Origin of the sequence: Mesorhizobium sp. B2-3-13 (assembly GCF_006442195.1) — a bacterium.
Taxonomy (GTDB): Bacteria; Pseudomonadota; Alphaproteobacteria; order Rhizobiales; family Rhizobiaceae; genus Mesorhizobium; species Mesorhizobium salmacidum.
Genome location: NZ_VFVQ01000001.1, coordinates 1 through 56,851, shown reverse-complemented (window position 1 = coordinate 56,851; position 56,851 = coordinate 1). Strand labels below are relative to the sequence as shown.

Genomic DNA, 56,851 nt, shown 5'->3' with positions numbered 1-56,851 from the left:
CGACATCCGCCGCCGTCAGCGCCGAGGTCGCTTCGTCGAGGATGAGGATGCGCGGTTTCCTGGCCAGCGCCTTGGCGATCTCCACCATCTGGCGCCGTGACAGCGGCAGGTCCTTGACCAGGGCCAGCGGATGGATATCGCCGGCACCCGCGCGCGCCAGCGCGTCCTCGGCGATGCGCCGCTGCGCCTTGCGGTCGATCATGCCGAAGCGTTTGGGCGGATCGGAAATGACGATGTTGTCGGCGACGCTGAGTTCGGGGATCAGCGACAGTTCCTGGAAGATGCAGACGATGCCGGCCTTGTTTGCCGCACCCGGCGACGCGAAGGTCACCTCGCGGCCATCCAGCATCATGTGGCCCTCGTCGGGCGCCACGACACCGGCCATGACCTTGATCAGCGTCGATTTGCCGGCCCCGTTTTCACCGAGAATGGCGTGGATGCTGCCGGCCTCTACGGTCAGTTCGGCCTTTTCCAGCGCCCGCACGCCGCCATAGCGCTTGGAAATGTCTTCCATGCGAAAGAGTGGAGCCGCACCGTCCATCAACCCTCCCAGGGCGATTGTGGGATTGCAGGCTGGCGCCGCGGGATCAGCCGCGGCGCCAGACAATAGAAAGCGACTACTGGTTTTCCTTGGTCTGCCCCATGATTTCCTGGGCGCTGAAATTGATGCCGCAGGTCGGGAAGGAGTTGCCGACGAAGAAATTGTCGGACTGGTCGGGGAAGAAATCCTGGCCTGCCTTGAAGTTCGGATCCTCCACAATGGCCAGCGGCAGCTTCACCGATTGCGGCACGACATTGCCTTCGAGGGCCGCGATTGCCGTCTTGATTGCCACGGCCACCTGGGCGGGGCCGGTGCCGGCGGAGGAGCATTTCAAGCCGTCGCCAGCATGCGCGGCGCAGAATTTGCGAAACCCGTTCTCCGTCTCGCCGCCGAACGGAACGAATGGATGCTTGGCATCCATCATCGCCTGCACGATGCCGGTGTCACCGCCTTGCCCGGTGATGCCGTCGAAGGGTCCGTTGGTGGCAATCGCGTCCGCTGTGGCTTTCTGGGCAACGCCATCGTCCCATTTGCCGACCACTTCGGTGACTTCCCATTTCTTGCCCGAGCCGTCGAGCACCTCGTGAATGCCGGCATGACGGTCCGTGTCAACGGAAGTGCCTGCGACGCCGCGCACTTCGAGCACCTTTCCGCCGTTCGGGACATGTGAGACCAACCACTTGCCCCACAATGCGCCAAGGCCCTTCTGGTCGACATTGACGTTGATGGCATCCTTGGTGTCGAGAATGTTGTCGAAGGCGACCAGCACGACCCCGGCCTCCCTGGCGCGCTTGATGACTGGCCCGAAGGCGGTCGGGTTCTGCGCGTTGACGACGATCGCGTCAAAGCCGGAATCGATGAAATTGTTGATCGCGGAGATCTGCGCCGGGACGTCCTCGCCGGTCGACACAACCTTGAATTCCTTCAGCTTTTTGGCGACATCCGGCTGTGCCGCATACGCCTTGGCGGTCTGCACCATCTGGATACGCCAGGTGTTGGCGATATAGCCGTTGGCGAGCGCGATCCGGTATGGGCCGGCCTTCTTGGGGAACTTGAAGAATTGCGTATCGGCTGCCCAGGGGGCAAAGCAGTCCGGCTCGGCTGCTGGTCCCTTGACGACTTCTGGGCCTGCGGCCATCGCCGCTGAGCTCAACATGACGAATGCAGTGGCGGCAACGATGCCACCAACGAGTGACTTGATCATCGATATTCCTCCCAGTTGCAGTTCTGACTTGTTTGTTTAGCTGCAGTACATGTTCGCCCCAGCACCTCCCGCCCTGGCCCGCCACGCACGTCAGGTGGCCCCGGCCGACCTGTTCCTCCTCGTTGCTTCCTTAAGCTGCAACGAAAGTATCATATTATCAATAATAAACAAGGAACATTCTGTCGCTTATGTATAATAAACAGCAGTCGGACTTCACGCTGGCTGGAATGGTAGCGCTACCAGGAATGCCTGTAAAGGCTGATTTCAGCAGGTTCTAAACTGCTTCACCGTGCCGTGCTCTCGCGGCACTTGAGCTCGAAGCCAAGGTCGACGACCCGCTGTTCCGGCCTGTCACCCGATATCGCCGCCAGCGCCATGGCGACCGCGCGCCTGCCGATTTCGTAGCGATGGGTGCGGATGCTGGTGATCGAGGGAAAGGCTACCTGCATCATGTCGAGATCGTTGAAGCCGACAATGCCGATGGTCTTCGGCACGTCGATCGAGGCGCGATGGCATTCGAACAGCACGCCGAGCGCGATGTCGTCATTGTTGCAGAACACGCCGTCGAGCGTCGGCATTTTGGCAAGCGCATCGCGGAATAGCTCGCGGCCAAGCGGCACGCTGGAAGGTACCGGCGTGGTGGTGATCAGGCGCGGGTCCAGCAGGCCGGCCTTCTCCATCGCCAGCCGGTAACCAGCCAGGCGCCGCTGCGAGCGCGGGTCCATGCGCGCACCGATGAAACCGATCCGGCGATACCCCGCCTCGATCAGGTGCTGGGTCGCCGTCCTGCCGCCTTCGAGATGCGAGAAACCGACCATCATGTCCACGGGATCGGGTCCGGTCTCCATCACCTGAACCACCGGGCAACCGGCATTTTCCAACAGCTTTCGCGAGGTAGGTGTCTGGTCGATGCCGGCAACGATCAGCGCTGCCGGTCGCTGGGAGCCAAACACCTGCAGCAGCCGCTCTTCCTCCAGTCCGGAATAGTGCGTGTTGCCGAGTTGGATGCGGAACGGGCTGTCCGACAGGCTGTCATAGATGCCGCGCACCACCTCCGCGAAGACGTTGTTGGTCAGCGAAGGCACCAGCACGCCGAACACCTCGGCCCGCGCCGAGGCCAATGCCCGCGCGTTGGGATCCGGCACATAGCCGAGCTCTTCGATGGCGGCCAGGATCTGGCGGCGCAGTTCCTCGGAAACGCGCTCCGGCTCGCGCAGCGCGCGTGAAACGGTGATGGCGCCGACGCCGGCCTTGCGTGCCACGTCAGATATGGTCGGGCGGCCACCGCCCCGGCGCGAGCGCGGCTTGATCAAGGCCTTGGCCCATGCGCCTGGCCATTCAAGCACGCCCGCAATGCGATCTTTCCAGCTGTCACCATCTCACCGGCCTGTTTCAGCACCCATCGGCCCCTGGCGTCGCGCAGTGACTACCTGTTGTCAAGCTGAGCCATTGAGTGGCTGTGCTTGGCCTTCCTCAGGCGGCTACGGCCGCCCTGTGCCTCGCCTTCCACATGAACAGCCCGATCGCCAGTATGTTCAGCAGGTTCCAGGCAATGCCGTTCAGGAACGCGGCGGCGTAGGAGCCCGTCAGGTCGTAGATCCAGCCCGACATCCAGCCGCCGATCGCCATGCCGAAAATCGTCGCCATCATGACGATACCGATGCGCTGGCCGGCCTCCTTGGCCGGCAGGTATTCGCGCACGATGATCGCGTAGCAAGGCACGATGCCGCCCTGCGACAGGCCGAAGACCAGCGACACGACATACAGCGAGGCGAGCCCGTCGAACGGGATATAGAACAGCAATGACAGGCATTGCAGCACAGACCCGATAAGCAACGTTTTGACGCCGCCGATTCGGTCGGCGACAAAGCCCGAGGCAAGCCGGCTGACGACGCCCGCGGCCATCATGATCGACAGCATGTCGGCGCCATGCGCCATGCCGTAGCCGAGGTCCATGCAATAGGCAACGATATGCACTTGCGGCATCGACATCGCCACGCAGCAGCCCAGTCCCGCGACGACCAGCAATATCTGCAGCATCGCCGGCGACAATGAAATCGGCTGCACCGGCCGACTTCCGGGCGAGCCGACGGCCGTCGCTTCCGGAGCGCCGCGCCGCAGCAACAACACCAGCGGCACCATGGTGACTAGGCAGAAGACGCCGATGGCGGCATAGGTGAAGCGCCAGCCTTCCGCCTTGATCAACGTCGGCATGACGGTGGGCCATATCGCTCCAGCGAGGTAATTGCCGGCCGCCGCCGCCGTAACGGCGACCCCGCGCCGGCGGTTGAACCAGTGCGAGATATCGGCAATCAGCGGCCCGAAGATCACCGATGTGCCGACACCGATCAGTACCCCTTGGGCAAGGGTGAATTGCAGGATCGAGGTCGACAGAGCCGCGAGCAGGAGACCGGCGGAGAGCGCGATCGAGGAAAACAGCGCCGGTATCCAGTAGCCCATGCGGTCAATGGCGCGGCCGACCAGCACATTGCCGGCGGCGAAGCCCACCATGGTCGCGGTGTAGGGCATGGATGCCGCGGCGCGGTCGACCCCGAACTCGGCCTGTACCGCTGGCAGCACGACGACAACGGCCCACATGCCGACCGCACCGATCGTCGCCAGCAGCATCGAGATGGCCAGCCGCATCCAGGCGTAGGAACTGTCGATGCCGGGGCTGGGCCGGCTCACGTCGGTTCGCGTCAAAGGCGTTTCCTGTCGGCGGTCTCAATCGTTGCTGTTTTGGCCACTATCGACGCATTCTCGGCGCACAGCAGCGCCACAGCGGGCAAATCCGTGGCTCCAGGCCGGTACGAATGCGGGAACCGACGCCAACATCTGGAGTTTCCGATCAGCAACCTTGCAAAGGAGTCCCAGCCATGACCGCCACCAAGCAGAAATGGTCGGCCGAGGTGACCGAGCACAGCAATGCGATGGATCTCGAGGAGCATGTCTTCGAATCCGACGACGCCAAGAAGATCGCCGCCTCGCTCAAGCGGTCGGCCGAACACAGCCACCGCCGCAAGGCCGAGCCCTTCCAGTCCGCCATGTCGATGCTGAATTTCTACATCAACCGGGCCGGCAAAAACCTGCCCGCGGCGCGCAAGAAGGTCCTTGAGGACGCCAAGGACGAACTGCGCGCCGCATTCGGGCGTCCAAAGGAGGATTAGCCGCCCTCGCCCGCCAATGGCACCTGACTAAATGGGGCGCCCTATTGTTTGATCTCGGGTTCGACGAGCTTGGCCAGGTTCCGTAGCGACTCCTGCCAACCGAGATAGCAAGCTTCCGCGGGAATGACATCAGGGATGCCGGCCTGGGTGATGTTCACTTCGGTGCCCACGGACACTTTCTTCAGCGTCACGGTCACCTCGATCTCGCCGGGCAGGTTGGGATCGTCGAACCTGTCTGTGTAGCGCAGGAGTTCGCCCGCGACGAGTTCGACATACTCACCGCCAAACGAGTGGCTGTCGCCAGTGGTGAAGTTGCGGAACGACATCTTGAACGTGCCACCGACCCTGCCCTCGAAGTGATGGACCGTGCAGGTGAAGCCGTTCGGCGGAAGCCATTTGGCAAGCGCATCCGCCTCGAGGAACGCGCGGTAGACCTTCTCCGGGCTGGTGGTCAGAACGCGATGCAGACGAACGGTGCTGGGCATGTCAAATTCTCCTTCCTGGTTTCCTGTTCGATACCCCAAGGACGGGGACCACAAAGCCCATCCGACACAGGCTCTCAAATTTTTTGGCGGTGCCGGCCTGAATTGCTTCGACGGCTGCAAGGCGGAAACGCCTGAGTGCCGAATGGCTATGTCGGTGAATTCTACCGCGAACGTATGACGTTGTCGGTATTGGCCAGCAGCTTGCGCACGGCATTGCGCGCCGCATCGGGCCGCTGCAGGCGGATATTCTTTTCGATTGCCTCGTGCATCTTCTGGGCGAGCTGCAAATCGTCGAGTTCCCGGGTCGTGTAGGTGAACAGGTGATCGAAGGCGGATTCGATCAGCACGCCGAGCGGCACCAGCAGATCATTGCCCGAGGCGCGCAGGATGGCGAGGTGGAAGCGGGTGTCGGCGCGGGTCCGTTCCTGCAAACTTTTCGCCTCGCCCATCTCCCGGCAGGCCTGGCTGATCTCGGCCATCTGCTCGTCGGTCCGCCGCATGGCGGCAAAGGCGGTCGCTTCCGGCTCGATGATGTGGCGGAATTCCTGCACCGTCCTCAAGAACACCTCGCGGTCCGGCGACGTCGCGTACCAGGCAAGCACATCGCGGTCGAGCAGGTTCCAGCGTTCCTTCGGTTCGACCCAACTGCCGATCTTGGGGCGCGATGCCAACAGGCTCTTGGCCATCAGCATCTTGATCGCCTCGCGCACCGCCGACCGGCTGACGCTGAAGGTCTCCGACCATTTGGCTTCATTGGGCAGGATGGTGCCGGGCGGATAGTCGCCGCGCACGATCCGCAGCCCAATCTCGCTCGCCAGCGACGCATGCACACTGGAGCCCGGGATACGCGCCGCGTCGGGCCGGCGAGCGCCGGTCGGGCGCTCGGCGGCTACAGCCTTTTTGGGCGATTTTTCCTTGTTCGGCCTCGCGTCCCGCATGAGTTCCAGAAAGGCCGGTTTAGGGAAGCTGTCAAGCGCGGTGCGGCCGTGGGGCGGCAAAGCCGGCTTCTATGCACAACCCAGCCGTGATTCGACCACGCTCAGGCTGTCTTGACGTATTTGCGCCAGCTATGCTCGGGCCGGAAGCCGAGCATGTCACGCGCCTTGCGGTTCGACAGCAGCGTCTCATATTCACCGAGTTCGCTCTTGACCGGCACGCCGGGATAGAACCGCTTCAGGAGTTCGGCGGTCGGCAGATCGGACGATGTGTCGTCATTGGCGGCATTGAACACCTGGTAGCCCAGCCCGTCCTTCTCGATGGCGCGCAGCGTGATCTGGCCAAGGTCGCGCGCGTCGATGTAGCTCCAGGCAATACGTTTGCGAAAGCCCGGATCGGCGAACCATTTCGGAAACAGCGAATACTCATGCGGCTCGATGACGTTGCCGATGCGCAAGGCATAGATGTCTGTGCCATTGCGCTGCGCGAAGGCGCGCGCCGTCTTCTCGTTGACGATCTTGGACAGCGCATAGCTGTCCATTGGATCGACATCGTAATCTTCGTCGAGCGGGAAATGCGTGGGGTCGCGTGGTTCGTTGGCGAACACCAGGCCGTAGGTCGTCTCGCTGGAAGCGATGATCACCTTGCGGATGCCGAGCTTCACCGCAGCTTCGATGACATTGTAGGTGCCCATCGCGTTGATGCGGAACACCTCGTTGTCGGGCGTGATCATGATGCGTGGGATCGCGGCGAAATGCACCACGGCGTCGACCGGCTGCGGCCGTAGCGACGGATCGAATTCGTGCAGCCCCATATAGCTCGACAGCGCGTTGAACACCTGGCCGCTGTCGGTGATGTCGGTGATCAGCGTGCGCACCTTGGGATTGTCGAGCGGCCTGGTGTCGATGTTGAGCACTTGGCAGCCCTGCTCCACCAGATATTGCACGACATGGCGCCCAGCCTTGCCGCTGCCGCCGGTGAACATGATCCGCTTCGTCATTTCTGGTCTCCACGAAAGTCCTGGGATTGACGTGTATTGTCAGACAATATTGCTTTCCGCAACCGTCTATGGCTAAAACAGCGGCAACATTATCGATAATTGCAAACAGGACAGCTAGCATGAACACCACCGCCACCAGCGAGAAGATCGGCTTTGTCGGCCTTGGCCTGATGGGTCACGGCATCGCCAAGAACATCGTCGACAAGGGGTATTCCCTGACCTTCCTCGGCCGCAAAAACCGCAAACCGGCGGAAGATCTTCTCGGCCGAGGCGCCCACGAGGCATCGACCTCCCGCGACGTGGCGGCGGCATCCGATGTCGTCTTCATCTGCGTCACCGGCTCGCGCGAGGTGGAGGCCATTATTCGCGGTCCCGGCGGCCTCAAGGAGGGGTTGAAGAAGGGGTCGGTCGTCGTCGACTGCTCCACCTCCGATCCGGTCTCGACGGTTGCGCTTGCCGCAGAACTCAACGCGCTTGGCGTCGACTATGTCGACGCGCCGCTCAGCCGCACCCCGAAGGAAGCCTGGGAAGGCACGCTCGACGCCATGGTCGGCGCGCCCGACGCCGTCTTCGCCAGGGTCAAGCCGGTGATCGACACCTGGGCCGGCCGCATCGTCCATATCGGCGACACCGGTGACGGCCACCGCATGAAGCTGCTCAACAATTTCATCTCGCTGGGCTATGCCGCGATCTACTCCGAGGCATTGGCCCTGGCGGAGAAGGTCGGCATCTCGCCGCCGCGTTTCGACAGCGTCATCCGCAACGGCCGCATGGATTGCGGCTTCTACCAGACGTTCATGCGCTGGACGCTGGAAGGCGACCGCGACGCCCACAAATTCACCATCGCCAACGCCTTCAAGGACCTGACCTATCTGGAATCGATGGCCGGTGCGGCCGGCATCGCCAACCCGCTCGGCAACGCCACCAAGAACTCCTTCGCCGGCGCCCACGCAACCGGTCCGGCCGAGCAGTTCGTGCCGATGCTGGCCACGCACATCGCCAAAGTGAATGGCGTCGACCTGATGCCGATGAAGGACGGAAAGAAGCAGACGATCTGAGACCCGGACCGCCGGCGGGCCTTACCGCCGGCCCCTTCCGATCCCCTCATCGGTGTCGGCAAGCAGCTTGTGCACGGCGTTGCGCGCCGCCGCGGGCCGCTGCAGGCGGATGCTCTTCTCGATCGCCTCGTGCAGTTTCTGCGCCCGCCGCTGATCGCCGACCTGGCGCGTGGTGAAGACGAAGAGATGGTCGAGCGCCGATTCGATCAGCACGCCGAGCGGCACCAGAAGGTCGTTGCCCGAGGCCCGCAGGATGGCGAGATGAAAACGCGTGTCGGCACGAATGCGCTCGGGCAGGTTGGCCGCCTCGCCCATCTCGCGGCAAGCCAGGCTGATCTCGGCCATCTGCTCGTCGCTGCGCCGCATGGCGGCAAAGGCGGATGCTTCCGGTTCGATGATGTGGCGAAATTCCTGCACGGTGCGAAGGAACGCTTCGCGATCCGGCGCGGTCGCGTACCAGGCCAGCACGTCGCGGTCGAGCAGGTTCCAGCGCTCCTTCGGCTCGACCCAACTGCCGATCTTTGGCCGCGACGCCAAAAGGCTCTTGGCCATCAGCATCTTGATCGCCTCGCGCACCGCCGAACGGCTGACATTGAAGGTTTCGGCCCATTTGGCCTCATTGGGCAGGATGCTGCCAGGCGGATAGTCGCCGCGTACGATCCTGAGGCCAATCTCGCTGGCGAGCGAGGCATGGACGCTGGACCCGGGAAAGTGCGCCGCATCCGCCCTGCGCATGGCTGCCGGGTCGTGGCTGGCTTGCGCCCTGGCCCGGCCGGTTTTTTTCTTTGCCTTCTCGTCCGGCATTCACGTTCCAATAGGTCGGCCGCCAGTCACCCGGATTGATCCGAACCCGCGCGGCGCACCGATCCCGTTGCCGAAATCCAAACCACTGACGCGTCAAAGCCGGGGCCCGATTGCCCCAACCAAGGCGTCCTGTTGAAGAATTGAGGAAACGGGGCGCTCGTTGGCGAGCGCCCCGAAATCGCGGCCTACTTCTGGATGCAGGTGTCGACCGTGTCCTTGGTGCATTCGTCAAGGCCGGTGAACACCGGATCGTCGACCTTCTTGCCTTCGACCAGGTCGATCATCACCGATGGTGCCTTGTAGCCCATTTCGAAGGGCCGCTGGCCGACCAGCGCGGTGACAAGGCCATCCCTGGCGATCGCCACCTCGTCGCCGATCGTGTCGGCGGCGCCGATGACGAAGTCGTTCTTGGCCAGCCGGTCCTTGAGCGGTTTGACCAGGTCGCGATAGGGCTGCGGCGCACCGAACAGCGGCCAGCCGCCCATGATGCCGAACGCGTCGAGCTTGGGGTTGGCGGCGAGGATGTCGGTCATCGCCTGAACGCCCTTGGCGCCATCGTCATTGGTGAACACCGGGCAGCCGGCGACTTCCGTCCAGCCGCCTTCGCCGGCAAGTGCCGTGAGGCCTTCCTTGCCTGTCAGCGCGTCACGCATGCCTTGTGCGCGGCGCAGGATGTTGTCCGCCGCGGGATTGCCCTCGATGGTGCAGATCGTGCCACCATTCGGCTTGGCCTTCTTGATGTACTCGCCGATCTTCTTGCCCATCAAATAGTTGTCGGTGCCGAGATAGGTCTTGCGCAGTGCCGCGTCTTCCTTGGCGAGGTCGGCGTCGACGGTCATGATCGGGATCGACGGATTGGCGCTCTTGATCGTCTGCGCGATCAGTGGCGCGTTGGACGGCGAGATCGCCATCGCCACCGTGTCGGCCTTGCTCAGCATATCCTGCACGATCTGCGCCTCGCCGGCCTCGTCGGAAGTCGATGCCGGGCCGGTGTAGAAGCATTCATATTCCGAGCTGGCGTTTTCCTTGTTCCATTTCTCGCAGCCCTGGTGGATGGCTTCGAAGAATGGATTGTCGAGACCTTTCACCACGATGACGAGCTGCTTCTTGGCCAAAGCCGGCCCGGCGCCTAACGCCATGGCGGCGACGGCGGCGAGCAATACTGTTTTCCTCATGTCAGTCCTCCCTTTGCAACCAGACGGACACGGCGTGCCCGCCACACAAACCAGCCAGGATGCGAGATGACTGAGACGCGTGCGCCCATTCAATCCGGCCGGGCCGATAAGCATTTTCAGATGCGACCCTCCCAGCGACGACGCTGCATGATCGCCAAAACCTTCTTACCGCTGGCGCCGCCGAGGGCGTCGTCAAAGCCGGCATGTCCTCCTCCGACGCTCAACTAATAACGGCTTGCCGCCAACGTCAATGCTATTTGTCCTACAAAACGGATTTTTCAAAATTCGCACGGCACTATTCGTCTGACAATTGCCTGTTCGACAATTGACGCCCGCGACGCCATTCGCGTAAATGACCGCATCGCTGTCCCCGGGAGGAGCTGGGGAAAGCCGATGGAAGCCGTCGCCTGTCCGTGGGCGGATAGGCCAGACATGGGAGGCAAAGACGGGTGTCGGTTCTCGAACTCACCAACATCTCGAAGCATTTTGGCGCCATCCAGGCTGTCAACGACGTGTCGCTGTCGATCGAACCGGGCCAGGTTGTCGGCCTGATGGGCGACAATGGCGCCGGCAAGTCGACGCTGGTCAAGATGATAGCCGGCAACTTCCGCCCGAGCCACGGCACGATGCGGATGGATGACAAGGAACTGATCCTGCACAAGCCGGTCGAGGCGCGCCAGCACGGCATCGAGATCGTCCACCAGGACCTGGCGCTCTGTAACAATCTGACGGCGGCGGCCAATGTCTATCTCGGGCGCGAATTGCGCCGTGGCGTCGGCCCGTTCCGCATCCTCGACTATGCCGCGATGTACAAGCGCGCCGGTCAGATCTTCGCCGAGTTGAAATCCGAGACCCGCCCGCGCGACCTCGTCAAGCAGATGTCGGGCGGCCAGCGCCAGGCGGTGGCGATCGCCCGCACCATGCTGTCGCAGGCCAAGATCGTGCTGATGGACGAGCCGACGGCGGCAATCTCGGTGCGGCAGGTGGCCGAAGTGCTGAACCTCATCCGTCATCTGCGCGACCAGGGCATCGCGGTAGTGCTGATCAGCCACCGTATGCCCGACGTCTTCGACGTCGCCGACCGCGTCATCGTCATGCGGCGCGGCAGGAAGGTCGCCGACAAGGCGATCGCGTTGAGTTCGCCCGAGGAAGTCACCGGGCTGATCACCGGCGCCATCGAGCAGGTGGCATGACAATGGCGACCCCGGATTTCACCGCGCATCGGCAGCGCAGGAAAGGTCTATAATGGCAGTCACCCTTGACCAGACGATCGCGCAGAAGCAGCACAGCTTCCTGTCGCGCCTGTTCTCCAGCCAGACTTTCTGGGTGGTGATCGCCGTCATCCTGGCCTGTATTTTCCTGTCCTTCGCCACCGACGCCTTCGCCACCTCGAAGAACCTCTACAACATCACCCGCAACATCACCTTCGTCGCCATCGTCGCGCTCGGCATGACCTTCGTCATCATCACCGGCGGCATCGATTTGTCGGTCGGCTCGGTGCTGTGCCTGTGCTCGATGGTGCTGGCCGTCACCATGCATGCCGGCTATTCGATCGAGATCGGCATTCTGGCTTCGATCGCCACCGCGCTCGTCATCGGTGCCTTCAATGGCATTTTTATCGCCTACCTGGGCTTTCCGCCCTTCGTGGTGACGCTCGGCATGCTGTCGATCGCCCGCAGCCTTGCCATGGTCGCCTCCAACAACACCGTCGTCTTCCAGTTCGGGCCGGACCACGACAAGCTGCTGGCGCTTGGCGGCGGCGCCTGGGTGTTCGGCATCGCCAATCCGGTGCTCTACATGATCCTGCTGGCGCTGATCACCGGTTTCATCCTGCGCTGGACGAAGTTCGGCCGCCATATTTTCGCCATTGGCGGCAACGAGCACGCCGCGACGCTGACCGGCGTGCCGGTGCGCCAGATCAAGGTCGCCGTCTACATGATCTCGGCGCTGTCGGCCGGCATTGCCGGCATCATCGAGACCGGCTGGCTCGGCGCCGTCACCACCAATCTCGGCAACGGCATGGAACTGCAAGTGATCGCCGCCACCGTCATCGGTGGCGCCAATCTCGCCGGCGGCGTCGGCACCGCCTTTGGCGCCATCGTCGGTGCTGCCCTCATCGAGGTGATCCGCAACAGCCTTGGCCTGCTTGGCATCAACGCCTTCTGGCAAGGCACCTTCATCGGCGGCGCCATCCTGCTGGCGGTTTTGTTCGACCGCATCCGCAATTTCAGGCGCAGCGATTAGCGCTGCATCCACCTTCCCCCCTTGTGGGGGGAAGGTGGCCTCGCGAAGCGAGGTCGGATGAGGGGTGTTCCAGGAATACCAACGCCTCACTCCGCCGGAACACCGCGCTGGAGCGCTATTCCTTTCGCCTCCTATCGCTCAGTCTGAAAATCCGTCGCCAAGAACCCTTGCGAGCGCACGCCCCGGGCCCGTAGCTTGACGCGAGCCAGCACTCAGCCGCACAATCCCCCTGCAGGCGAAGGGAGGCCAGTCGCTTGTGGGAGGATATACCCATGACGGAAGCGATCAGGCTCTACTGGGGCCGGTTCGGACATGTTTCTGTCCTGAATGTCGCGAGCGACTTCGTCACCCATGCCCATGTCGAGGCACATCTGATCATCTGGCTCGAAGGCACCGCCGGCGAGATGACAATCGGCCGCGAGACGGTCCGCCTCGGCCCGGGCACCGCCGCCGGCATCAACTCGCTCCAGCCGCATAGCCACGTCCTGTCCCAGGATGGCAGGCCGGGCCTGTTCCTGGCCTTCTACATCGACCCGGACTGGGCGCGCCGGCGCCGCGACCTGCCATCCAGCGCGCCGCTGTTCTCGCAGGCGGCGATCGCGCTCGAACCATGGCTGCACCAGGCCGCCGCCAGCCTGCTCGACCATCTCACCGACAATGAAAACGTCGACGATGTCGCCAATTACGAGATCGAGCGCTTCATCGACTCAGTGCTCGATGCCGCCGACGCTTCGGCACCGCAGGAGGCGCGCGGCCGCATAAACACGATGCAGGATTTCCGCGTCCGCAAGGCGATCCAGCTGATGAAGGCCAATGTCTGCGAGCGGATCTCCTTCGATGACGTCGCCCGCGCCGTTGGCCTGTCCAGGCCGCATTTCTTCGCCTTGTTCAAGGAACAGACCAATCTGACGCCCAACGTCTACTGGAACACGCTGCGCATGGAGGAAGCGGTGCGGCAGCTGCAATGGTCGCGGGAGCCGCTGATCTCTGTCGCCTGCAATCTCGGCTTCACCACGCAAGGCAATTTCTCGCGCTTCTTCCGCGATCATGTCGGAGTGCCGCCGACGCTCTACCGCGAGGCCGCGCGGGCGACGGCCTGAACCGGCAGCCATCTGTTTTTCAGACTGGTTGATACACGCTCAAGACGCATTGATAAACGCTGCCCGCTCTGGCGCCCTACCCTTGCCGCAACGATCATTCGGAAGGGAACATTTTATGGCGAAAGTCACCGTCTCCAGCGTCATCGACGCGCCGGTCGAAAAGGTTTGGGCGCGCATACGCGACTTCAACGGCCTGCCGGGCTGGCATCCGCGCATGGTCGAAAGCCATATCGAAGACGGCGAGGATTCCACCACGATTGGCTGCGTGCGCAACTTCCAGCTCGCCAGCGGCGCCCGCCTGCGCGAAAAACTGGTCGATTTTTCGGATGACGATTTCCTGGTCAGCTATTCCATCGTGGAAACACCGCAGCCGCTCACCAACCACAAGGCGACGCTGCAGCTCAGGCGCGTCACCGACGGCAACCGCACCTATGCCGAATGGACCGCCAGCTTCGATGCGGCCCCGGAGGAAGCCGACAAGCTGGCCGAGGGCATGGGTACCAATGTATTTCAAGGCGGCTTCAATGCATTGAAGAGCCATTTCGCCGGCCAGAGCTGAAGGAGCGGGCCATGGCGCTGGCATTGCAGACATTCTCGACGGTGAAGGACGCGGATGCCGCGCTGAAGTCCGCCGGCACGCGCTATCTCGGCGGGGGTACACTCGTGGTCCGCGCGGCCAATGAAGGCGATGTCTCGGTCTCCGGCCTTGTCAGGTCGACCGACCCGGCGCTGTCGGCCATCGCGGTCAGCGGCGGTAAGGTCCGCATCGGCGCCTCGGTAACCATGGCGGAGATCGGCCGCCATCCGGAACTCGGTGCGCTTGCCAAGGCCTCCCGCGCCGTCGGCGGTCCGGCGATCCGCAATATGGCGACCGTCGGCGGCAATCTGTTCGCGCCGGCGCCCTATGGTGATTTCGCCGTCGCCCTGCTGGCGCTCGATGCTACGGTCGGCACCGATGAGGGCGAAACGCCCATCGAGACCTTCCTGGCCGGACGGGACGATAGTCGCGCCATCGTCACGTCGGTCAGTTTCACGAAGGCCGACAGCTTCCGCTTCCTCAAAGTGTCGCGGGTCAAGCCCAAGGGGGTCGCGGTGCTCTGCATCGCGGTCGTTCTGGAACAGGCTGGAGACGGGACCGTGTCCTCGGCGCGGATCGCGCTCAGCTGCATGGCCGATCGGCCGATGCGTGCCAAGGCAGCGGAAAAGGCGCTGCTCGGCAGGACGCTCGATCCGGACGGCGTCGCGGCAGCGCTGGCCGCCGCCACCAAAGGCACCGCGCCCATCACCGATCCCATCGCCAGCGCCTGGTATCGCGCTGAAGTCCTGCCGGTCCATCTCGGCAGGCTGTTGCTCAGCTAATCACACGTGGGGGGCGCGCGCTTGCCCTGCGGGGCAGGCGCGCAAGGAGGAAGAATGGCAAAGGTTCCGGTTCAATTCACGCTCAACGGGTCTGAAAAGGCCGAATTCATCGACAGCGCCACGACGTTGCTCAATGCCTTGCGCGACAAGATCGGCGACACCTCGCCGAAGGGCGGCTGCCACCAGGGCACGTGCGGCGCCTGCTCCGTTATTATCGACGGCGAGTTGAGGCTCTCCTGCCTGACGCTGGCCGAGACCTGCAATGGTGCAACGATCACCACCACGTCGGGCCTTGCCGAAGGCGGCGTGCTGCACCCGCTGCAACGGGCTTTTCTCGACACATTCGCTACCCAATGCGGCTTCTGCACGCCGGGCATGATCATGGCGGCCAAGGTGCTGCTCGACCACACCCCCAATCCCAGCCGCGAGGACGTCGTCGAGGCGCTGTCTGGGAACATCTGCCGTTGCACCGGCTACGAGCCGATCATCCAGGCGGTGCTCGCCGCCGCCCGCGCCAATTCGCAGAACGCGGCTTGAGGGACCAAAGAATGGAACTGCGCAAGAGCTACTTCGCCGATGTCCGCAAGGACGATCTGCACGAGATCGGCCAGCCCCGGCCACGCTCGGATTCGCCCGGCCACGTCACCGGCAGAACCGCCTATTTCGCCGACCGTAATTTCCCCGGCATGCTGCACCTCAAGATGGTGCGCAGCCCGCACCACCATGCCCGCATCCGCTCGATCGACACCTCCGAGGCCAAAAAACACCCAGGCGTTATCAAGGTGCTGACGGCCAAGGACGTGCCGCACAATGTCTACACCATCCTGATCCTCATCCAGGTCGGACCGGAGGACGAGACGGTGCTGGCCGACGGCAAGGTGCGCTGGAAGGGCGAGGCCGTGGTGGCGGTGCTGGCCGAAACCGAGCGTGCCGCCCAGGAAGCGGCCGCCAAGGTCAAGGTCGACTATGAGGTGCTGCCCGCCGTCTTCGACATGGAAGAAGCACTGAAGCCCGGCGCGCCCATCGTCAACGAATATCACGGCCAGAACTATTACCTCTATGACAGCGGCGCGTGCCGCAAGGTGCGCTTCGGCGATGTCGAGGCGGGCTTTGCTCAAGCCGATCACGTGCTGGAGCAAAGCTATCAGTCCTCGCCGATCGAGCACGCGCCGACCGAGACCACCGGCTGCGTGGTGGCGCCTGAAGGCAATGACCGCTTCACCTGCTACACCAACACGCAGGCGATGTTCTTCACCCTCGACAACACATCGATCATCCTGCAGATGCCGGGCAGCAAGCTGCATTTCGTCGGCGGCACTGTCGGCGGCGGTTTCGGCGGCAAGGTCGATGTCATCGTCGAGCCGATCGCCATCCTCGGCGCAAAATTAACCGGGCGACCGGTCTGTTTTATCTACAGCCGCGAGGAGGAGATGCAGATTTCATCGCCCCGCGCGGCCGAAAAAGTCGTCATCAAGGACGGCGTCATGAAGGACGGCCGTATCGTCGCGCGGAAAGTCACAGGCTACACCGATGCCGGCGCCTACTCCCGCCACTCGCCCTATGGCGCGCAGAAGGGGGCGGGCCATTATCCCGGTCCCTACACTATCCCGAATGTCTGGATCGACACCTACTGCGTTTATACCAACCGCACGCCGTCATCGGCCATGCGCGGCTTCGGCGTCACCATCGGCGACTTCGCGCTGGAGGTGCAGATGGACAAGCTGGCCCGGCTGATCGGCATGGACCCGCTCGAATTCCGTTTCATCAACGCCTATCGCGACGGCGACATGAAGGCGCATCGCCAGCCGACGGAGGGTGCGGCACTGATCGAATGCATGCAGGAAGCCTCGCGCGTCGCCAACTGGCCGGTCGCGGAGAAATACATGGCAATGTCCTCCTACAAGAACGGAGCTTGAAATGGCGATCAGGCGCGGACGCGGCGTCGCCGCGATCAACTATCCCACCGGCATGAACCTCGGCGGCGACCCGACACAGGCGCTGGTGCATTCGACCCCGACCGGCAATTTCATGGTGACGCTGTCGTCGGTCGATCTCGGCCAGGGCATGAAGCAGATCATGGCTCAGATCTGCGCAGAGACGATCGGCGTGCCGACCGACCGCGTCGTTGTCGATACCGCCGACACCGATACCGGCCCGCATTGCATGGGCACCTTCGCCTCGCGCGGCACCCACCGCGCCGGCAATGCCGTCATCCAGGCCGCCAGGGAAGCGCGCCAGGTGATGCTTGAAGTGGCGGCCGAAGAGCTGGAGGTGAACGCCTCGGACCTCGAAACCGACGGCCAGGGCAACGTACTGGTCAAGGGCGCGCCGCAGAAATCCATCTCGATCTTCGATGTCGCGCTGTCGGCGCATTTCAAGCGCGGCCGCTCGATCTCCGGCCGCGGCATGTTTTTGATCCCGCGCTCCTATCCGGAGAAGGAAACCGGCGCGATGAAGCCATCGACCTGCTACGCTCATGCCTGCACGGTCGCGGAAGTCGAGGTCGACGACGAGACCGGCGAAGTCACGGTGCTCACCGTGAAGAACGTCTTCGAGATTGGCCGCGCGCTGAACCCGAAAATGGTCGAGCAGCAGCTGGTCGGCGGCTCCTGGATGGGCATCAGCCACGCGCTCTACGAAACGACCGAGCCTTATTATCCCAACCGCGACCATGGCGGCACCGACTTCAACCAGTATCTGATGCCTGGCCCCGGCGACCTCGCCGAGACCGAGATCATCGTGCTGGAGCGTCCATCGGCCGACGGACCGTATGGCGCCAAGGGGCCAGGCGAAATGTGCGCCAACCCGCAAATACCGGCGGTTGCCAATGCCGTCTTCGACGCCGTCGGCGTGCGCATCGACACGCTGCCGATCACGCCCGAGCGCATTTTGCGCGCGCTGAAGGCGCAGGCTTCCAACTGAGTGCTGAGAATGCCCGATGTGAACACCGAAACTGTCGCGACCTCGCCGGAGGCGGTGGCACAGCATCTCGCCGCCTCGCGCTATCTGGCCGACGACAGCCTCGCCACCGCCATCTTCCTTGCCATCCGGCTCGGCAAGCCGCTGCTGCTCGAAGGCGCGCCGGGCGTCGGCAAGACGGAAGCTGCCAAGGCGATCGCCGAGCTGCTCAGCCGCGATCTGGTGCGTCTGCAATGTTACGAAGGCATCGACGCCGCGCACGCGCTCTATGAGTGGAATTATCAGCGCCAACTGCTCGCCATCCGCCATGCCGGAGAGCATGAGATCGACATCTATGACGACCGTTTCCTCATTGCCCGGCCGCTGCTGCAGGTGTTGAAGGCGCCGCAGCAACGCGTGCTTTTGGTCGATGAGATCGACCGCTCGGACCATGAATTCGAGGCGCTGCTGCTGGAATTTCTGTCCGACTTCCAGATCAGCATTCCCGAGCGCGGCACCATCCGCGCCGAGGCACAGCCAATCGTCATCCTGACCTCGAACCGCACCCGCGAACTTGCCGAGGCGCTGCGTCGCCGCTGCGTCTATCACTGGATCGGCTATCCCGACGCCGAACGCGAGGCCGCCATCATCATGCTGCGCGCCGGCAATGTCGCGCAGGCCACCGCACGCGCCGTGGCGACAGCGGTGCAGACCATCCGAGCTCGCCCGCTGGCCAAGCCCCCCGGCATCGCCGAGGCGGTCGAATGGGCGAACGCGGCCACCATTCTGGAAAAAGGCGGCAGCCCGTGGCCGGAAGCCTTCCGCCGCGCCATCGGCGTGCTGATCAAAGACGAGGAAGACCTCTCCTACATCGCACCCGAGCTTGGCAGCATCGTCGAGGAGGCGCTGGCGTGATGCGCGATGCCTTCTCCCTGCTCTCGGCGGGACGGCTTCACCGGCGTGTTCCGCAACGCTGGCGGGACACGCAATGATGCGCGAAACAAGCTTGCCCCGTGCCGCCGCACCCTTCCTCGGCTTCGCCCGGCTGCTGCGTCGCTACGGTTTCGCCATCGCCCCCGAACAAGTCTCCGGCTTCATGCAGGCGGTGACATTGCTTGGACCACGCTCGATGGCGGATATCCGCGAAGCAGCACTGGCCACCCTGGCGCCGCCACCTGACCGTCGCGACGAATTCGAGGCGCATTTCCAGAGCCATTTTTATGGCGACACATCAGCCGTGGTGGAAGGCGACGCCGACGAGGAAACCCGCATCAAGGATGATGGCGGCGCCGACGACGAGCGGATCGAGGCCGAGGAGCGACAGGAAGGCGGTGAGCTTTCCTCGGCGCTGGAGCAGTTGAGCAGCCGCGACTTCCAGCGCGACGGCGACAGGCTGACCGTCTTTCGCCGCCGACTGTCGAGCGCCTTGCCCGCGCGCCGCTCCTTCCGCATGGTGCGCACTCATTCGCGCGGCAAGCTCGACCTGCGCCGCTCGCTCAGGGAAATCGTCAGCGCCGATGGCGATATCCCCTCGCCCTTGTTGCGCCGCCGCCAGACAGTGCCGCGCAAGCTGCTGATCCTCATCGACGTCTCAGGCTCGATGAAGCTTCACACGGCTGACTACCTCAAGCTCGCGCATGCCGCCGTGCAGGGCGCTGACCGGGCGGAAATCTTCACCTTCGGCACGCGTCTGACCCGCATCACATCAGCATTGCGCATCAGCGACTGCGACCAGGCGCTGGCGCGCGCGGCCGCCCAGGTCGACGACTGGGACGGCGGCACCCGCATGGGACCGACGCTGCTGGCTTTTCTGTCGGTGCCGCGCTTTTCGTCCTTCGCGCGCGGTGCGGCAGTGGTCATCCTCTCGGACGCGCTGGAGCGCGGCGACCATGCCGAACTGGAGACGGCGATGCGCCGGCTGAGCGCCCGCGCCTTCCGGCTGTCGCTGGCGACACCTCTGGCCGGCGACCCGCGCTTCCAGCCGGCAACGGCGGCGCTTCGCGCTATCCTGCCAGTGCTCGACGATCTGGTGGACGGCTCGTCGGTGAACAGCCTCACCGATTTCATCCTGTCGCTCGCCCGCCCCGCTCCACGGGCGGCGACACTCTGGAAAAGGGTATCGTGATGCAGAAAGCCATCGACGCGCATTTCCACATCTGGCGCCAGCAGGATCAGCCCTGGCTGGTCGGGCCGATGGTGCCGCGCATCTTCGGCCCCTACGAGCCAATCCGCCGCGACTACCCGATCGAGGAGTTTCTCGCCGACCAGCAGGGTTCGGGTGTCGAGAAGGCCGTCTATGTCCAGACCAACTGGGCCAAGGAGGATTTCGAAAAGGAAGTCGCCTTCCTGCAGAAAACGGCCGACGAGACAGGCTGGCCGCACGCCATCGTCGGCTACACCGACATGACGGTGGACGATGTCAGGCCCCAGATCGACCGCTTGAAAAAGTATCCGCTGCTGCGCGGCGTGCGCATGCAACTGCATTGGCACGAGACGCCGGCCTTCCGCTTCGCTGCCTCGGCCGATCAGGTCATCGATCCAAAAGTACGCGCCAATGTCGCCCGGCTGAAAGACTACGGCCTGTCCTTCGACTTGCAGCTCTTTCCTGGCCAGATGAAGGACGGGCTGACGCTGGTCGGCGAGAACCCGCAAACCAATTTCATTCTCACCCATGCCGGCATGCTGACCGGCATGGACGCGGAAACCACCGAAGCCTGGAAGGCCGGCCTGCGCACGCTGTCGGCGGCGCCGAACTTCTACGCCAAGCTGTCCGGTCTGGGCACCTTCGTCCACCGCAACGACCCGGCGCTGATCGGCTATATCGTCGACAACGCGATCGAGATATTAGGCGCGGATCGCCTGATGTTCGGCTCGAACTTCCCCATCGAGAAACTCTGGACCAGCCACGCCGAGTTGATCATGGCGCATCGCGATGCCGTGGCAAAGCATGGTGCGGCCGCCGAGGCGGATATCTTCTGGAACACGGCGGAGCGGGTCTACCGGCCGGTTTGATCGCCCGGGACCGCCGCGCCATTGGCGCGGCGATACCCTGCACAGCCCTTATTGCGTCGGCAGCATGCCTTCGACATCGCTTGCCGCGTCAGTGAGCGCTTCCTTCGGGGTCGCCGACTGGTCGACGATCCGCGACAGATTGTCGACGATGGTCTGCGTCACCTTCACACCGTTGGTGCCCGGGAAAGCATACCACGGTATCATCCGCGGCATCTGGCTGAGCCCGGCCTGGAAGAGCGGGTTCTTCTTGTAGAAATCGCCGAGATATTCCGGCGATTTCGCCGCGAGCTCATTGTTGGGGACATAGCCCGTGCCGGGCACGACGACCGACGCGCCGTAAGGACCAGCGGCGAATTTCGCGAACTTCCAGGCGGCGTCCTGCTTTGCCGCATCCTTGGTCAGGATGACCACGGCGTTGCCGCCGGTCGGAAGATGGCCGTTGATTGGATCGATCAGCGGGATCTTGGCCGTGCGCAGCGTGAACTTGTCACCGACATTCTTGATGGTGTTGACCAGGGCGCCGGTGGTCTGGAACTCGAAGCCGACTTTGCCGGCCGCGAAAGCCTGCTCGCCCGCCGGCTTGGTGAAGACCGGCATGCCGCCCTCCTTCACCATCCGCTGCAGGATTTCCATTGCCTTCTCGCCCTCCGGCCCGTTGAAGGCGACCTTGCTTTCGTCCTCGTTCAGCATCTTGCCGCCAGCGCCGAACAGCAGCGCCGAAAACATCCAGTCGTCGCCTTGCCAGCGGAAGTCGATGCCGTCGACGCCATTGCCGAGCGCCTTGATCTTGCCGCCGAGCGCGATCACCTCGTCCCAGGTCTTGGGCGGATTGTCCGGATCGCCGCCGGCGGCTTTCACCAGGTCGGCATTGTAGTACATGATGGGGTTCGAGGTGGCGAAGGCGAGGCCGACCTGCTTGCCGTTGACCTGCGCCAACTTCAGGATCGTGTCGGAGAAGCCGAGCTCAGCCATGTTGCCTTCCTTCTTGACCAGCGGGCCAAGATCGACGGCAACGTCGCGCTCGTTGAGCATCCGCAGGCGGTTGAGTCCGATGAAGGTGATATCGGGCATTTCGTCGGTGCCGGCCTGGCGAAGGATGGTCTGGATGCCTTCCTCGTAGGTGGCGGACGGGCTGGCGAACTGGATCTTGATGTCAGGATTTTCTTCCATGAACTTCTTCGAGATCGTGTCCATCACGTTCTTGAAGAAGCCGGGCATCGGGTAATGAACCGTCAGCGTCGTGTCGGCATAGGCCGGAAGGGCGAACGCCAGCGAAACCGCCGCCGCTGCGAGAATCCTGGGAAGTTGCTTCATATGCTCGTGCTCCTGTTCGAACCGGTCAGCCTTTGAGACCGGTCATGGTGATGCCTTCGACGAAGCGCTTCTGTGCGAACAGGAAGGCGACGACGAGTGGAAGGGTGATGATCAGCGTGGCGGCCATCAGCGCGCCATAGTCGTCGCCTGCCTCGGCGGCGCGGAAATACATCAGGCCGAGCGGCGGCGTGGCGTAGGCCTGCTTGCTGACGACGATCAGCGGCCAGTAGAGATCGTTCCAGTGCGCGACCACCGAGAAGATCGCGAACGCGGTGACGGCCGGCCAGGCGTTGGGGACGATGACGCGCGCGACGATGCCGAGTTCGGACATGCCGTCGAGGCGCGCCGCGTGGATGAGGTCGTCGGGCATGGCGCGGAAGAACTGCAGGAACATGAAGATCGCGAACACCGAGATGGTGAACGGCGCCACCAGCGAGGTGTAGCTGTTGAGCAGCGACATCCTATCGAAGACGACGTAGAGCGGCAGCGCCGTGGCATGGATCGGCACCAGCAGGCCGAGCATGACCAGCACCATCATCAGCCGAGCGGCGCGGAACTTCAGCTTAGCCATGGCGTAGGCGCAAGGAATGGCGACCAGCACCTGGAAGAAGAAGATCAGGCCGCAGACGACAACGCCGTTCCACAGCAGCGTTGCCATCGGCACCTTGTTCAGCGCCTTGGCGAAATTCTCGCCGAAGTAGAAATGCTCGGGGATGAGCGACAGCGACGAGGTGAAGATGTCGCTCTGCGTCTTGCCCGCGGTCGAGATCATGAAAATGTAAGGCGCAAGGATCATCAGCGCGCCGAGCGAAAGCAGGGCGAAACGGATGATGCGGCCGGTCGGGATACTGGTCATGTGTAATGCACCCGCCGGTCGAGCACGCGATATTGGAGAAGCATCAGCACGACGAGGATCGCCAGGAAGACGACCGTCATCGCCGAGGCATAGCCGACGCGCAGATAGACGAAACCTTCCTGGTAGATGGTGAACAGCAGCACTTCGGAGGCTTTGTTAGGCCCGCCGTCGGTCAGCATCTTCACAGTCTCGAAGACCTTCACCGCGTTGGTGATGCTGATGGTGACGACAAACAGCGTCGTCGGCCCGAGCATCGGCCAGGTGACCAGGAAGAACCGGTCGAGCGCCGATTTCGCGCCGTCGACATGTGCGGCGGCATAGAGTTCGCGCGGGATCGCCGTCAGGCCCGCCAGGAACAACACCATGTTGAAGCCCACCGACTGCCAGACGCCGATGATCGACAGGCTGTAGAGCACGGTGCTCGAGGCGCCGAGCCAGTTCGGACCGGGAATGCCGGCGAGCGCAAGCAGCGCGTTGAGCGGTCCGATCGTCGGATGGAAGAGGTACTGCCAGACAGTCGCCATGGCGACGATCAGCGAAGCCACAGGCAGGAAATAGACGGTACGGAAGAAGCCGCGCGCGCGCGGTTCGCCTTCGATCAGCAAGGCAACGCCGAGACCGAGCACGATCGAGACCGGTGCCACGATCGCGGTATAGACTGACGTGTTCCACAGCGATCTGCGGAAGGTGCGGTCGGTCAGGAGATGCGCGTAGTTCTCGAAGCCGACCAGGCGAAATTTGCCATAGCCGAGCTCGAAATCGGTGAAGCCGAGAAAAATAACGGCAATCACTGGCAGCAGCACGAACAGCAGCAAAAGCACGATCGCGGGAGCAGCCAGCAGCCAGGCGGTGCGATCTTCGCTGCGCCTGTGGAGGGCCGCGGCGCTCGGGACATTGCCCGCCAGCGCGATACTAGACACAGGCCGGCTCCTGGCGTGCGGGCGCGGCACTCGCCGCACGCAGCCGCCTTCCCTCTGGCCCGAACACCATGGCCTGTTCGGGTGACAGAAGGACACCCGCCGGCATTCCCGCGATCAGCTCCCTCGCCTCGTGCGGTGCCAGCTTGGCGATGACATTGTCGCCGGTCACGTCGAGCCGGCAGTGGGCAATGACCTCCGATCCGAGGAATTCCAGACGCTCGATCCGCCCGGCAAGGCCGCTCCGCCCGCTGGGAGACAGTTTGACGAATTCAGGCCGGATGCCGAGGCTGACAGCGCCATTCGCCACCTTCTCCAGCAAGGCCAGCCGGATGCCCATGAAATCGACACGGCCGTTTTCGGCGCGTGCCGGTATGATGTTGATCCTCGGCTGGCCGACAAAGCGCGCAACCTCGATATAGGCGGGATCGTTGTAGATCGCTTCGGGCGCGGCCAGCTGCAGCAGGTTGCCGCCAATCATCACCGCCACGCGATCGGCCATCGAAAGCGCTTCGGCCTGGTCATGCGTCACATAGAGCGTCGGCACGCCGGCGCGGCGGTGCAGTTCCACGATCTCGCCGCGGGCATGGACGCGCAGATTGGCGTCGAGATTGGAAAGCGGCTCATCCATCAGGAAGATGCTGGGGTGGCGCACCATGGCGCGTGCCAAGGCCACGCGCTGCCGCTGCCCGCCCGACATCTGTCCCGGCTTGCGGTCGAGCAGATGGTCGATCTTCAGCACGGTTGCCATCTCGCGGACATCGCGCGAAATGCCGGCGCGGATCTCTTTCTGGCCCGGCAGGACCGAGCCGACCAACGGCAGCCGCTGCGTCCGGCTCAGCCGCTTCATGGCCAGCGGGACCGCGATGTTCTGGCCGGCCGTCAGATGCGGATAGAGCGCGTAGGACTGGAACACCATGGCGATGTTGCGATCGGCCGCGGCGACCGCCGACATGTCCTTGCCGCCGACGAAAATCTCGCCGCTGTCAGCATGATCAAGCCCCGCCAGAATGCGCAGCAAGGTGCTTTTGCCGCAGCCCGAGGGGCCGACCAAAGCGATGAACTCGCCTGCTTCGACGTCGAGGCTGACGCCGTTCAGGACGGCGTTGCCGCCAAAGGACTTGTTCAGATCGCGAAGCGAGAGCGCGCTCATGATGCGACCTTCCCGCGGACCTTGTGCGCCTCGTGCGGGTAGACTTCCTCAACCACGTCATCGAGGACATGGACGCTCATGCCTGGGATCGCGACGATCTCACTGGTGACTGTGTCGCCGAATTCATGCACGACCGCGCCGAGCAGCCGCTCGCCCGGCATGTCGCGCTCCATGTCGCCGACGACGAAGGCCGCCGAAGGCCCCCATACCAGCGCGGTGCTTTCGTATTTGCCTTGCCATGCCCGGTGCAGGTGACCGCTGGCGAACAATGCAACATCATGGCAACCGATCAGGTCATAAAGACGCTGCCGCTGCGTCGGCCGAACGCTCCAGTAACCGGTGTCGCCCTCACCCGGCTCATCGATGAACAACGGCTTGTGGGCAAAGAGCGCGATGCGACGGCCGCCGCGGCTTTCCAGCACAGTCCGCAACCATTCGAACTGGGCCTCTTCCTCGGCATCATCAAAGCCCATCAGCAGGCTGTCGAGGCCGATAAATCGCCAGTTTCCAGCGTCCTCCATCCAGTAATCGGGACCGACCAGCCGGTGCCAGCGCTCAAGACGTTCCGCATTGACCGGCTGCAACGAGCCGGGCAGATGGCCGACATCGTGATTGCCAGGCACGAGCAGCATCGGGACCGAAATCTCCCGCATCAGCTCCATGCAGAAGCTGATGTCGGCATCCTTGTCGGCGCCATCGACGCTAAGATCGCCGGTGTGGATGACGAGGTCGGCGCCGCTCTGCGCGATCCAGGCGGCCAGCGGCTCCCAATTGCCGTTGAAATGCGGCTTGCTCGGGCTGAAATGGGTATCGGTGATCTGGACGATTTTCATGCCGGCTCCACTGCGAGAGCCGGCTGCCGGAAACCCACCGGCGCGACTTCGCGTGGGTCTCCTTAGTGCCGTTACATGTCACTTCCTTAACAGGCAGGGGACAAATGTTCCCTGCCATGCCGATAGGCTGGCTGACGGCTAGCTTTTCACCTCGAATTGCGTATCGACCGGGATCTGCATGGCCGTGACCAGATGATTGGTCTGGCCGGCGAGCCCGATGATCGATACCAACTCGCCATGCTGTACATCGGTCATGCCCTTGGCCCGCGCTGCCGCCGTGTGCGAATGAACGCAGTAGGAACAGCCATTGGCCGTCGATACCGCGATATAGATCATTTCCTTGGTCAATGGGTCGATGGCGCTGTCGGCGACCATCACCACCTTCAGCTGCTCCCAGATGCGCTTCAACGCCGCCGGATCATTGGCGAGCCCTCGCCAGAAATTGTTGACGAAATCCGATTTGCGCGTCGCCCTGATGTCGTCGAACACCGCCTTCACTACCGGGATCTTCTCCACCTCGGCATCGCTGAGGAGTCTTGTGGTGGCCATGGTCTGGTCCTTTCGTTCGGATCGATGAATTAGCCCGTTGAATCACGTCTCGAGCAAATACGGCTAACCAACTTTTTTGACTCAGTTTTGGCGCTCAATGCACGGGACCTTGAAGGTTGGCCGAAGCACCTAAAACTTCGTCATCCCTGGGCGAAGCAGGAGCGAAGCTCCGTCGCGGAGACCCTGGGATCCATGCCGCGACCTTAGTTGTAGAGCGCAGCGGAGCAGAATCCTGCCCCGTGGCAACGCACCGGAGTCCCGGCATGGATCCTGAGGTCTGCGCCGCGTCGCTTCGCTCCTTGCTTCGCCCCAGGATGACGAAGTGGTCGTCGTGTCGGCTAATCCTGAAGCCTGCAGCAAAGATTGTCAGATATATCGGGTATTCCTCGAACACACCCTAATGCACCGCCGCGTACATGATCTTCTCCTCCGTCGCCTCCGCCGGGGAAAACTCCTCGACGATGCGGCCCTGCCGACAGACCAAAATGCGATCCGACAGGTTCATGATCTCCGGCAAATAGGACGAGATGACAACGACCGCGAGGCCCTCGTCGGCCAGCCTGTTGATGATCTGGTGGATCTCCGCGATCGCGCCGACATCGACGCCGCGCGTCGGCTCGTCGAATATGACGATGCGCGGCTTCTGTACCAGCCCCTTGCCGATCACCACCTTCTGCTGGTTGCCGCCGGACAGCTCGACCACGCGCGCATTGTCGTTGATCGCCTTGATGTTCAGCGTCCTGGTCCATTCGGCCGAAAGCTGACGCATCTCCTGCTGGTTGATCACCCACGACTGTTCGCGGCCTGCCGCCAGCAGCCCGCCGAACAGGTTCTCGGCAATGCCCATCGTTTCGAAGATACCTTCGCTCTTGCGGTCCTCGGTGACATAGACGATGCCGTCCGCCACGGCTTCGCTCGGCACGAGATAGCGCACCGGCCTGTCGTCCAGCTCGATCGCCCCACCGCGCAAAAAATCGCGCTTGTAGATGCCCGACACGATCTTGAAGGTCTCGGTGCGGCCGGAACCGATCAGCCCGAATACGCCGGTGATCTGGGCCTCGAAGATCGAGAAGGAATTGTTGCGCACGACATTGCTCATCGAGATGTCCTGCACCGAGAGCACCTTCTTGCCGGCCTTGCGCAGCTTGGCTTCGTCGCGCTGCCGATAAATCTGTCCCGACAGCGTTCGCCCGACCATGGCGGCGACGATCTTGTCGCGGTCGAAGGTTGATGTGTCGTCGGTGATGACCAGTTCGCCGTCGCGCAGGATGGTGATGCGGTCGGCGATCATCAGAGCCTCTTCGAGAGCATGGCTGATGAAGACGATCGACACACCGTTCGCCTTCAGCCGCCGGATCAGCGCGAAGAAATGCCGCTTCTCCTCCGGCGTCAGCGTCGCCGTCGGCTCGTCGAAGATGATGATCTCGGCATTGTGGTGCACCGCGCGCGCGATCTCGACCATCTGCCGCTTGGCAGCACCCAGTGTCGCCACCATGGCGTTGGGATCGACCGGAAAATTCAGCGACTGCAGGAACTGCTGTGCTGAAATATACGTGCCGCGCAGCCGGTTGAGGAATTTTTCAGTACCGAGATAGAGGTTTTGCGCCACCGTCATCGACGGCACCAGGCTGGTCTCCTGGAACACCATGGCGATGCCGGCCTCGAGCGCCGCATGCGGCGAGGCGTAGGCTGTCTCCCGGCCCTTGTGGAACATCCTGCCTGACGTGGCGTCGACCACACCGGCGATGATCTTGGTCAGTGTCGACTTGCCGGCACCATTCTCGCCGAGCAGCGCATGGATTTCGCCCTTGCGTAGCTCGAAGCTGACGTTCTTCACCGCGGGCACGCCGCGGTAATTCTTGGTGACGTTTTCGAGGCGAACGATCGGTTCCATCAGAAACCTCCCGAGGCAAGATCGACGGCCAGCACGCAATCGCCACCCCTGGACCCAATGAACAGCTCGCCGCCTTTCTCCACCACGCTGCAGATGCCGTGGCGCGTGCCGTTGGCGCGGCTGTGCAGGCTGAATTGTGGTTGCATCTCCCGGTCGAGCCGGACCACCAGCCCGTAGGAGCGGCTGGGCGACCATGGCTTGTGAATGCCCATCGTGCGGATGCCGCCGCATTGCAGCGGCTCGAGGAAACTGCGGTTTGATACCAGCGCCGGGGCAATCCAGTAGGCCGGCGGCACCTGGTCGATCATGTCCTGACGGTAATGCGTCTCCTGCAGCACGAATTCGATCAGCCGGTTGCGTGGGGCGAACAGCGTCAGCCACGCCCCGCCATCGCCAGCAGGCGACAGCCGCGCGGGATAGCCGGGCAGATGCGTCAGCACCGTCGAGCGGTTGCCGGTCGCGCCATCGAAACGGACAAGCTGGTGGCGCCAGCTTTCGCTGACCAGCACATCGCTGCCAAGGATGTGAAGTCCATAGGGAAAAGCGATGTCGCCAGCCACCTTGCGGAACTCGCCACCCGCCGCTCGCGCCCAAAGCGAACCGGACGCGCCCTTCTTCATCAGGTCGGCGGCCCATTGCGACGGCGAGAATTCGGCCGAACCATTGGCAAGCCACAGCGTACCGTCTCCTGCATAGGCAAGCGCGGTGATGCAGCCAATCCCTGCCGGCAAGGACGCCTCCCTGCCCGCGATCAACAGCTTGCCGCTCTCCAGCCCCACCGTCAGTTCGCCTGAAGGCGACAGCGTCAGCGCCGTGACGGGAGATGGAAAGGTCCCGACCACGGCAGGTTCCACACCAACGGCAATCGCATAGACGGCGTTGCCGCTGGAGGCCAGCAGTCGGCCATCGGCAACCAGCAGATTGTCCGGCTCGGTCAGCTCGGCGAACGCCGGCGCATCATCGAGCCGCGTGTTGGGGCGGAAGGCGCCGTCGAGCGGCGGGATAGTCACCGCCTTGCCACGAAACATATCCAGGATCGGATCGAGGATCATGGCTTCGCTCCCCAGTAGGAGGCAGGGCTGGTCCAGCTCGGGTCGGCGCCGGCAATTTTGTAGCGGCCGATGCGATTGTTGAGGATGCCGCCGACGAAGAGATATCCCTTGTGCTCGCGCATCGAGGTGACCATTGGGTGCGCCCCGCCTGTCAAGTCGCCCATCGCCTCGACGATGCCGCCCTTTTCGTTGAATTTCACCACGCCGCCGGTGTTGATGTTGGGAAACAGCCATTCGTCCTGCGGCAGCCGGCGCGTCATGCGCTTGCGCATGTCGGGATGGCGCAGCGAGAGGTCGAAGCTCGGCGTGCGCATGCCCAGCCACGCCATCCAGTAATTGCCGTCCGACGCCCGGTTGATGTTGTCGGGGTAACCCGGCATGTCGCGGATGACGCATTCGGCGGTGCCGGCCTTCGGCCCTTCCAGCCAATAGCGGTGCACCCGGCAGGCCCAGCTTTCGGCGAAGAACAGCGACTTGCCGTCATGCGCCATGCAGACACCATTGGTGTAGCGGTAGCCATCGAGCAGCGTCTTCGTGGAATCGTCCTTCGGATCGTAGACCAGCAGCCGGCCTGTGGCGCGGTTTTCGATCGAATCCAGCGCCCAATCATGGGCATCATACCGCTTGGTCGAGTCCGTAAAATAGATGCGGCCGTCCGGCGCGATGTCGCAATCATTGGGATCGCGCAGCCGCGCATCGTCGACGATCGACGTCCAGGAGCGCGACGTCTCAGCCGACAGCCGTTTCACTTCGCGCTGCGGCGAAACCGAATATAGCCCCATGGCTCCGACGCAGCTGATCAAATTGCCCGACTTGTCGAAAGCCAGCCCCAGCGGAAACCCGCCAATATGGGCGAACACTTCCGACCTGACATAGTCCGGCGCGAAGAAGCGGACGATCTCGCCATGGCGCGTGCCGCAATAGAGATTGTCATCGCGGTCGAGGATGACGTCTTCTGGCCCTTCCAGCTCACCGAGCCCGATATGGTCCGCAGCCGATAGTCGGTTGTCGAGGGCGTAAGGCGTGCCGGAGCCCGGCACCGCGGACTGTGTTTTGCCCATCTTGAGATAGACCGGCGCGACATAGACCTCGTTGAGCACCTTGTGGCGGTTCTTCAGCCAGCGGATGTCGATGGTCACCGCCACCGCCAGCATGATGCCCAGTACCATCTGGTTGGTGCCGGTGCCGTAGCCAAGCCGGATCAGCCCATTCGTCATGGTGAGCACGATGATGGCGCCCATCAGGCCCTTGATCACCGAGCCACGGCCACCGCCGAGGCTGACGCCGCCGACCACCGCCGCGGTCAGCGCCATGATCTCGAGGTTGAGGCCTGTGCCCGGCCCTGCCCCGCTCAGGCGGCAAGCGATGAGAAAGCCGCCGATCGAGGCGCAGAAACCGGAAAAGACATAGGTCATGAACACGGTACGGCGCACCCGGATGCCGGCATTGTGCGCCGATCGCCGGGAGCCACCCACCGCCAGCACATGCCAGCCGGGACGTGAACGTGTCAGCGCGATATGGGTGATGATGGCAAGGATGATCGCCAGCCATACCGAAACGGACAGGCCCCAGAAAGTGCTGTCGCCGATGAAATCGAGCACGTCGGACGTAGCGGTCGAAAGCTGTACGTCGGCGGCATAGGTGGTGACTAGGATGTCGAACAGCGCCCGCCCGAAGATGAAGGTGACGAGCGTGGTGAGGAAGGCACGCAGCCGCAGGTAGCCGACGAGATAGCCGTTGATCGCGCCGAAGACTAGACCGGTGGCGAGCGAGGCGGCCAGCGCCAGCCAGATCGATTGTTCAAGGATGAAGAAGACATAGACCGCGGAAAAGCAGGACAGCGCGAAGATCGAGCCGACCGAGAGATCGATGCCGCCGCCAAGCATCACCACGGTCATGCCGGTGACCACCATCGAGAATTCGCCGAGTTGCCGGGTCGATTCCTGCAGCGAGGAGAGCTTGAAGAAGCCTGGAATGATCGCGCCGAACACGCCGAGCGTCGCCACCAGCGCCAGGAACGGAATGGCGTTGTCGGTCCAGCGCTTGGTCAGGATCTCGCCGACCAGATGGTCGGGCACGAGATTGTAGCGCCAGGACTGCAGGCGTTCGCGAAAGGTCATCGGGTCACTGCGGGCACGAGAGAACAAGGAAAGAGAAGAGGTGGCCGGAATTGTCCGGCCACCTCGCTGATACCAGCTGAAGGCAATCGGTTTACTTCGCCGCTGCTTCGGCCTGCAGCGCCTTCAGGTCCCAGCAGCTGTCCGGCTTGAGATCGGCCTTCGTCGTCGCCTTCTCCAGCGTATAGATGTAGGTGTGCGAGGTGCCGGCCGGCTGGCCGCTCTGCAGCAGGAATTTGATGATAGCGTTCATGTCGCCCGACTGCCGGGCAAGTTCCGTCATGACGACAGCACCGTAAGTGCCGTCCTGCAGCTTGTCGCAGTCGGCTGCCTTTTCGCCGCCGCCGGTCGTGACCAAAAACACCTTGCCGTCGAGCTTGGCGTCGCGGATCGCGGCGGATGCGCCGGTCGCGTCACCATCCCAGAAGTCGATGATCGAGCAGATGTCCGGGTTCTGCTGCAGCATGGTCGTCGTCACGTTGCGCGAGGTCGTGGCGTCCCAGTTGGAGTCGGGCTTGGCCACGACCTTGAAGTCGGGATGCTTGTCCAGCACCTTCATGATGCCGGCATACTGGTACAGGCTGGAAGAGTTGGCCTGGTCGCCCTGCACCAGCCCGATCTTCTTGGACGAGTTCTCGCCGCAGCCCTTGATCGCGGCTTCGGCTTCGAGCTGGCCGAGCCGGTCCCAGTCGCTGCCGACAAAGGCGTCGGCGGGGAAATTCGCCGGATTGTCGACGAGGATCACATAGGTGCCGGCGGCCTGCGCCTTCTTCATCAGCTTGGAATAGGAGTTGAGGTCCGGCGCATGGATGATCAGCACATCGGGCCTCGTGTCCGACGAGATCGCATCGGTGATCGCCTGCGCTCCGGCATCGACCACCCAGTTCGGATCACGCGTCTCGAATGTGCCGCCCCAGGCCTCGACCTCCTTCTTCAGGTAATGTGCCCAGCCCTGCGCCAGGTCGAAGCCCATCGCCAGCGGCACCAGCATGACGCGCTTGCCTTTCAGCGCTTGCGCATAGGCAGCGGGGCCTGGATCGTCGGCGGCGAAGGTCGGCGCCACGAAGGCGGTGACGGCAAGGGCCGTGGCCGCCGCCATGAGTGTTCTGATCAGTTTCATGTGTCATCCTCTGGTTCGGTTTTCATTGCCGGCCGATCGCCCCCGATCGCGCCGGGTACCCCGAGCAAGATGGGCTAGCCCATCTGCTCTAAATGTCGCCCTGCTGCGCTGTCTGTTCGTCACGTGGATTGATGATGCCGTCGACGATGATGGCGCCGAGCAGGATCGCCGCCTTGATCAGATTCTGGTAGAGCAGCGGAATATCGATGATGGTCATGGCGTTGAGCAGGACGCCGATGAGTGCTGCCCCGACCAGCACGTTGCGCACCCCGCCTCGCCCGCCCGACAGCCCGATGCCGCCGATCACCGCCACCAGCACGATGTCGTAGAGCAGCGTCGAATTGACGACACGCGTGTTGATCGAATGCAGGCTGGCCGCGGTCAAAAGGCCGGCGATCAGTGCCACGAAAGCGGACAGCACATAGCGCAGCACCAGCATCGGCCGTACCGGAATGCCGATATTGCGCGCCGCGACCGGATTGTCGCCGGCGAAATAGATATAGCGGCCCCATTTGGTGTAGCGCAGGAACAGAAAGAACAGGAAGGCGAGACCCGCGAAGACGAACACCTCGATCGGGACGTCGAGGAAGCGCAGGCCGCCGAGCAGTTCCACCCAATGGCCCTGCGGCACCGGCACCGCGTCCTGGGTGATCAATTGCGAACGGACATAGCCGAAGACGAAGGAGCCGGTCGCCAGCGTGACGAAGATCGCCGGCACATCGGCATAGGCGACGAGAAAGCCGTTGAGCAGGCCGATGGCGAGCACGCCGGCCAGCACATAGGTGAAGGCCAGCCCATCCGGCGTTCCGGTATTGAGCAGTTGCAGATACCAGGCGACCGACATCGCCATGATCGCCACCGCCGACAGGTCAATGCCGCGGCCGATGATGACGACCGCCATGCCCAGCGCCAGAATACCCAGCACCGAGACCGAGCGGACGATGGCGACGAGATTGTTGGGATCTATGAAGCGAGGCAGGGCTATAGCCGCTGCAACGAACAGCACCACCGCTATGGCAAAGACAATGCCTTCCTGATTCAGGCTCCTGAAGTTCAGCCAGCCGCCCATGTTCATTGTCTGCTTTCACCCCGGTGGCAGCGCTGCCGTCCCTGGGAGAGAAAGCTAATCGGCTCAACGCCGCTTCGTCAAATGAATCCGCGTTCAAAAGGCGGGCTGGCGATGAGATTCGCAAAGTGGACGCATCGATTGCCGAATCTGGCGCAATGCCCGGAAACTCCTGCGCTTTTGGCAATTGTTTGTGTCATCGTCCGTGCCTGCGGATATACAGCATCAAGGCGAAAGGCGAAGACGGATTTAACCCTGCGGTCGGCGGGAAAATTCGATTTCAGTTCCGGCAATATGGCCCGAGACCTCAGCGCCGGCGGTCTTCGGCAACCCCAGGAAACGGAACGATGAAACCAGTCCGATGACGCCGATCACCAGGAAGGCTGCTCGAAAATCGACGAGATCGAGCGCCGGCCGGTCCCTGGCGATCTGCGACAGGTTGAGGATCGCCGCCGCCACGGCAACGCCGAACAGCATCGCCACCTGCTGCAGCATGGAGGATAACGTCGCCGCGGAGCTGCGCTGACCAGCCGCGATATCGGCGAAGGCCAGCGTGTTGAGCGCGGTGAACTGCATCGAGCGCGTCAGGCCGGCGATCAGCATCAGCGCCACCACCAGGGCCTGAGGCGTCTGTGGCGAGATCGCCGCGCACGCCATGATCGATGCGGACGCGATGATGCCGTTGACGACCATCACCGAGCGAAAGCCGAAGCGGCGCAGCGTCGGCGTCGTCACCGTCTTCATGCCGAGATTGCCGAGGAAATAGGCCAGGATCATCATGCCGGCATCGACCGGCGATAGCCCGAAGCCGACCTGGAACAGCAGCGGCAAAAGGAATGGCGTGGCGTTGATTGCCACCCGGAAGATGGTTCCGGCGGCGAGCGTCGAGATGGCGAAGGTCTGCACCTTGAACGAGGAGAGGTCGAGCAGCGGATGCGGCGCGCGACGGAGATGCCGCACCGCTACCCAGCCGACGACGATGCCTGCAACGATCAGCCCCACCGTCGGCCAGACGCCATCTTCCGGATGCGCGATGCGCTCGAGACCATAGAGCAGGCAGGCGAGCCCCAGCGAGGTCAGGAAAAACCCCGGCCAGTCGAGTGGCTTGGCATCGGCTTCACGGTCGCCCGGGATGAAACGGGCGACCAGCGCCAGCCCGATCATGCCGAGCGGGATATTGATGAAGAAATTCCAGTGCCAGGACAGATAGGTGGTGATGAAGCCGCCAAGCACCGGCCCGACGACAGGCGCGAAGAGCGCCGGCCAGGTGATCAGCGCCGTGGCGTTGAGCAATTCGGATTTCGACGCGTTGCGCAGCACCAGGATGCGGCCGACCGGTGTCATCAGCGCGCTGCCCAGGCCCTGCACGGCACGGGCAACGACAAATTCGGTCAGGTTCTGCGAAAAGCCGCAGGCGAGCGAAGCCAGAGTGAACAGCGCGATTGCCGCGAGGAAGATGTTGCGTGCGCCAAAACGGTCGGCGAGCCAGCCCGACAGCGGTACGAACACCGCCATGGTCAGCATGTAGACGGTGATGCCGATGCTCATCGCCACCGCCGGCACGCCGAAGGAGGCGCCCATCTGCGGCAGCGAGGTCGAGATGATAGTCGAATCCAGCAGTTGCATGAAAAAGGCGATGGCGACGATCAGCGCCACACGCCGCGAATTCCCGGCTGGGTCGGCTGAAGCTTCGGTCTCGGAAATGGCTGTCATGACGGACCGCTTTGAACAGCATTTGGCCGACTGCGTCCAGACAACAGCCAACAAACTTTCGTGTCGCGCCGCGGCCTGTTATGGATGGGCGGGGTGGCCGAGGAACAGCGTGCGCATGAAGCCCATCTATATCGACTATCTCAATGCCCTGGACATCAAAGCGCTTGCCATGACCGATGCCGAGATCATCGGCGCGGTCGAGGCCGGGCTCGTTGCGCAAGGCAAGGGCCAGACAGTGATCGAGCCGCGTGTCCACCTCGAACCCGACCCGTCCTTCCACGGCCATTTCAATGTCTTGCGCGGCTACGTGGCGCCGCTCGACGCGGCCGGCGTGAAAATCGTCGGCGACTTTGTCGACAACTATCTTCATGGCCTGCCGTCGGAATTCGGCATCCTCAATTTGTTCGACCCGCGCACCGGCGCGCCGCGCGCCATCCTCGACGCCACCGTCATCACCGACATGCGCACAGGCGCCGTCACCGCGATCGGCGCCGAACACCTAGCTCGCAAGAATTCGAAGGTGCTCGCCCATATCGGCGCACGCGGCACCGCCTATTGGAACGTGCGCCTGCTCGACCATCTCTTCGATTTCGATGAGATCCGCGTCCATTCGCGCCGGCCGGAAAGCCGCGATGGCTTTGCAGCAAAACTCTCCGCCGACCTTGGCAAACCCGTCACTGCGGTCGCCGACTGGGAGAGCTGCGTCAAGGGCGCCGACATTGTCGTCGAAGCATCGCGCCTGCCCGAGCCGCAGCCGTTGCTGAAGACAGAATGGATCAAGCCGGGCGCGCTGGTCGTCCCCTATGGCACGATGAGCGCGGTGGAGCTGTCGCTGACCGACATCATGCAGAAGATGGTCGTCGACGATTGGGGCCAGTGCAAAGGCGGCAAGTTCGGCTCGCTGCGCGCCCATGTCGAGGCCGGACGGCTGAGCGAAGCAACGCTGCATGCCGAACTCGGCCAGATCGCCGCCGGACTCAAGCCAGGACGGCAAAGTGACGACGAAACAATCCTGTTCTGGCATCGCGGCCTGTCGCTGTCCGACATAGCGCTCGGCAAGGCGATGCTGGCCAAGGCAAAGGCGCAAGGCATCGGCCAAAGGTTGCGCTTCGCATGACCGCGCTCGTCCTAACGGGGGCTGGCGTCAGAATCGGCGATGTCGCCGCCGTCGCCCGCGAGGCGCGCAAGGTGGAAATCGAACCCGATGTCATTGGCAGGCTGGAGAAGGCGCGAAAAGTGCTCGATCAGGCCGCGGCCTCCGGCCAGCAGATCTACGGCCTGAACACCGGGCTCGGCGCCAATCTCGGCACATCGGTCGAGGGTGACGCCAGCGCCTTCCAGCGTCAATTGCTGGAAGGCCGCAGCGGCGCGGTCGGTGAAGCGCTGCCGGTCGAGGCCGTGCGTGCCACCATGCTCGCCCGCCTGACAATGTTGTCGGCCGGCGGATCCGGCCTCTCCCCGTCAGTCTTTGTCGCCTTGGCCGATGCGCTCAACGCCGGCGTCCATCCGGTGATGCCGTCGCTGGGCTCGATCGGCGCCGGCGACCTGGTGCTGATGACGGCGCTTGCTCGCCTGCTGATCGGCGAAGGCGAGGCTGATTATCAGGGAAGGCGCATGCCGGCGGTCAAGGCGCTGATGATGGCCCGCCTCGGCCCCATCGGCCTGGCGCCCAAGGATGGGCTGTCGCTGATCAACGCATCCGCCGTCTCGGCCGGCAGCGGCGCGCTTGTGGTCACGGACGCGCTGTCGGCTCTGGCCCAACAGCAGCAGGCTGGCGCGTTGACCATGGAAGGGATCGGCGCCAACCGCGCCATCCTCGATCCTCGGCTGCACATGGCGCGGCCGGCCGCCGGCCAGCAGGAAGCCGCCAAGGCGCTGCATGATCTTCTCGCCCGCGACGAAGCGCCGGCGCCCACCACCATACAGGATCCGCTGTCGATCCGCTGCATGCCCTCGATCCATGGCGCGCTGATCGAGGCGATCGGCCAGGCAAGACGCGCCGTCGAGATCGAACTCAATGCCGCCGCCGACAATCCGCTGGTGCTGGGCGACGACGGCGTGGTGATGTCGACTGGCAACTTCCACACGGCGGCGCTCTCGCTCGCCTTCGAGACGCTAGGCCTCGCAATCGCGCAATGCGCCGCCGCAAGTGCCGCCCGCTTCATCCAGCTCACCGGCTCGGGCCGCAACGGCCTGCCCAAGTACCTGTCGCCGGTCGGTGGCGCCTCGGCCGGCTTCGTGCCGCTGCAGAAGACGGCGACATCGATCCTGGCCGCCATCCGCCACAAGGCCAATCCGGTGATGCTCGATTTTCTCCCGGTTTCGGAAGGCGTCGAGGATCACGCCACGCAGACGCCGCTGGCGATGTCGAAATGCGCGGACATGATCGTACTGTGGCGCCGGTTGATCGCTTTCGAACTGATGGCCGCGGCACAGGCAATCGACTTGCGTGAAGGGTTGACGCTGGCGCCACGCACATCGGCTGTCCACACGGCGATACGCGCGCTCGTTCTGACGCTGAAGGGTGACCGGCCGCTCGGCGTCGATGCGGAAGCACTCCACGCCGCACTGGCCGGCAGTGCGTGGCAGCCGGCCTTATCCCCGGCCGACCTTGTCGAGGAACAGGCGTAGCTCGGCCGGATCCATGTGCACGATGTGCCGGTCCTCGGGATAGGCGCCGCCGTTGACGTCGGCGACGAATTCGGAAAATGCCGCCACCCGTTCCGCCTGCAGCCGGTCATACTCGGCGGCGAAGTTGCGATAGACCTTGGAGTGGCGGGGCATGTGACCCCTGTTCTGGCCAAGGATGTCGTCGGCGAACAGATATTGCGCGTCGCAGCCCGTGCCCGCGCCCATCGACAGCATGATCAGCGACGTGCGCTCCGAGATCGCCTTGGCGACCTCGACCGGCACCACCTCGATCTCGGCGCCGATGGCGCCGGCCGCCTCCAGTTGCTTCACCGCCTCGAAGACCTGCATGGCCGTGTCGGCGGACTTGCCGACCGCCTTGAAGCCGCCGGTCCAGGTCGCACGGGAAGGAATGAGGCCGACATGGCCGATGACGGGAATGGCATCGTCCGCCATCCGCTTGATGGTTGCGTAGCCGGCACTGCAATAGACCGCGTCGGCGCTTGCCTTATAGAGCCGGAAGGCCCAGCGGACGAAATCATCCGCGGTGCCGATTTCGAAGAAATTGTCGCCGGGCATGGTGAACAGGCTGGGTGCCGCATCGCGGTATTGCGGATTGAGCACCAGTTCGGGCGGCACCGAGACGATGTCGACCCCTGCCCGTTCGGCGGCCTCCGCCTCGTCCAGGGTCAGCACCCGCAGCATGGTCAGTTGCCGCTTGCCCTTCATGGCGCGCAAATCGGCGACGGTCGGTCTCTTTCGGCTCATTAAAACGTCCCTCTGTTGGTTAGCATCGCGATGCCGATCGGTTGATCATGCCCCCGCTTCAGATCTGGATCATCACCTTACCGGCCTCGACCTTCACCGGATAAGTCGCGAGGTTGACGCAGACCGGCGCGCCCTTGGCCTGGCCGGTCTTGTAATTGAAGCGGCCATTGTGCTTGGGACATTCGATGATGTCGTCCATCACAAGCCCGTCGGCCAGATGCGCCTTTTCATGCGTGCAAAAACCATCGGTGGCGAAGAATTCGTCGTCCGGGGAGCGATAGATCGCGAAGCTCCGCCCACCATGGTCGAAGCGGATGACATCCTCTTCCTCGACATCGTCCACCGCGCAAGCTTCAACCCAATCGGCCATCTCAATCTCCTGCAACCATTCGCGATCGCTATTCGGCCGCCGCCGACATATCGACCTCGTGGAATTCGCTGCGATAGGGCCTCGCTGTCGGCGGCAATTCGCGCTTGAGGTAGTAATCCTCGTATTTCAGCTGCCTGAGCAGGACCGGCCAGACCTCGCGATAGGCATGCCACATCGAGGGATTGGGCGCGGGCAGATCATGCTTGATCAGTTCGTGCAGCCTGGGCAGCGCATGATAGGGCACCATCGGGAACATGTGGTGTTCCACATGATAGTTCATGTTCCAGTAGATGAACCGGCTGATCGGGTTCATGTAGACGGTGCGCGTGTTGAGCCGATGGTCGACGACATTGTCGGCCAAGCCGATATGCTGCAGCAGGCCGGTCGTCACCATGTGCCAGGTGCCGTAGAGGCGCGGCAGACCGATCAGCACCAGCGGTATCCATGACCTCAGCGCGATCGCCAGGGCGATTGTCGCCACATAGATCGCGACGTGCCAGCGGGCGGCGACCACGGCCTTATGCTGTTCCATCTCGGGGATATAGCTCTTCTCCTCGTCCGACAGCGTGCCGAATGCCTGGCGCACCAGCGTCGGCAGCGAATAGCGGAAATCGAGAATGCCGGTGAAGGCAAGCGCAGCCTTCAACAGATCCGGCGGACGCATGACGGCGATCTCGGCATCGCGGCCGACGATGATGGTGTCGGTGTGATGGCGGGCATGGCTCCAGCGCCATTGCACGGGATTGCGCATCAGCATGAACGAGGCGATGTGGTAGACGACATCGCTCATCCAGCGCGTACGGAAGGCCGTGCCATGGCCGCATTCGTGCCAGCGCGAGTCGCTCGACGAGCCGTAGAGCACGCCGTAGACGAACAGGAACGGCGCCATCCACCACGAACCCCAGAACCAGACAATACCGGCGGCCGAACCGACGATCGCGACAATCCAGATGACGGTGTCGCGGATCGCCGGCCCGTCGGAACGCTGCATCAGTTCCTTCATCGCCTTGCGTGGGACGTCGGTATGGTACCATTCGGCCGAGGCAAGCCCGGTCTCGATCGCCGCCCTGGTGCTTTCGCCGACAAGGCTGTAGTCGCGCTTCTTTGCCATCGTCGTCACACTGACCTCCAACCGTCGCGCACCGCTGGCAATCCGGTCCGCCGGCCGGAGGGCTTGCTTTGGATAAATGTCGCACTCATGTCCTGCCGGCCAGTCTTGGAAAGTTTCCGGAAGGCTGAGGATAATCCTGCGCGGGCTGTCGGGCGACAGCCGCGATCCTGGCTTCGGCCGCTGCGATCTCACCGGCGCCATCGAGAACCCGGAACACCGCGTCGTACGCCCGGTTTTCGCCATGCTCCAGCCAGATCATCTCGCCGCGCTCGCGGGCGGCGAGATCACCGAGCACGTGGTGGGTCGATGGCTCTATGCCCAACGCGTACTGCCCGGCCTGGAAATTCTGCCACTGATAGGCACACGGCAACTGGTCCTTGCGCGTCACCAGTTCGAGACCGAGCCCAATACGGTCGTTGACGACGGCCACCGGCACCTCGCCATGGGCATCGGCAGCCATCTCATGCTGCCAGACCTGTTCGCTGAAGCTAGGTTGCGGCGCCGGCACCGTGCGATAGCCGACCCTCTGCGCCTCGTAGCGCTCGCCGGCATGGCCGGCCCAGACGACGTCGCGGATCGGTGCCAGATAGCGGGAGCCCTCATCCAGCAAGGGATGGCTGACATTGACGTGGTAGAAATACATATGCGGCGTGCGGTTGAAGCCGTGATTGACGACACGGTCGGAAAGCCGGATTTCGTTGCCGCCGACATCGGCCTCGATGCGCCGAACGAGATGCAGATCCTCGGCGAACACCGCCGACTGCTGGACGAGGCCTTCGGCCCACAGCACGCAGCGGTCGCCGTCCCAACGCTCGCCATAGCCGGTGAGCCGCGCCGGGATCGTACCGACACGGCCATGCAGCGAATGGAGCACCGTCTTCTTGCCCGGGTAGTTGTAGCTGTCGGCCGGCACGTCTTCGCGGGCCAGAATATGATCGAGGCCACAGGTGACCAGCAGGCCGGAGAAAGAGCGCGCCCAGGCCACCCCCCCTTCCCCTTCATACTCATGCAGGCCGGGATTGCGAAAACCGCTCGGCGAATGCCAGCCGATCGCCTGCCCCCTATAGTCGCAATCGGCGATGTCGAGCGCCCGGTCGACCAGCGCGGTGAAGCGCAGGCCCGAGCCGGTGCGGAATTCGAGCATGCGGATGCCGCGCTCCACACCGTCGCCGAGCGTCATCAGCCGCACGCCGGCGAATTGCGACAGCATGCCTGATCGCTCGGCCACTTGCCGGCGCGACAGCGTCTTGCCGTAAAGCTCTACCATGCGACGCCCTTCACTTTGCCCTCGCCTCCCTGAGCAAGGCCGACACGTCGGCGCCGGTGATGATGCTCTCCACGGTCAGAAGATCGGTGTCGGCGACCGTCTGTTCGGCGACGATCTCGCCCCGCCGCATGACGACGATGCGGTCGGCGACCTGGAAGACATGGTGGATGTTGTGGGTGATGAGCAGCACCGAATGGCCGGCGTCGCGCACCTCCTTGACGAAACGCAGCACGCCGTGGGTTTCCTCGACACCGAGATTGTTGGTCGGCTCGTCGAGGATGATGACCTTGGCGGCAAACTGCATGGCGCGCGAGATCGCGATCGACTGCCGCTCGCCGCCCGACAACGTCGAGACCAGCGCGTCGGCGTCGAGCTTTTTGGAAATGCCAACGCGTTTCAGCAATTCGGAAGCGGCCTTGCGCAACTTTGCAAGATCGAGCGGCGCGAACACGCCGAGCCAACCGAAATTGACCGGCTCGCGGCCGAGGAAAAGATTGCGCGCGATGCTGAGGTCCGGCGCCAGCGACGTGTCCTGGTGGATGGTCTCGATGCCGAGATCCATCGCATCGCGCGTCGAGCGGATCGAGACCTTCTCGCCACGCACAAAGATATCGCCCCGGTCGACAGGGAACACGCCCGAGATCGCCTTGATCAGCGTCGATTTGCCCGCGCCATTGTCGCCAAGCAGCGCCACCACCTCGCCTTCCCGCAGTGTCAGCGAGGCATTCTTCAGCGCCCGCACGCTACCGAAGGACTTTTGCAGGTTCTGCAGCCGAAGTACTTCTTGCATCATCGTCAGCCCCTTGCGGCGTTCTTCTGCAGCAAAGCGTGCAGGATGAGCATGGCGAGGATGATAAGGCCGACGAAGATGTTGTAGGCGAGCCCCGGCACGCCAATCAGCACGATGCCGTTTCGGATGGCACGCAGCATCAGCGCGCCGACGATTGTGCCGAGGATCGTGCCGCGTCCGCCGGTCAGCGCCGTGCCGCCGACCACCACCATAGCGATCACCTCCAGCTCATAGCCGGTGCCGGCCACCGGCGAGGCGGCCGAGATGCGGAAGGCGCTGATCATGCCGGCAAGGCCGGCCAGCACCGAGGTCGCGATGAACAGCCAAATCTTCACGGTGTCGGCGGGGACGCCGCGCGCCACCGCCGCGTTGCGATTAGAACCGATGGCGCTGATCCAGTTGCCGAGCTTGGCGTAACGCAGGATGTAGATGGCAAACAGCGACAGGCCGATGAACCACCACAGCGAGGTATAGAAGCGGAACGAACCGATGTTGAAGCTGCCGGCGAGCAGCGTCACGAAGAAGCCCGGCTGGTCCCAGGATTTCAGCGGAAAGCCTTGCGTGATGTAGAGCGCTGCCCCGCGCACGACGAGCAGCATCGACAGCGTCACCAGGAAGGAGGAAATGCCGATCTTGGTGACGATCAGCCCGTTGATCGCGCCGATCGAGATGCACAGCACTAGTCCGGCCAGAAGCGCGACACCTATATCCACGCCGCCATTCTGCACCAGCAGCATCACCACCACTGGTGCCAGTCCAAACACAGCGCCTACCGAAAGATCGAATTCGCCTGCCGTCAAAAGCAGTGTCATGCCGAGCGCGATGATCCCGAGCTCGGGCAGGAATGCCATCATGTTGGAGATGTTGAGCGGCGACAGGAAATTGGCGTCGGCGACAGCGAACACCGCCAGCAAAATGATGAGGATGACGAAGGAGGAGAATTGCGGCGAGCGCATCAGGCGCGATCTGCCCTTCACTCTCGGCGCGTCGTCTTCTGCGGCAATTGTCATGACTGCTTGGACCATGCTTGAACCAGCGCCCGCCGCCTTGGCAGCGGGCGCTGGTTTTTCTCATTTCTTGTCGTAGAGTTTCAGGATCGGCTCGACGCTGGAGGCATCGTAGAGACCGAAAGTGTGGACGTCGGAGCCGATCGGCTCGCCAGAGGCGGCAAGCCCGAGCAGCGCCACCGGCATGAAACCTTGCGCCGACGGGTACTGCCAAGCGGCGGCGTTGACGAAGCCGTCCTTGACGGCCTGCGCCGTCTCCTTGGAATTGCCCCAGCCGACGACCGGGATCTTGCCTGCCGGCACACCGGCACCATCGAAGACGCGCTTGACGCTGGCCGCCACGGAATCGCCGAGTGCGATGATCGCCGGCGGATTGTTGGCGACCATGTAGTCGGTCATCTTGGCGATGATGCCAGCCGGATCGGTGCCGCAGTCAACCACGTCATATTTGATCCCCAACGGATCGAAAACACTGGCGATCCCCTCGGTCTCGAGTTGCTGGTAGCTGGCGCCGGGAACCTCGACCGGCAGGAAGACCTTGTCGCCCTGCTTCACCATCTTTTGGTCCACCAGATATTTGGCCCAGGTGACGCCGGCTTCCCTGAGGTCGGCCCCGACATAGGCCTGGCGTCCTGTCGCTGGATCGTCGGTGTTGAAGAACACGATCGGGATGCCGGCCGCCTTTGCCGCTTTCACCTCTTCGGTCCAAAGGCCGGGCTGCGCCGACGTCGTGGCGATGCCGTCGGGCTTGGCGGCAAGCGCCGAGTTGAAGGCCTCCTTTTGCGCCGCCATGTCGCCGCCGCTGAAGGAGATCTTGCAGGTCACCTTGAGTTGGTCGCAGGCCTTGGTCGCGCCGGCGTTCCAGTCGATCCAGAACGCATCCGACGGACCGCCATGCGACAAGAGATAGAAGGTCTTCTGGCCGTCCTGCGCCTGCGCCGCCGTGCCAAGGGCAACGCCGGCGAGCACTGTCGCGGCGGCCGCCAATTTCAATGCGAATTTCAACATTCTTTCCTCCCTTGTTTGAAGCCGCGCCGCCATGCATCGGGCGGCGCGGCCGGCCATCACAGGCCGTTGGCGCGGAATTTTCCATCGAGGAATGTCTTGGCGCGCGGTACGTCGTCCTCCGACAGATGCTCGATGATCACAGGGATGTTCGGATGCTTCTCGGCCAGCCGCTGGAGATAGAGGTCGTAGTTCAGCGAACCGAGGCCGGGCGCCGGCAGTTCGATCTCGCCAACGCCGCGGAAGGTGTGGCTTTCCATCGCGTCGGCGTCGCCGATGTCGGCATGCTTCTCCGACTTGTCGTCGCCCGAGCGCTTGACGTCCTTGGCGTGCGCGATCTTGATCTTGTCGGTCAGCGTGTCGAACACCTGGTTCAGGATCTGATCCATCCGGTCGATGTTGTGGGTCTCGAAATAATTGGTCGGGTCCATTAGAAGGCCGAGGCCGGGATGGTCGACCTGCGCGAACATCTTCACCGTCTCCTCGACCGAGCCGACGACGTTGTTGACATAGGTTTCGAGCAGGAACACCGCACCGTGGTCATAGGCCGTCTGGGCGAGGTCCGCGATCACCTTGCGGCACTCCTCGAACCCTTCCTCGGTCTTGTTCTTGGGGTGATGCACCCAGTCGGATTCCGTGTTGTAGGTGCCGGTTTCCGAAATCACGTAAGGCGAGCCAAACGCGCGCGCATTGCGGATGATCTCCTTGAGATAACCGACGCGCTTCTCGCGTTCGGCCTTGTCGGGATGAATGATGTTGGTGTAGCCCGACACGCAGCAGACCGGCAGGTTGTGGTCGCGGAAGACGTCGCGCACCTTCTTGGCCTTGTCCTTGGTGATCTGGCCGGCCGACAGGTCGACATCCCTGAAATGCAGGTCGAGCTGCACCGTGTTGAAACCGAGCCCGCGGATTTTCTTCGCCGTCTCTTCGAGACCGTACGGGAAATAGCCCGTGAAAATGCCTGCCTGCATCATGATGTGAATTCCTCCCAGTAAGCGATTCAGTTGCCAGTGATTTCAGCTGCCGGTGATTTCAGCTGCCAGTGATTTCAGCTGATTGAGTTGGTCGAGATTTCGGAGAGCTTGACGGTGCGGCCCGACGCGATCGAGCGGTAGCCCGCCTCGACCAGCGCCATGGTCTTGACGTTGTCGGCGACGGTTAGCGCCGGCGGCGTGCCGGTCTTCACGGCGTGCTGCAACTGCTCCATCACGCCGATGAAGGCATGCGGGAACCACATCGTCTCCCAGCTTGGGCTGATCCATTCGCCGCCGGTCGTGTCGGCCGAGGCGTAAGTCAGTGTCGAGGCAGCACCCGTCGGCCAGCCGATCGTGCCCTTGGCAACGCCCTTGGTGCCGTCGACCCGCCAGTTGATGTGCTGATCGTCCTTGTAGCCGTCCTGGCGCGGACCCGACCATACGTCCTCCAGCGATACGGCGAGCACGCCGGACGGGAAGCGCAGGGTCGAGACGGTGATGCCGTCGGAATGGTCGAATGTCGTTCGCGGATCCTTGCGCGTCAGCGTCGTGATCTCGTCGGGATCGCCGAACAGGAAGCGCAGCACGTCGAGGTGATGCACGCTCATATTGGCGAGTGTCAGCCGGTCATAGCCCTGAAGGAAGGTCTGCCAGTGCGGGATGGCATGCATGTCGATCTGCGCGAAGACGATGTCGCCGAGCGCGCCGCTCTCGATGATCTGCTTCAACACGCGCATCGACTGGTCGTAGCGCATGTTCTGGTTGACCGAGAGGATCTTGCCGGCCTTCGCCGCCTCGTCGCGCAGCCTGACGGCTTCCTCGACCGACAGCGCCAGAGGCTTCTGTGCCAGGATCCCCTTGATGTGGCTCTGCTTCAGCGCATGGCGGATCAGCGCCGGCTGCTGGTCGGGCGGAAAGGCGAGGTCGATGATGTCGACGTTTGCATCCTCGATCAGCTGTTCCGGTGTGTCGTGGACCGTCGGGATGTTCCAACGGTCGGCGACCTTTTGCGCATTCGCCTTGGTGCGCGAGGCGATCGCCACCACCAGGAATCCCGCCTCCTTGTAGGCAGCCAAATGGCACTCGGCCATGATCATGCCGGCGCCGACGCAGCCGATCCGGTATTCCTTCGTGCGGACCTTCACATCCGGCTCGAAGCCCTTGTCTGTCATGCCTTCCTCCCGAAATCCTGTCCTCGCGCCGCATTCATCTTGCCAACGCGCCTCCGCCCTGTCCGAAATAATGCACCCGTGCCGGCTCGCAGGATATTGCCACCATCGCGTCAGGCCTGATGTCAGACTGGCCGCGCAGCAAGGCCTTCAGCCGCGCCTGCCCGGCGGCGAGCGTCACCACGGTGTAGCCGCCAAGCGGCTCGACCTCGAACACCCGCGCCGGGCGACCCGAGCTCGCCTTCTCATTGCCGCTCCAAGGTTTGACCTTGATATCCTCCGGCCTCAGCCCGATCTCAACGGCGTCGGCCGGCGCCGCGCGGTCAGCGATGCTGAGCGCACCTTCGGCGGCCTCGACACTGCCCTCGCCGCGAACGGATTTAAGGATATTCATGACAGGCGAACCGAGCAGCCGCGCCACATAAGTGCTGGCCGGGCGGTCATAGATCTCGGCCGGCGCGCCGATCTGCCTGATACGGCCATTGTCCAGTATGGCGATGCGGTCGGCGATCGACATCGCCTCTTCCTGGTCGTGGGTGACATAGATCAGCGTCTTGCCGAGCTCGCGCTGGATGCGCTTCAGCTCGACGCGCGTTTCCTCGCGCAACCTTGCGTCGAGCGCCGAGATCGGATCGTCCATCAGATAGGCATTGGGATCGCGCACCAGCGCACGCGCGATCGCCACGCGCTGCCGCTCGCCGCCCGAAAGCTGCGCCGGCGGCTTGTGCAGGATATGGCTGATATGCAGCTTGGCCGCGACGTCAGCGACGCGTTTCTTGATATCGAGCTCGGCGACCCGGCGCTCGACCAGCGGGAAGCGGACATTGTCGAGCGCGCTCATATGCGGGAACAGCGCCAGGTTCTGGAACACCATGGCGACGTTGCGCTCGGCCGGCGACACCGCGTTGACCGGCTTGCCGCCGATGAGGATTTCGCCGGCATCCGGCGTTTCCAGCCCGAGCACCAGGCGCAGGATTGTCGACTTGCCCGACAGCGGCGGCCCGAAGAAGCAGAAGAACTCGTTGTCGTTGACGGTGAACGAGGCGTCATCGACGGCAAGCGTCGTGCCGTAGCGTTTGGTGACATTGCGGAAGACGATGTCGGCCATGGTTCAGCCCGCCCTCATCGCTACGCCGCTGGCGGCGTCGAAGACGCGCACCGATGACGCCGTGGGCGCGACGACTGCGGTTTGCCCGATCGACAACCCGACATCATTGTCGAACACCGCTTTCACGGCGCCCTCGCCCTGGCCGAGATGAACGATGGTGCGCGCGCCGATGCGCTCGACGAAGGTGACATGCATGGCCAGCCCGCGCCCGTCTTGCGCCAGGGTCACCTCTTCCGGCCGGAAGCCGTAGAGAACCTCGCCGCGTGCGCCGCGCAAGCTGGTCGCCAGCTCGTCCGGCAGCGGCGGTGTGACACCCAGAGGCCCGAGATCGACGACCAGACCCCGGTCACTCTCCGCCGGTCTGCCCTTGAGCAGGTTCATGCCCGGCGCGCCGATGAAACGGGCGACGAAGACATTGGCCGGATTGTTGTAGACCTCGAGCGGCGTGCCGACCTGCTGCAGCACGCCGTGGTCCATCACGGCGATGCGGTCGGCCATGGTCATGGCTTCGAGCTGGTCGTGGGTGACGTAGACCATCGTCTGCCTGAACTGGCGCTGCAGCTGTTTCAGCTCGGTGCGCATGACCGCGCGGAAGGCCGCGTCGACATTGGACAGCGGCTCGTCGAGCAGGAAGATCGCCGGCTCCATGATCGCCGACCGGCCGATCGCCACGCGCTGCAATATGTTGACCGAGAGCCGGTCGGCCCTGCGGTCGAGCAGCGGCGTCAGTTGCAGCAGCTCGGCGATCGCGCCGACGCGGCGGTCGATCTCGGCCTTGGCTGCACCGCGCATCCTCGGCCCGTAGGCAAGGTTCTGGCGCACTGTCATGTGGGTGAAGATGGCATAGTTCTGGAACACGAAGCCAACGCCGCGCCGGCCCATCGGCACGCCGGCCATGTCGCGTTCGCCAAACAGGATCTTGCCGCTGGTCGGCTCCTCCATGCCGGCGATCATGTTCATCGTCGTCGACTTGCCGCAGCCGGACGGCCCGAGCAGCGCCATGAACTCGCCGTCTGCGATGTCGAGGTCCATCGTCTTCAGCGCCGCGAAGTTGCCGAATGTCTTGGTGAGGTGCTTGAGCTGGATCGTGCTCATGCCGGCACCTGCCTTGCTCGCGCCATGCGCTTCATGGCGAACACGGCAACGATGGAGAGCACGACCAGAATGGCCAGCGCGATCGCCGCCACATAGCCCCAGATCAGGTCCTGCGTGGTGACCTTGTAGATGTAGACGGAGATCGTCTCGGTGGCGACACCGGGCCCGCCGCCGGTCATGATGTAGAGTGTGTCGAAGATCTTGAAGTTCTCGATCACTCTTATCGCCAGCGCGATGATGATGATCGTCTTCATTTTCGGCAGCACGATGGTGATAAAGCGCTGCCAGGGATTGGCGCCGAGCAAGGTCGCCGCCTTGATCTGGTCCTCCGGCACGCCGACCAGGCCGGCAAGCAGGATCAAAAACATCAGCGGCGTCCACTGCCAGATGTCGGCGATCATCACCGCGATGAGCGCCAGGGTCGGGTCCGACAGCCAGGCGATGGTGACGCGTGTGCCGGATATGACCGACAGGATGTCGTTCACCGGGCCGCCCGACTGGAACTGCATGAAGAACATATAGCCGGCCACCGCCGGCACCACCATCATCGGCATCAGCAGGATCGAATAGAAGATGCGCTTGCCGGGAAAATCGTCGGCGAACAGCGTCGCCAGCGCGAGGCCCAACAGGAATTCCGCCGGCACGCAGACGATCATGACAATGGCCGTGCGCTTCAGCGCGCTCCAGAACCGTGCGTCGGCGGCGAGATCGGTGTAGTTGGCAAAACTGTTCCACATCTCCCAGGCGTTCCACCAGCCGAGGCCCGAAAGCGGCGACCAGTCGGTGACGCTGATGTAGAGCTGCATCAAGAGCGGAAAGGCCGAGATGAACAGCACCAGGATCTGCGCCGGCAAGGTCAGCCGAAAGCCCAACCGCATGCCCTCGTCGCGCAGGGCTGGCCTGCCGCGCGCGGCGCTCATCTCGTCCTCCGAAATCGTTACGGTCACGGCGCTCATTGCTTGAGCGCTCCGAAAGTCAGCCCGCGCACCAGATGGCGCTGGATGGCGATGCCCATGATGACCGGCGGCACGGCGGCAACGAGCCCAAGCGCCGCCTTGGCGCCGTAGAGCTGGCCGGTCATCGAGGACGACAGCGAGGCCATGTAGACCGGGATCGTCACCCATTCGCGCGTCGTGAGCAGCAACGCGATCAGATAGTCCGACCAGTTGAGGATGAAGACGAAGAGGGCAGCGCTCGCCAGCGGCGCGCGCATCATCGGCAGCGTGATGCGGGTGAAGACGCGCAGCCGCGAGCAGCCCTCGACAAGGGCGGCCTCCTCGATCTCGCGCGGCATGTCGTCGAAGAAGGTCTTCATCAGCCAGAAGGCGAACGGCAAGGTGACGATGCCGTAGATCAGCGCTAGCCCCCACCAGCTGTCGGTGAAGTTGAGGAATGCCCACATGATCATGACAGGGATCATCACGGCCATCGGCGGAAACAGCCTGAGCTGAATCAGCGCCAACGGCAGGTTCTGGCCGGAGCCGAAGCGCGACAGGCCGTAGGCGGCGGTGGTGCCGGCTGACATGGCGATCGCGGTGCCGAACACCGCCGACAGAAGCGACGACAGGATCGGCTTCAGCGCGGTGCGGTCGAGCGCGACGATTAGATTATTGGTGGACTCGCCGAATACGAACTGGAAGTTGCTGAGCGTCGGGTTCTTCGGCCACCATGTCAGGTCGGCACCGGTCGCCGACCATTCGGCGATCGGCTTGAAGGCCATGGAGACCATCCACAAGATGGGCACCAGCGTGACAGCCATCGCCGCGAGGATCGCGGCGTAGCGGAATATCTCGAAGGGGACGGAACGCTTCATCTGGCTGCTTTGCTGGTGGCGTCGGTTGCGGAGGGGAAGAATTTTCGCCCCTCCCCTCCGTCTCTGATCCAGGGAGACGGATCAGCTGATCGGATCGAGAACGGTCGGCCAAGCCTCCTTGTTGGTCCTGATGGCTTCGAGCAATTTGTCTTCGCCGATGCGCCGCGCGATCTTCTTCCACTCGGCTTCCGTGTCGGCCATCGCCTGCTCCGACGTCTTGGCTTTGGTCAGCGAGGCCATGAGGTTTTCATCCAGCGCGTTGTGGAAGGCGGTGGCGCCGGGATAGTTGATGGTTGGCACCGTGCGGGCGACCGTCTCGCGCACCACGTCCATGTGGTATGCATGATAGGTCTGGCGCACCAGCGGATCGGAAAAGTCCGAAAGCCGGAACGGATCGAGATAGCCGCCGGGGTTGGCGCTCATCCAGGCATAGATGCGGGCCGAACCCAGCCATTGCAGCAGGAGATAGGCGACTTCCTGGTTTTTCGACTGCGACGAGACCATGCCGGTCAGTGAGAACCAGAGCACGGAGCGGCTGATCAGCTTGCCGTCGATCTCGCGGCCGGGCGGCAGCATCGAGCCGATCTTGCCGGTGACCTTGGAGTCCTTGTTGCCGGCATTATCTAGGAATTTCGGCAGGTTGGAGAAGGCGCAGGTCATCGCCGTACCGCCCTTGGCGAAATTGCCGTATTGCTCGGGCCAGCCCCATGAAATGGCGTCCGGCGAATGATGGGCAAGCGATTCAACATATTCGTTGGTGGCGGCGATGCCGTGTTCGGAATTGATCAGCGGCTTGCCGTCGTCGCCGAACAGGAACTGGTTGGGCGAGGCCATCGAGACATAGCGCTGGTACCAGTTGGTGTAGCCCCAGCCCTGGTTGCGCAGGTCGGTGGATCCGAACAGGCCCTTGTCCGGGCGCTGGAAGAAGGCAGCGATATCGCCGTGCTGCTTCCAGGTTTTCGGCGGCGCCAGATCATAGCCGTATTTGTCCTTGAAGGCCTTCTTCTCGGCTTCGTCGCCGAACAGATCGGTGCGGTAGACCCAGGTCTGGAAGTCGCCGTCCAGCGACACGCCATAGTTCGAGCCGCGATATTTGTTGAGCAGCGACACGCCCTTGGCGCCGTCGACATAGCCTGTCTTGGGATCGTCCCATTCGGGTTTGTACTGGGCGACGAAATCGTCGAGCTTGGCGATGCCGCCGGTCTCGGCGAGATCGCCAAGGCGGTTCCACTCGGTCGAATAGATATCGTAGGCCCCACCCTTGGTGGAGATGTCCTGCATGGTCTTGGTGAATTCCTGACCATTCGGCAGGCCGACGATCTCGATCGGGATGCCGGTTTCCTTTTCCCACAGCTCCTTGATCGACGGCGCGCCGGCAGGGAAAGGCTGGGTGAGCTGGCCGATCGAGCCGTCCGACAGGCCAAGCACGATCTTGGCCGGCGCCTTGCCGGCGCCCTTCAGCGCCTTGGCGGCCTCGACGGCGCGACCCTCAGGCGTGTCGGCGCCATACTGGTAGCGCTCGGCGCCGTCGAAGCCGGTCGGCCCACCGATCATGCCGGGCGCCAGGGCATCGGCAGCATAAGCGCGGCCGGGACGGATGAATTGGGGTGCAATACCTGCAGCGGCTACGAATACCGCCGCCTTTCCTCCGGACGCCAGCAACCGGCGCCGCGAGATGCGGATCAGATCAGACATTGGAATTCCTCCCTCAGGCCCAATGTTTCCTCCACGAGCCCATGAGGGATATTGACGGCACTATCGGAAGGCTGTCAACATCATAAATAATCAAAATACCTCACAACATGGCAACGAAGCAGGGAAATGCACCATACCGGGATTCCTATACCTCTCCAGATGCCTCGATCTGATGGGAAATGTGTTTCCTTTCCCTGCATGATCGTGCCGGGCGACTCGATTTTAGCCCAACGGCTTGCGCATCGGCTAAGGCCGGATACATCATTTCCCATCAGAATCACGGATAACGAGGCGGCTGACGTCATCAGGCCTGCAGCCGGCATTGCTTGATCTTGATGCATTAGGAGATGAAAGACGGTGCGTTCCACCCTGACTGACATAGCCCGGGAAGCCGGCGTCTCCGCCGCCACCGTTGACCGCGTGCTCAACAACCGCCCCGGCGTGCGGGCTCGCACGCGCGAGGTCGTGCTCGAAATGGCGCAGCGCCTCGGCTACATCGCCGAGAGCCCAAACGGAGCGTCGCTGCGACCCATGCCCGGCGAGATCATCCGGCTCGACTTCGCGCTCCCGGCGGGCACCAATTCCTTCATCAAGATGCTGCACCACCACATCGAGGCGCAGGCCCTGGCGCGCCCCGATCTCGACGTCCATATCGCCACCATAGAGGGCTTCAATCCCGACCGGCTCGCCCGCCTGCTGCAGGATCTGCGCGGCCAGACGCAAGGCGTCGGCGTCATCGCACTCGACCATCCGACGGTGCGTGAAGCGATCCGCTCGCTGTCGGCCAACGACGTCAAGGTGGTGACCATCGCCTCAGACATTCTGCATGTGCCGAGGGTCGCCTATATCGGCATCGACAACCGCGCCGCCGGGCGGCTGGCCGGCTATCTGCTCAACCGTTTCATGGGTTCTGGGCGCCCCGGCAAGGTGGCGCTGTTCGCCGGCTCGCTCTCCTATCGCGGCCATGAGGAACGAGAGATGGGCTTCCGGCACATATTGACAGAGGAATCGCCCAATCTCGAGATCGTCGAGATGCGCGAAATGCTCGACGATCGCGAAAAAGCCTATTCGGAGGCGTCGGCCCTTCTGGAACGGCATCCCGACCTTGCCGCGATCTACAATGTCGGCGCCGGCAACACCGGCATCGCGCGCGCGCTCAAGGAGCGCGGCCGTGCGCAATCCATGGTTTTCCTCGGCCACGAGGCGACGGACGGTACCAAGGAACTGCTGCTCGACGGCACGCTCGACGCGGTCATCGACCAGAATCCGCGCGTCGAGGCCCGCGAGGCGCTCAACATCCTGACCCATGCGGTCAGGGGCCTACCCTATGAGCTGCACCAGCCGAGGCTGCAGGTAATCTTCAAGGAGAACATCCCGGAGATTTGACCGATCCAGACGAGCGGGCCTGTTTTAGGGCGCCGCGCGGCTCGACGCTTCGGTCTACTGAACGACAGCGGCTTCCGCCTCCGCGGCATTGACAAAGCTTTTGTCGACCCATTTGCCGTAGTCGATCGAGCCTTTCAAAAGCCCGGCACTTGCCATGAATTTTTCCTCGCCCTTCAGAGCTTCGATCGCGTCGTCGGTGAGTTTTGGATCCTGGTGAAACACCCCACCGGCATAGGTCTTGCGTACGGATTTTTCCGACGACTTGGTCGCCTCCACAAAGGTTTTGATCGTCTCGTCGGGATGAGCGTCGGCCCATCGCGAAATCTCGATATCGACTTTCAGCAGCCGCTTGACGAGGTCGGGATGATTGGCGGCGAAGGCGCCGTTGACGGATATGACGTTGGGCACGTTCCATTCCGGATGTGTGCCGGTGTCGAAAGGGACGCGGGCCTCGCCGGTATCGACCAGCTTGGCCGCCGTCGAATCCGTCTCGACAATGGCGTCGATGTCGCCGCGCAGCAGTGCCGGGCCGGATGCCTCGAAAGGCAGGTTCAACCCTTCGACGTCATTGGTCGTCAGGCCGACGCTGTTCAATGCCTTGCTGAAATTCGAATGCCGCACCGTGTAGGAGCCGCCCGCCCTGACATAGCTCGACAGGCCGATCAGTTTGACGTCGGCGCCGACGCCGCGACCCGCAGCGCCGGATTGTTGGCGTTGATCGCCACCACTTGCAAGCCCTTGGGTGCGTAGTCTCTTGCGAATGCGGCGAGCTGTTCGCGGATCAGCGCGACAAAGGGGCAACGGTTCGAAATAAAGGCAACGAGCAAGGCCGACCTGAGATCGAAATCCGCGAGCCGGTGCAGCACGCCATGCGCGTCGGCCAGCAAGAAATCGGCGGCCTTGGTGCCAAGCTTGATCGGATTGGACTCTGTCTTCGGCATCGATGCTCTCCCTTGCGGCCGGCTTGCACAGGCCGAGCCGCCAGCGCCTCGATAGCTGCAGTTATTCTATGAATTTAGTAGAATTATACGCCGGAGAGGACATTTACGGTCAACCGGGCAGCTTAGAATATCGTGCCAATGTTCGGGCCAAGCCGGCACGTTATTCGAGAGAAGGCGGTCTTGGAAGAAATGAGATTTGGGAAGGAAAAACGGCTCTCGAAGCGGCGACTTCACCCGCAACGTTCGCGCCAACCTTCATCGGGAATGCAGGTTCCTAGACCTTGCGAATGATCGCCCCACCATCCTCACCAACACCGATGAAGATCCGATCACCGGAAACGATCTCCGCAACCCCGCAGACCACCAGCGGCATGCTGATCCCGTAGAGGAACTCGGCGACGATGGCGCCGACGGCCAGGATCGGGTCCGGCCGCTCCAACAAAATACCCGCGGGCGCCGTGCCTCTGCGGATCGCCTCGGCCAAGACCGAGGATGAGGATGACGATCCCCGACCGCTTGGCATGATGAGGACCCTGCCAGCGACATTCTGGCCAAGGCCCGGATGCGAACGATCTACGATATTGCCGGTCTCGGCATCGATGCCGCCCCAGAAGCTGAGCGGCTGCGAAAACACCAAAGCCTCCCCCTCGGCGGCGCCGGTCAGCTGGAATGTCCCTGCTCTTTCAACCACCTTCACTTCAATCGGCTGCGTCATGACACACCCCGCACGACATGGCCGGCTGCGGCGGACTGGATGCAGTCCTTCATATCGGCGAAGGCGACGGTCACACCGATATTGCCCGGCGCGTAATGCGCCCATTTGCCGGAATTGGTCATCACCACGCCGTCGAGCCGCTCGAGGATCGAGGTGACGTAGGTGCAGGTGTCGGCGACCGGGATCAGGCCGAACGCCTCCATGCCGTCGAGCGACCCTTCCTCCCGCAGCCGGCTCAGCGTCGCGCGGCCCGTATTGACATAGATCGGAATGCCCCTGTCAGGCGCGACCGCACGCAGCAGCGGCAGCAAGCGCATCCATTCGTCATGCGAGAAATGCGGCGTGCCCAGCGACACGGCGCGGAGCGGCGCGCCATCGGGCACCATCGACAGCCTGGACAACGCATGGTCGATGTCGGCACGGTTGATGTGGACGATCTCCTCGGGCACCGTGCCTTGAAAGGCCTCGTCGACGGTTCCGGCCTCCGGCGTGATGCCAACGGCATGGAACAGCGCCACCGCGCCAGTTGTTGCCGCCGCGGCACCAAGCGCTTTCAGCTGATCCTCGTCACGCGGCTTCGGCAGGCCCGCGATCACCGGAACGCGGTCGCCACAGGCTTGCCCGATAATTAGTCCGACGCCGACAAACAGACTGTCGCTCGGCTCTGAACCGGCGTCGAGTTCGAACAGGATACGGCCGCGCCGGTTCTCGCTCAGATGCAGGCCCCAGGCCGGTGCGCGCCCGGTCATGGCGCAGCACAGATCGATGAAATCGCCATAGCGATTGGTGCGCGCGCCGATCACCGAATTGGCGAAGACAATGGCGTTGGATTCCCCCCAGGCGATCTGCTGGCCGAATTCAGGCCGGAAGCGGGTCTGATAAGGCGCGCAGGTGAAGGTCGCCTGGCAGCCAAGCTCCAGATGCGCCTTCATCAACCGCCGCGCCGGCACTTCTTCCGCGACGGTCATCTTCACCATGCCGGGATGGATAAGGTCGAACGAGCCGACATTCAGCGTCGTCGGGACACGCACACGGCCGCCGCCCTCGACCAGCCGTTCGACGAAATCGAGTCCTGCCTTGCCGTGGTAGAGGCAGCCATCGATATGGGCACCGCTGATGTCGAGCAGGCTGCCGGCGCCGATGGCTTTGGAAAAGGCGATGAGGATCTTCATGGCGGCGACGACGGAAGGGCCTTGCTCACTGCCGAGCATGGATTTGTCCAGCGCACTCAGTTCCAAAGTCATCGGTGTGCTCCGGACTCTACCAACCTTTGGCGGGACAGCGCCCCCCTCTGCCTGCCGGGCATCTCCCCCACGAGGGCCTGTTGCGCAATTCTGGCATTGTGATTCACTTCGATTATTGCTCGGAGGGATTTGCGATGGCGGTGAAGCGGACGGGACAGATGAGCTTTGTCGAGGCGTTCCTTGGGAACAAGGCGGTTG

Annotated in this window: 53 protein-coding genes and 2 pseudogenes (1 of these 55 cut by a window edge); 16 read left to right on the top strand and 39 right to left on the bottom strand. The window is 63.3% G+C overall.

The genetic code is table 11. The features are described from left to right. From FJ941_RS00275 to FJ941_RS00260, 4 genes are all read right to left on the bottom strand, one after another. On the bottom strand, window positions 1–541 hold the 5' portion of the coding sequence (locus FJ941_RS00275; protein WP_140502322.1) for a sugar ABC transporter ATP-binding protein. Its footprint begins 1,007 nt before the window's first position; only the first 541 of its 1,548 coding nucleotides appear in the window; it begins with the start codon at window positions 539–541; its stop codon lies off the left edge, out of view. Between the two features lie 76 nt (window positions 542–617). Next, entirely contained in the window at window positions 618–1,745 is a 1,128-nt protein-coding gene (locus FJ941_RS00270; RefSeq protein WP_140502321.1) for a sugar ABC transporter substrate-binding protein, read from the bottom strand. 284 nt (window positions 1,746–2,029) lie between these two features. After that, complete coding sequence (locus FJ941_RS00265) at window positions 2,030–3,058, bottom strand: LacI family DNA-binding transcriptional regulator (RefSeq protein ID WP_140502759.1); 1,029 nt, start codon at window positions 3,056–3,058, stop codon at window positions 2,030–2,032. A gap of 160 nt (window positions 3,059–3,218) precedes the next feature. Then, complete coding sequence (locus FJ941_RS00260; protein ID WP_140502320.1) at window positions 3,219–4,448, bottom strand: MFS transporter; 1,230 nt, start codon at window positions 4,446–4,448, stop codon at window positions 3,219–3,221. A 173-nt stretch (window positions 4,449–4,621) separates the two neighbouring features. Between FJ941_RS00260 and FJ941_RS00255 the strand changes: the two genes are divergently transcribed. Then, window positions 4,622–4,912: a DUF3175 domain-containing protein gene (locus FJ941_RS00255; protein WP_140747648.1), complete on the top strand. Its 291-nt coding sequence runs from the start codon at window positions 4,622–4,624 to the stop codon at window positions 4,910–4,912. A 41-nt stretch (window positions 4,913–4,953) separates the two neighbouring features. On the opposite strand, the gene FJ941_RS00250 is transcribed toward FJ941_RS00255, so the two are convergent. The 3 genes from FJ941_RS00250 to FJ941_RS00240 form a co-directional block, all read right to left on the bottom strand. Next, complete coding sequence (locus FJ941_RS00250; RefSeq protein ID WP_140502318.1) at window positions 4,954–5,397, bottom strand: SRPBCC family protein; 444 nt, start codon at window positions 5,395–5,397, stop codon at window positions 4,954–4,956. A gap of 161 nt (window positions 5,398–5,558) precedes the next feature. Next, window positions 5,559–6,335, bottom strand: coding sequence for a FadR/GntR family transcriptional regulator (locus FJ941_RS00245; RefSeq protein WP_027141552.1), 777 nt, complete (start codon window positions 6,333–6,335; stop codon window positions 5,559–5,561). Window positions 6,336–6,436: 101 nt separating this feature from the next. Beyond that, window positions 6,437–7,333: an NAD(P)-dependent oxidoreductase gene (locus tag FJ941_RS00240; protein WP_140502317.1), complete on the bottom strand. Its 897-nt coding sequence runs from the start codon at window positions 7,331–7,333 to the stop codon at window positions 6,437–6,439. A gap of 68 nt (window positions 7,334–7,401) precedes the next feature. Here FJ941_RS00240 and FJ941_RS00235 point away from each other — a divergent pair, with 68 nt between their 5' ends. Further along, window positions 7,402–8,391: an NAD(P)-dependent oxidoreductase gene (locus FJ941_RS00235; protein ID WP_348640732.1), complete on the top strand. Its 990-nt coding sequence runs from the start codon at window positions 7,402–7,404 to the stop codon at window positions 8,389–8,391. Window positions 8,392–8,412: 21 nt separating this feature from the next. Here FJ941_RS00235 and FJ941_RS00230 read toward each other — a convergent pair whose 3' ends face one another. After that, entirely contained in the window at window positions 8,413–9,195 is a 783-nt protein-coding gene (locus tag FJ941_RS00230) for a FadR/GntR family transcriptional regulator (RefSeq protein WP_140502315.1), read from the bottom strand. Window positions 9,196–9,380: 185 nt separating this feature from the next. Beyond that, on the bottom strand, window positions 9,381–10,370 hold the full coding sequence (locus FJ941_RS00225; RefSeq protein ID WP_140502314.1) for a sugar-binding protein: 990 nt from the start codon (window positions 10,368–10,370) through the stop codon (window positions 9,381–9,383). Window positions 10,371–10,819: 449 nt separating this feature from the next. Between FJ941_RS00225 and FJ941_RS00220 the strand changes: the two genes are divergently transcribed. From FJ941_RS00220 to FJ941_RS00170, 11 genes are all read left to right on the top strand, one after another. Then, window positions 10,820–11,563, top strand: coding sequence for an ATP-binding cassette domain-containing protein (locus FJ941_RS00220; RefSeq protein ID WP_140502313.1), 744 nt, complete (start codon window positions 10,820–10,822; stop codon window positions 11,561–11,563). Window positions 11,564–11,615: 52 nt separating this feature from the next. Continuing rightward, the gene (locus tag FJ941_RS00215; protein ID WP_140502312.1) at window positions 11,616–12,614 is read left to right on the top strand and encodes an ABC transporter permease; all 999 of its coding nucleotides are present in this window, start codon (window positions 11,616–11,618) and stop codon (window positions 12,612–12,614) included. 272 nt (window positions 12,615–12,886) lie between these two features. After that, window positions 12,887–13,714 (top strand): AraC family transcriptional regulator, encoded by an 828-nt coding sequence (locus FJ941_RS00210; RefSeq protein WP_140502311.1) that lies wholly within the window; start codon window positions 12,887–12,889, stop codon window positions 13,712–13,714. 115 nt (window positions 13,715–13,829) lie between these two features. Further along, complete coding sequence (locus FJ941_RS00205; RefSeq protein ID WP_140502310.1) at window positions 13,830–14,273, top strand: SRPBCC family protein; 444 nt, start codon at window positions 13,830–13,832, stop codon at window positions 14,271–14,273. A gap of 11 nt (window positions 14,274–14,284) precedes the next feature. Further along, window positions 14,285–15,073, top strand: coding sequence for an FAD binding domain-containing protein (locus FJ941_RS00200; protein WP_140502309.1), 789 nt, complete (start codon window positions 14,285–14,287; stop codon window positions 15,071–15,073). 54 nt (window positions 15,074–15,127) lie between these two features. Continuing rightward, window positions 15,128–15,610, top strand: coding sequence for a (2Fe-2S)-binding protein (locus tag FJ941_RS00195; RefSeq protein WP_140502308.1), 483 nt, complete (start codon window positions 15,128–15,130; stop codon window positions 15,608–15,610). Between the two features lie 11 nt (window positions 15,611–15,621). Beyond that, complete coding sequence (locus FJ941_RS29615) at window positions 15,622–16,989, top strand: xanthine dehydrogenase family protein molybdopterin-binding subunit (protein WP_140502307.1); 1,368 nt, start codon at window positions 15,622–15,624, stop codon at window positions 16,987–16,989. 1 nt (window position 16,990) lies between these two features. Next, window positions 16,991–17,995 carry a molybdopterin cofactor-binding domain-containing protein gene (locus FJ941_RS29610; RefSeq protein WP_140502306.1) on the top strand — a complete coding sequence of 335 codons (1,005 nt, stop codon included), beginning with the start codon at window positions 16,991–16,993 and terminating at the stop codon, window positions 17,993–17,995. A gap of 9 nt (window positions 17,996–18,004) precedes the next feature. Then, window positions 18,005–18,886, top strand: a complete 882-nt coding sequence (locus FJ941_RS00180; RefSeq protein WP_140502305.1) for a MoxR family ATPase — start codon at window positions 18,005–18,007, stop codon at window positions 18,884–18,886. Window positions 18,887–18,959: 73 nt separating this feature from the next. Next, window positions 18,960–20,096, top strand: a complete 1,137-nt coding sequence (locus tag FJ941_RS00175; protein WP_140502304.1) for a VWA domain-containing protein — start codon at window positions 18,960–18,962, stop codon at window positions 20,094–20,096. Then, a complete protein-coding gene (locus FJ941_RS00170) occupies window positions 20,096–20,983 on the top strand; it encodes an amidohydrolase (RefSeq protein WP_181169697.1) in 888 nt (295 codons plus the stop codon). Before FJ941_RS00175 ends, FJ941_RS00170 begins: the two co-directional genes overlap by 1 nt. Window positions 20,984–21,031: 48 nt before the next feature. Here the strand turns inward: FJ941_RS00170 and FJ941_RS00165 are convergent, their stop codons facing one another. From FJ941_RS00165 to FJ941_RS00105, 12 genes are all read right to left on the bottom strand, one after another. Next, on the bottom strand, window positions 21,032–22,297 hold the full coding sequence (locus FJ941_RS00165) for an ABC transporter substrate-binding protein (RefSeq protein ID WP_140502302.1): 1,266 nt from the start codon (window positions 22,295–22,297) through the stop codon (window positions 21,032–21,034). Window positions 22,298–22,322: 25 nt separating this feature from the next. Beyond that, window positions 22,323–23,153 carry a carbohydrate ABC transporter permease gene (locus tag FJ941_RS00160; RefSeq protein ID WP_140502301.1) on the bottom strand — a complete coding sequence of 277 codons (831 nt, stop codon included), beginning with the start codon at window positions 23,151–23,153 and terminating at the stop codon, window positions 22,323–22,325. Continuing rightward, on the bottom strand, window positions 23,150–24,073 hold the full coding sequence (locus FJ941_RS00155) for a sugar ABC transporter permease (RefSeq protein WP_140502300.1): 924 nt from the start codon (window positions 24,071–24,073) through the stop codon (window positions 23,150–23,152). The genes FJ941_RS00160 and FJ941_RS00155 overlap by 4 nt, the downstream gene beginning before the upstream one ends. Next, entirely contained in the window at window positions 24,066–25,223 is a 1,158-nt protein-coding gene (locus tag FJ941_RS00150; protein WP_140502299.1) for an ABC transporter ATP-binding protein, read from the bottom strand. Before FJ941_RS00150 ends, FJ941_RS00155 begins: the two co-directional genes overlap by 8 nt. After that, a complete protein-coding gene (locus FJ941_RS00145) occupies window positions 25,220–26,056 on the bottom strand; it encodes a metallophosphoesterase (protein ID WP_140502298.1) in 837 nt (278 codons plus the stop codon). Before FJ941_RS00145 ends, FJ941_RS00150 begins: the two co-directional genes overlap by 4 nt. A 138-nt stretch (window positions 26,057–26,194) precedes the next feature. After that, window positions 26,195–26,605, bottom strand: coding sequence for a carboxymuconolactone decarboxylase family protein (locus FJ941_RS00140; RefSeq protein ID WP_140502297.1), 411 nt, complete (start codon window positions 26,603–26,605; stop codon window positions 26,195–26,197). Window positions 26,606–27,002: 397 nt separating this feature from the next. Then, a complete protein-coding gene (locus FJ941_RS00130; RefSeq protein ID WP_140502295.1) occupies window positions 27,003–28,499 on the bottom strand; it encodes a sugar ABC transporter ATP-binding protein in 1,497 nt (498 codons plus the stop codon). Then, window positions 28,499–29,551 (bottom strand): hypothetical protein, encoded by a 1,053-nt coding sequence (locus FJ941_RS00125; RefSeq protein ID WP_140502294.1) that lies wholly within the window; start codon window positions 29,549–29,551, stop codon window positions 28,499–28,501. Before FJ941_RS00125 ends, FJ941_RS00130 begins: the two co-directional genes overlap by 1 nt. Beyond that, a complete protein-coding gene (locus tag FJ941_RS00120; protein WP_140502293.1) occupies window positions 29,548–31,671 on the bottom strand; it encodes an SMP-30/gluconolactonase/LRE family protein in 2,124 nt (707 codons plus the stop codon). Before FJ941_RS00120 ends, FJ941_RS00125 begins: the two co-directional genes overlap by 4 nt. Before the next feature lie 91 nt (window positions 31,672–31,762). Next, entirely contained in the window at window positions 31,763–32,788 is a 1,026-nt protein-coding gene (locus FJ941_RS00115) for a sugar ABC transporter substrate-binding protein (protein ID WP_027141528.1), read from the bottom strand. Window positions 32,789–32,876: 88 nt separating this feature from the next. Beyond that, entirely contained in the window at window positions 32,877–33,863 is a 987-nt protein-coding gene (locus FJ941_RS00110; protein WP_140502292.1) for an ABC transporter permease, read from the bottom strand. A 240-nt stretch (window positions 33,864–34,103) separates the two neighbouring features. After that, a complete protein-coding gene (locus tag FJ941_RS00105; protein ID WP_140502291.1) occupies window positions 34,104–35,567 on the bottom strand; it encodes a DHA2 family efflux MFS transporter permease subunit in 1,464 nt (487 codons plus the stop codon). 115 nt (window positions 35,568–35,682) lie between these two features. Here FJ941_RS00105 and FJ941_RS00100 point away from each other — a divergent pair, with 115 nt between their 5' ends. Continuing rightward, window positions 35,683–36,684, top strand: coding sequence for an ornithine cyclodeaminase family protein (locus FJ941_RS00100; protein WP_140502290.1), 1,002 nt, complete (start codon window positions 35,683–35,685; stop codon window positions 36,682–36,684). Then, on the top strand, window positions 36,681–38,198 hold the full coding sequence (hutH, locus tag FJ941_RS00095) for a histidine ammonia-lyase (RefSeq protein ID WP_140502289.1): 1,518 nt from the start codon (window positions 36,681–36,683) through the stop codon (window positions 38,196–38,198). The genes FJ941_RS00100 and hutH overlap by 4 nt, the downstream gene beginning before the upstream one ends. Here hutH and FJ941_RS00090 read toward each other — a convergent pair. From FJ941_RS00090 to FJ941_RS00025, 14 genes are all read right to left on the bottom strand, one after another. Next, window positions 38,163–38,963, bottom strand: a complete 801-nt coding sequence (locus tag FJ941_RS00090) for a 3-methyl-2-oxobutanoate hydroxymethyltransferase (protein WP_027141523.1) — start codon at window positions 38,961–38,963, stop codon at window positions 38,163–38,165. The genes hutH and FJ941_RS00090 overlap by 36 nt on opposite strands. Window positions 38,964–39,021: 58 nt before the next feature. Further along, window positions 39,022–39,333: a MocE family 2Fe-2S type ferredoxin gene (locus FJ941_RS00085; protein WP_140502288.1), complete on the bottom strand. Its 312-nt coding sequence runs from the start codon at window positions 39,331–39,333 to the stop codon at window positions 39,022–39,024. A 28-nt stretch (window positions 39,334–39,361) separates the two neighbouring features. Then, window positions 39,362–40,444 (bottom strand): fatty acid desaturase family protein, encoded by a 1,083-nt coding sequence (locus FJ941_RS00080; protein WP_140502758.1) that lies wholly within the window; start codon window positions 40,442–40,444, stop codon window positions 39,362–39,364. A gap of 85 nt (window positions 40,445–40,529) precedes the next feature. Next, window positions 40,530–41,711, bottom strand: coding sequence for an aldose 1-epimerase family protein (locus FJ941_RS00075; RefSeq protein ID WP_140502287.1), 1,182 nt, complete (start codon window positions 41,709–41,711; stop codon window positions 40,530–40,532). Window positions 41,712–41,721: 10 nt separating this feature from the next. Beyond that, window positions 41,722–42,504 carry an ATP-binding cassette domain-containing protein gene (locus tag FJ941_RS00070; protein ID WP_140502286.1) on the bottom strand — a complete coding sequence of 261 codons (783 nt, stop codon included), beginning with the start codon at window positions 42,502–42,504 and terminating at the stop codon, window positions 41,722–41,724. Window positions 42,505–42,506: 2 nt separating this feature from the next. Then, the gene (locus FJ941_RS00065; RefSeq protein WP_246673646.1) at window positions 42,507–43,511 is read right to left on the bottom strand and encodes an ABC transporter permease; all 1,005 of its coding nucleotides are present in this window, start codon (window positions 43,509–43,511) and stop codon (window positions 42,507–42,509) included. Between the two features lie 60 nt (window positions 43,512–43,571). Continuing rightward, window positions 43,572–44,516, bottom strand: a complete 945-nt coding sequence (locus tag FJ941_RS00060) for a substrate-binding domain-containing protein (RefSeq protein WP_140502283.1) — start codon at window positions 44,514–44,516, stop codon at window positions 43,572–43,574. Between the two features lie 56 nt (window positions 44,517–44,572). Beyond that, on the bottom strand, window positions 44,573–45,487 hold the full coding sequence (locus FJ941_RS00055) for a sugar phosphate isomerase/epimerase (protein WP_140502282.1): 915 nt from the start codon (window positions 45,485–45,487) through the stop codon (window positions 44,573–44,575). 74 nt (window positions 45,488–45,561) lie between these two features. Next, window positions 45,562–46,659, bottom strand: a complete 1,098-nt coding sequence (locus FJ941_RS00050) for a Gfo/Idh/MocA family oxidoreductase (RefSeq protein WP_140502281.1) — start codon at window positions 46,657–46,659, stop codon at window positions 45,562–45,564. 34 nt (window positions 46,660–46,693) lie between these two features. After that, window positions 46,694–47,764, bottom strand: a complete 1,071-nt coding sequence (locus FJ941_RS00045) for an ABC transporter ATP-binding protein (RefSeq protein ID WP_140502279.1) — start codon at window positions 47,762–47,764, stop codon at window positions 46,694–46,696. A gap of 3 nt (window positions 47,765–47,767) precedes the next feature. After that, window positions 47,768–48,859 (bottom strand): ABC transporter ATP-binding protein, encoded by a 1,092-nt coding sequence (locus FJ941_RS00040; RefSeq protein WP_140502278.1) that lies wholly within the window; start codon window positions 48,857–48,859, stop codon window positions 47,768–47,770. After that, window positions 48,856–49,815, bottom strand: a complete 960-nt coding sequence (locus FJ941_RS00035; RefSeq protein WP_140502277.1) for a sugar ABC transporter permease — start codon at window positions 49,813–49,815, stop codon at window positions 48,856–48,858. The genes FJ941_RS00040 and FJ941_RS00035 overlap by 4 nt, the downstream gene beginning before the upstream one ends. Further along, window positions 49,812–50,672 (bottom strand): carbohydrate ABC transporter permease, encoded by an 861-nt coding sequence (locus tag FJ941_RS00030; RefSeq protein ID WP_140502275.1) that lies wholly within the window; start codon window positions 50,670–50,672, stop codon window positions 49,812–49,814. The genes FJ941_RS00035 and FJ941_RS00030 overlap by 4 nt, the downstream gene beginning before the upstream one ends. A gap of 81 nt (window positions 50,673–50,753) precedes the next feature. Continuing rightward, entirely contained in the window at window positions 50,754–52,367 is a 1,614-nt protein-coding gene (locus FJ941_RS00025; protein WP_140502274.1) for an extracellular solute-binding protein, read from the bottom strand. A 357-nt stretch (window positions 52,368–52,724) separates the two neighbouring features. On the opposite strand from FJ941_RS00025, the gene FJ941_RS00020 reads away from it, so the two are divergent. Further along, entirely contained in the window at window positions 52,725–53,753 is a 1,029-nt protein-coding gene (locus FJ941_RS00020; RefSeq protein WP_140502273.1) for a LacI family DNA-binding transcriptional regulator, read from the top strand. A 54-nt stretch (window positions 53,754–53,807) separates the two neighbouring features. Here the strand turns inward: FJ941_RS00020 and FJ941_RS00015 are convergent. From FJ941_RS00015 to FJ941_RS00005, 4 genes and pseudogenes are all read right to left on the bottom strand, one after another. Continuing rightward, a pseudogene (locus tag FJ941_RS00015) lies at window positions 53,808–54,463 on the bottom strand (ABC transporter substrate-binding protein); the annotation flags it as partial. After that, window positions 54,458–54,694 (bottom strand): annotated as a pseudogene (locus FJ941_RS28885) (redoxin domain-containing protein); the annotation flags it as partial. The pseudogenes FJ941_RS28885 and FJ941_RS00015, both read right to left, overlap by 6 nt. Before the next feature lie 274 nt (window positions 54,695–54,968). Then, a complete protein-coding gene (locus FJ941_RS00010) occupies window positions 54,969–55,409 on the bottom strand; it encodes a DUF126 domain-containing protein (protein WP_140502271.1) in 441 nt (146 codons plus the stop codon). Next, entirely contained in the window at window positions 55,406–56,653 is a 1,248-nt protein-coding gene (locus tag FJ941_RS00005) for an aconitase X (RefSeq protein ID WP_140502270.1), read from the bottom strand. The genes FJ941_RS00010 and FJ941_RS00005 overlap by 4 nt, the downstream gene beginning before the upstream one ends. Window positions 56,654–56,851 lie beyond the last annotated feature (198 nt).

Bases quoted from the DNA above. Each gene is read 5' to 3' on its own strand.
- FJ941_RS00270 (WP_140502321.1), bottom strand. From the start codon at position 1,745: ATGATCAAGTCACTCGTTGGTGGCATCGTTGCCGCCACTGCATTCGTC.
- FJ941_RS00255 (WP_140747648.1), top strand. From the start codon at position 4,622: ATGACCGCCACCAAGCAGAAATGGTCGGCCGAGGTGACCGAGCACAGC.
- FJ941_RS00250 (WP_140502318.1), bottom strand. From the start codon at position 5,397: ATGCCCAGCACCGTTCGTCTGCATCGCGTTCTGACCACCAGCCCGGAG.
- FJ941_RS00245 (WP_027141552.1), bottom strand. From the start codon at position 6,335: ATGCGGGACGCGAGGCCGAACAAGGAAAAATCGCCCAAAAAGGCTGTA.
- FJ941_RS00240 (WP_140502317.1), bottom strand. From the start codon at position 7,333: ATGACGAAGCGGATCATGTTCACCGGCGGCAGCGGCAAGGCTGGGCGC.
- FJ941_RS00235 (WP_348640732.1), top strand. From the start codon at position 7,402: ATGGCTAAAACAGCGGCAACATTATCGATAATTGCAAACAGGACAGCT.
- FJ941_RS00230 (WP_140502315.1), bottom strand. From the start codon at position 9,195: ATGCCGGACGAGAAGGCAAAGAAAAAAACCGGCCGGGCCAGGGCGCAA.
- FJ941_RS00225 (WP_140502314.1), bottom strand. From the start codon at position 10,370: ATGAGGAAAACAGTATTGCTCGCCGCCGTCGCCGCCATGGCGTTAGGC.
- FJ941_RS00215 (WP_140502312.1), top strand. From the start codon at position 11,616: ATGGCAGTCACCCTTGACCAGACGATCGCGCAGAAGCAGCACAGCTTC.
- FJ941_RS00210 (WP_140502311.1), top strand. From the start codon at position 12,887: ATGACGGAAGCGATCAGGCTCTACTGGGGCCGGTTCGGACATGTTTCT.
- FJ941_RS00205 (WP_140502310.1), top strand. From the start codon at position 13,830: ATGGCGAAAGTCACCGTCTCCAGCGTCATCGACGCGCCGGTCGAAAAG.
- FJ941_RS00200 (WP_140502309.1), top strand. From the start codon at position 14,285: ATGGCGCTGGCATTGCAGACATTCTCGACGGTGAAGGACGCGGATGCC.
- FJ941_RS00195 (WP_140502308.1), top strand. From the start codon at position 15,128: ATGGCAAAGGTTCCGGTTCAATTCACGCTCAACGGGTCTGAAAAGGCC.
- FJ941_RS29615 (WP_140502307.1), top strand. From the start codon at position 15,622: ATGGAACTGCGCAAGAGCTACTTCGCCGATGTCCGCAAGGACGATCTG.
- FJ941_RS29610 (WP_140502306.1), top strand. From the start codon at position 16,991: ATGGCGATCAGGCGCGGACGCGGCGTCGCCGCGATCAACTATCCCACC.
- FJ941_RS00180 (WP_140502305.1), top strand. From the start codon at position 18,005: ATGCCCGATGTGAACACCGAAACTGTCGCGACCTCGCCGGAGGCGGTG.
- FJ941_RS00175 (WP_140502304.1), top strand. From the start codon at position 18,960: ATGATGCGCGAAACAAGCTTGCCCCGTGCCGCCGCACCCTTCCTCGGC.
- FJ941_RS00170 (WP_181169697.1), top strand. From the start codon at position 20,096: ATGCAGAAAGCCATCGACGCGCATTTCCACATCTGGCGCCAGCAGGAT.
- FJ941_RS00165 (WP_140502302.1), bottom strand. From the start codon at position 22,297: ATGAAGCAACTTCCCAGGATTCTCGCAGCGGCGGCGGTTTCGCTGGCG.
- FJ941_RS00160 (WP_140502301.1), bottom strand. From the start codon at position 23,153: ATGACCAGTATCCCGACCGGCCGCATCATCCGTTTCGCCCTGCTTTCG.
- FJ941_RS00150 (WP_140502299.1), bottom strand. From the start codon at position 25,223: ATGAGCGCGCTCTCGCTTCGCGATCTGAACAAGTCCTTTGGCGGCAAC.
- FJ941_RS00145 (WP_140502298.1), bottom strand. From the start codon at position 26,056: ATGAAAATCGTCCAGATCACCGATACCCATTTCAGCCCGAGCAAGCCG.
- FJ941_RS00140 (WP_140502297.1), bottom strand. From the start codon at position 26,605: ATGGCCACCACAAGACTCCTCAGCGATGCCGAGGTGGAGAAGATCCCG.
- FJ941_RS00130 (WP_140502295.1), bottom strand. From the start codon at position 28,499: ATGGAACCGATCGTTCGCCTCGAAAACGTCACCAAGAATTACCGCGGC.
- FJ941_RS00125 (WP_140502294.1), bottom strand. From the start codon at position 29,551: ATGATCCTCGATCCGATCCTGGATATGTTTCGTGGCAAGGCGGTGACT.
- FJ941_RS00120 (WP_140502293.1), bottom strand. From the start codon at position 31,671: ATGACCTTTCGCGAACGCCTGCAGTCCTGGCGCTACAATCTCGTGCCC.
- FJ941_RS00115 (WP_027141528.1), bottom strand. From the start codon at position 32,788: ATGAAACTGATCAGAACACTCATGGCGGCGGCCACGGCCCTTGCCGTC.
- FJ941_RS00110 (WP_140502292.1), bottom strand. From the start codon at position 33,863: ATGAACATGGGCGGCTGGCTGAACTTCAGGAGCCTGAATCAGGAAGGC.
- FJ941_RS00105 (WP_140502291.1), bottom strand. From the start codon at position 35,567: ATGACAGCCATTTCCGAGACCGAAGCTTCAGCCGACCCAGCCGGGAAT.
- FJ941_RS00100 (WP_140502290.1), top strand. From the start codon at position 35,683: ATGAAGCCCATCTATATCGACTATCTCAATGCCCTGGACATCAAAGCG.
- hutH (WP_140502289.1), top strand. From the start codon at position 36,681: ATGACCGCGCTCGTCCTAACGGGGGCTGGCGTCAGAATCGGCGATGTC.
- FJ941_RS00090 (WP_027141523.1), bottom strand. From the start codon at position 38,963: ATGAGCCGAAAGAGACCGACCGTCGCCGATTTGCGCGCCATGAAGGGC.
- FJ941_RS00085 (WP_140502288.1), bottom strand. From the start codon at position 39,333: ATGGCCGATTGGGTTGAAGCTTGCGCGGTGGACGATGTCGAGGAAGAG.
- FJ941_RS00080 (WP_140502758.1), bottom strand. From the start codon at position 40,444: ATGGCAAAGAAGCGCGACTACAGCCTTGTCGGCGAAAGCACCAGGGCG.
- FJ941_RS00075 (WP_140502287.1), bottom strand. From the start codon at position 41,711: ATGGTAGAGCTTTACGGCAAGACGCTGTCGCGCCGGCAAGTGGCCGAG.
- FJ941_RS00070 (WP_140502286.1), bottom strand. From the start codon at position 42,504: ATGATGCAAGAAGTACTTCGGCTGCAGAACCTGCAAAAGTCCTTCGGT.
- FJ941_RS00065 (WP_246673646.1), bottom strand. From the start codon at position 43,511: ATGACAATTGCCGCAGAAGACGACGCGCCGAGAGTGAAGGGCAGATCG.
- FJ941_RS00060 (WP_140502283.1), bottom strand. From the start codon at position 44,516: ATGTTGAAATTCGCATTGAAATTGGCGGCCGCCGCGACAGTGCTCGCC.
- FJ941_RS00055 (WP_140502282.1), bottom strand. From the start codon at position 45,487: ATGATGCAGGCAGGCATTTTCACGGGCTATTTCCCGTACGGTCTCGAA.
- FJ941_RS00050 (WP_140502281.1), bottom strand. From the start codon at position 46,659: ATGACAGACAAGGGCTTCGAGCCGGATGTGAAGGTCCGCACGAAGGAA.
- FJ941_RS00045 (WP_140502279.1), bottom strand. From the start codon at position 47,764: ATGGCCGACATCGTCTTCCGCAATGTCACCAAACGCTACGGCACGACG.
- FJ941_RS00040 (WP_140502278.1), bottom strand. From the start codon at position 48,859: ATGAGCACGATCCAGCTCAAGCACCTCACCAAGACATTCGGCAACTTC.
- FJ941_RS00035 (WP_140502277.1), bottom strand. From the start codon at position 49,815: ATGAGCGCCGTGACCGTAACGATTTCGGAGGACGAGATGAGCGCCGCG.
- FJ941_RS00030 (WP_140502275.1), bottom strand. From the start codon at position 50,672: ATGAAGCGTTCCGTCCCCTTCGAGATATTCCGCTACGCCGCGATCCTC.
- FJ941_RS00025 (WP_140502274.1), bottom strand. From the start codon at position 52,367: ATGTCTGATCTGATCCGCATCTCGCGGCGCCGGTTGCTGGCGTCCGGA.
- FJ941_RS00010 (WP_140502271.1), bottom strand. From the start codon at position 55,409: ATGACGCAGCCGATTGAAGTGAAGGTGGTTGAAAGAGCAGGGACATTC.
- FJ941_RS00005 (WP_140502270.1), bottom strand. From the start codon at position 56,653: ATGACTTTGGAACTGAGTGCGCTGGACAAATCCATGCTCGGCAGTGAG.